The 57,671-nt window shown below is 38.0% G+C and carries 48 protein-coding genes and 3 tRNA genes (1 of these 51 running past the window's edge); 34 read left to right on the plus strand and 17 right to left on the minus strand.

What is annotated here, in order from left to right; all coding sequences use genetic code 11:
- Positions 1-436 precede the first annotated feature (436 nt).
- The 3 genes from ABJD71_RS03115 to ABJD71_RS03125 all read right to left on the minus strand — a co-directional run bounded on the left by ABJD71_RS03115 (position 437) and on the right by ABJD71_RS03125 (position 2,451).
- Positions 437-513, minus strand: a tRNA-Val gene (locus ABJD71_RS03115).
- A gap of 184 nt (positions 514-697) precedes the next feature.
- On the minus strand, positions 698-1,660 hold the full coding sequence (locus tag ABJD71_RS03120; protein ID WP_348164404.1) for a DUF3080 family protein: 963 nt from the start codon (positions 1,658-1,660) through the stop codon (positions 698-700).
- A 47-nt stretch (positions 1,661-1,707) separates the two neighbouring features.
- Positions 1,708-2,451, minus strand: a complete 744-nt coding sequence (locus tag ABJD71_RS03125) for a pteridine reductase (RefSeq protein ID WP_348164407.1) — start codon at positions 2,449-2,451, stop codon at positions 1,708-1,710.
- A 206-nt stretch (positions 2,452-2,657) separates the two neighbouring features.
- On the opposite strand from ABJD71_RS03125, the gene ABJD71_RS03130 reads away from it, so the two are divergent.
- Together ABJD71_RS03130 and ABJD71_RS03135 are read left to right on the plus strand one after the other, a co-directional pair.
- Positions 2,658-2,981: a helix-turn-helix transcriptional regulator gene (locus tag ABJD71_RS03130; RefSeq protein WP_348164410.1), complete on the plus strand. Its 324-nt coding sequence runs from the start codon at positions 2,658-2,660 to the stop codon at positions 2,979-2,981.
- A gap of 2 nt (positions 2,982-2,983) precedes the next feature.
- On the plus strand, positions 2,984-3,466 hold the full coding sequence (locus ABJD71_RS03135; RefSeq protein ID WP_348164413.1) for a permease prefix domain 1-containing protein: 483 nt from the start codon (positions 2,984-2,986) through the stop codon (positions 3,464-3,466).
- Between the two features lie 61 nt (positions 3,467-3,527).
- Here ABJD71_RS03135 and ABJD71_RS03140 read toward each other — a convergent pair whose 3' ends face one another.
- Positions 3,528-4,169 carry an START domain-containing protein gene (locus ABJD71_RS03140; RefSeq protein ID WP_348164416.1) on the minus strand — a complete coding sequence of 214 codons (642 nt, stop codon included), beginning with the start codon at positions 4,167-4,169 and terminating at the stop codon, positions 3,528-3,530.
- Positions 4,170-4,351: 182 nt separating this feature from the next.
- Here ABJD71_RS03140 and thrS point away from each other — a divergent pair, with 182 nt between their 5' ends.
- The 7 genes from thrS to ihfA all read left to right on the plus strand — a co-directional run bounded on the left by thrS (position 4,352) and on the right by ihfA (position 11,588).
- Positions 4,352-6,271: a threonine--tRNA ligase gene (gene thrS, locus ABJD71_RS03145; RefSeq protein ID WP_348164419.1), complete on the plus strand. Its 1,920-nt coding sequence runs from the start codon at positions 4,352-4,354 to the stop codon at positions 6,269-6,271.
- 38 nt (positions 6,272-6,309) lie between these two features.
- Positions 6,310-6,837 carry a translation initiation factor IF-3 gene (gene infC, locus ABJD71_RS03150; protein WP_348112434.1) on the plus strand — a complete coding sequence of 176 codons (528 nt, stop codon included), beginning with the start codon at positions 6,310-6,312 and terminating at the stop codon, positions 6,835-6,837.
- Positions 6,838-6,953: 116 nt separating this feature from the next.
- Positions 6,954-7,151 (plus strand): 50S ribosomal protein L35, encoded by a 198-nt coding sequence (gene rpmI / locus ABJD71_RS03155; protein ID WP_133470421.1) that lies wholly within the window; start codon positions 6,954-6,956, stop codon positions 7,149-7,151.
- Between the two features lie 16 nt (positions 7,152-7,167).
- Positions 7,168-7,524 carry a 50S ribosomal protein L20 gene (gene rplT / locus ABJD71_RS03160; protein WP_133470422.1) on the plus strand — a complete coding sequence of 119 codons (357 nt, stop codon included), beginning with the start codon at positions 7,168-7,170 and terminating at the stop codon, positions 7,522-7,524.
- Between the two features lie 382 nt (positions 7,525-7,906).
- Positions 7,907-8,887 (plus strand): phenylalanine--tRNA ligase subunit alpha, encoded by a 981-nt coding sequence (gene pheS, locus ABJD71_RS03165; protein ID WP_348164422.1) that lies wholly within the window; start codon positions 7,907-7,909, stop codon positions 8,885-8,887.
- A 14-nt stretch (positions 8,888-8,901) separates the two neighbouring features.
- Entirely contained in the window at positions 8,902-11,286 is a 2,385-nt protein-coding gene (gene pheT, locus ABJD71_RS03170; RefSeq protein ID WP_348164425.1) for a phenylalanine--tRNA ligase subunit beta, read from the plus strand.
- Between the two features lie 5 nt (positions 11,287-11,291).
- Positions 11,292-11,588 carry an integration host factor subunit alpha gene (gene ihfA / locus ABJD71_RS03175; protein WP_348164428.1) on the plus strand — a complete coding sequence of 99 codons (297 nt, stop codon included), beginning with the start codon at positions 11,292-11,294 and terminating at the stop codon, positions 11,586-11,588.
- A gap of 70 nt (positions 11,589-11,658) precedes the next feature.
- Here ihfA and ABJD71_RS03180 read toward each other — a convergent pair whose 3' ends face one another.
- The 4 genes from ABJD71_RS03180 to ABJD71_RS03195 form a co-directional block, all read right to left on the minus strand.
- On the minus strand, positions 11,659-12,849 hold the full coding sequence (locus tag ABJD71_RS03180) for an amino acid aminotransferase (RefSeq protein ID WP_348164431.1): 1,191 nt from the start codon (positions 12,847-12,849) through the stop codon (positions 11,659-11,661).
- Positions 12,850-12,932: 83 nt separating this feature from the next.
- Positions 12,933-13,694 (minus strand): NRDE family protein, encoded by a 762-nt coding sequence (locus ABJD71_RS03185; RefSeq protein WP_348164434.1) that lies wholly within the window; start codon positions 13,692-13,694, stop codon positions 12,933-12,935.
- Between the two features lie 19 nt (positions 13,695-13,713).
- Positions 13,714-14,670 (minus strand): FHA domain-containing protein, encoded by a 957-nt coding sequence (locus ABJD71_RS03190; RefSeq protein ID WP_348164437.1) that lies wholly within the window; start codon positions 14,668-14,670, stop codon positions 13,714-13,716.
- The gene (locus ABJD71_RS03195; RefSeq protein ID WP_348164440.1) at positions 14,661-15,914 is read right to left on the minus strand and encodes a serine protease; all 1,254 of its coding nucleotides are present in this window, start codon (positions 15,912-15,914) and stop codon (positions 14,661-14,663) included. Before ABJD71_RS03195 ends, ABJD71_RS03190 begins: the two co-directional genes overlap by 10 nt.
- Before the next feature lie 454 nt (positions 15,915-16,368).
- Here ABJD71_RS03195 and ABJD71_RS03200 point away from each other — a divergent pair, with 454 nt between their 5' ends.
- Positions 16,369-17,607, plus strand: coding sequence for a cystathionine gamma-synthase family protein (locus ABJD71_RS03200; RefSeq protein ID WP_348164443.1), 1,239 nt, complete (start codon positions 16,369-16,371; stop codon positions 17,605-17,607).
- 233 nt (positions 17,608-17,840) lie between these two features.
- Entirely contained in the window at positions 17,841-19,001 is a 1,161-nt protein-coding gene (locus ABJD71_RS03205) for an FAD-dependent oxidoreductase (RefSeq protein WP_348164446.1), read from the plus strand.
- Between the two features lie 66 nt (positions 19,002-19,067).
- On the opposite strand, the gene ABJD71_RS03210 is transcribed toward ABJD71_RS03205, so the two are convergent.
- Positions 19,068-19,463: a VOC family protein gene (locus ABJD71_RS03210; RefSeq protein ID WP_348164449.1), complete on the minus strand. Its 396-nt coding sequence runs from the start codon at positions 19,461-19,463 to the stop codon at positions 19,068-19,070.
- A gap of 141 nt (positions 19,464-19,604) precedes the next feature.
- Between ABJD71_RS03210 and ABJD71_RS03215 the strand changes: the two genes are divergently transcribed.
- Entirely contained in the window at positions 19,605-20,414 is an 810-nt protein-coding gene (locus ABJD71_RS03215) for a hypothetical protein (RefSeq protein WP_348164452.1), read from the plus strand.
- Positions 20,415-20,471: 57 nt separating this feature from the next.
- Here the strand turns inward: ABJD71_RS03215 and ABJD71_RS03220 are convergent, their stop codons facing one another.
- Together ABJD71_RS03220 and ABJD71_RS03225 are read right to left on the minus strand one after the other, a co-directional pair.
- A complete protein-coding gene (locus ABJD71_RS03220; protein WP_348164455.1) occupies positions 20,472-20,864 on the minus strand; it encodes an OsmC family protein in 393 nt (130 codons plus the stop codon).
- Positions 20,865-20,953: 89 nt separating this feature from the next.
- A complete protein-coding gene (locus tag ABJD71_RS03225) occupies positions 20,954-21,811 on the minus strand; it encodes a S1-like domain-containing RNA-binding protein (RefSeq protein WP_348164458.1) in 858 nt (285 codons plus the stop codon).
- A gap of 162 nt (positions 21,812-21,973) precedes the next feature.
- On the opposite strand from ABJD71_RS03225, the gene ABJD71_RS03230 reads away from it, so the two are divergent.
- The 3 genes from ABJD71_RS03230 to ABJD71_RS03240 are packed head-to-tail and all read left to right on the plus strand — an operon-like array spanning position 21,974 to position 25,523.
- Entirely contained in the window at positions 21,974-22,843 is an 870-nt protein-coding gene (locus tag ABJD71_RS03230) for an aminotransferase class IV (RefSeq protein ID WP_348164461.1), read from the plus strand.
- A gap of 33 nt (positions 22,844-22,876) precedes the next feature.
- Positions 22,877-23,962, plus strand: a complete 1,086-nt coding sequence (alr, locus tag ABJD71_RS03235; protein ID WP_348164465.1) for an alanine racemase — start codon at positions 22,877-22,879, stop codon at positions 23,960-23,962.
- Positions 23,963-24,002: 40 nt separating this feature from the next.
- The gene (locus tag ABJD71_RS03240; protein WP_348164468.1) at positions 24,003-25,523 is read left to right on the plus strand and encodes a serine carboxypeptidase; all 1,521 of its coding nucleotides are present in this window, start codon (positions 24,003-24,005) and stop codon (positions 25,521-25,523) included.
- Between the two features lie 27 nt (positions 25,524-25,550).
- Here the strand turns inward: ABJD71_RS03240 and cmoB are convergent, their stop codons facing one another.
- Together cmoB and cmoA are read right to left on the minus strand one after the other, a co-directional pair.
- Entirely contained in the window at positions 25,551-26,522 is a 972-nt protein-coding gene (gene cmoB, locus ABJD71_RS03245) for a tRNA 5-methoxyuridine(34)/uridine 5-oxyacetic acid(34) synthase CmoB (protein ID WP_348164471.1), read from the minus strand.
- Positions 26,523-26,654: 132 nt separating this feature from the next.
- A complete protein-coding gene (cmoA, locus tag ABJD71_RS03250; protein ID WP_348164587.1) occupies positions 26,655-27,389 on the minus strand; it encodes a carboxy-S-adenosyl-L-methionine synthase CmoA in 735 nt (244 codons plus the stop codon).
- A gap of 315 nt (positions 27,390-27,704) precedes the next feature.
- On the opposite strand from cmoA, the gene ABJD71_RS03255 reads away from it, so the two are divergent.
- From ABJD71_RS03255 to ABJD71_RS03265, 3 genes are all read left to right on the plus strand, one after another.
- Positions 27,705-28,337, plus strand: a complete 633-nt coding sequence (locus ABJD71_RS03255) for a response regulator transcription factor (RefSeq protein WP_348164474.1) — start codon at positions 27,705-27,707, stop codon at positions 28,335-28,337.
- Positions 28,338-28,356: 19 nt separating this feature from the next.
- Positions 28,357-29,349 (plus strand): adenosine deaminase, encoded by a 993-nt coding sequence (gene add, locus ABJD71_RS03260; protein ID WP_348164477.1) that lies wholly within the window; start codon positions 28,357-28,359, stop codon positions 29,347-29,349.
- Positions 29,350-29,679: 330 nt separating this feature from the next.
- Positions 29,680-34,644 carry a PAS domain S-box protein gene (locus ABJD71_RS03265; protein ID WP_348164480.1) on the plus strand — a complete coding sequence of 1,655 codons (4,965 nt, stop codon included), beginning with the start codon at positions 29,680-29,682 and terminating at the stop codon, positions 34,642-34,644.
- 14 nt (positions 34,645-34,658) lie between these two features.
- Here ABJD71_RS03265 and ABJD71_RS03270 read toward each other — a convergent pair whose 3' ends face one another.
- On the minus strand, positions 34,659-36,470 hold the full coding sequence (locus tag ABJD71_RS03270) for a glycoside hydrolase family 3 protein (protein WP_348164483.1): 1,812 nt from the start codon (positions 36,468-36,470) through the stop codon (positions 34,659-34,661).
- A 669-nt stretch (positions 36,471-37,139) separates the two neighbouring features.
- Between ABJD71_RS03270 and ABJD71_RS03275 the strand changes: the two genes are divergently transcribed.
- Complete coding sequence (locus tag ABJD71_RS03275; protein ID WP_348164486.1) at positions 37,140-40,583, plus strand: hypothetical protein; 3,444 nt, start codon at positions 37,140-37,142, stop codon at positions 40,581-40,583.
- A 576-nt stretch (positions 40,584-41,159) separates the two neighbouring features.
- Here the strand turns inward: ABJD71_RS03275 and ABJD71_RS03280 are convergent.
- Positions 41,160-42,734 (minus strand): sugar porter family MFS transporter, encoded by a 1,575-nt coding sequence (locus tag ABJD71_RS03280; protein ID WP_348164489.1) that lies wholly within the window; start codon positions 42,732-42,734, stop codon positions 41,160-41,162.
- A gap of 332 nt (positions 42,735-43,066) precedes the next feature.
- On the opposite strand from ABJD71_RS03280, the gene ABJD71_RS03285 reads away from it, so the two are divergent.
- Complete coding sequence (locus tag ABJD71_RS03285) at positions 43,067-44,260, plus strand: histidine kinase (protein ID WP_348164492.1); 1,194 nt, start codon at positions 43,067-43,069, stop codon at positions 44,258-44,260.
- Entirely contained in the window at positions 44,257-45,078 is an 822-nt protein-coding gene (locus ABJD71_RS03290) for a LytTR family DNA-binding domain-containing protein (RefSeq protein WP_348164495.1), read from the plus strand. The genes ABJD71_RS03285 and ABJD71_RS03290 overlap by 4 nt, the downstream gene beginning before the upstream one ends.
- A 36-nt stretch (positions 45,079-45,114) precedes the next feature.
- On the opposite strand, the gene ABJD71_RS03295 is transcribed toward ABJD71_RS03290, so the two are convergent.
- Entirely contained in the window at positions 45,115-46,404 is a 1,290-nt protein-coding gene (locus tag ABJD71_RS03295; protein WP_348164498.1) for a DEAD/DEAH box helicase, read from the minus strand.
- Positions 46,405-46,798: 394 nt separating this feature from the next.
- Between ABJD71_RS03295 and ABJD71_RS03300 the strand changes: the two genes are divergently transcribed.
- The 6 genes from ABJD71_RS03300 (at position 46,799) to modC (ending at position 51,131) form a co-directional block, all read left to right on the plus strand.
- A complete protein-coding gene (locus ABJD71_RS03300) occupies positions 46,799-47,269 on the plus strand; it encodes a CreA family protein (RefSeq protein ID WP_348164501.1) in 471 nt (156 codons plus the stop codon).
- A 273-nt stretch (positions 47,270-47,542) separates the two neighbouring features.
- Entirely contained in the window at positions 47,543-48,100 is a 558-nt protein-coding gene (locus ABJD71_RS03305) for an RNA polymerase sigma factor (RefSeq protein WP_348164504.1), read from the plus strand.
- Positions 48,093-48,458 (plus strand): DUF6768 family protein, encoded by a 366-nt coding sequence (locus ABJD71_RS03310; protein WP_348164507.1) that lies wholly within the window; start codon positions 48,093-48,095, stop codon positions 48,456-48,458. Before ABJD71_RS03305 ends, ABJD71_RS03310 begins: the two co-directional genes overlap by 8 nt.
- 102 nt (positions 48,459-48,560) lie before the next feature.
- Positions 48,561-49,322, plus strand: a complete 762-nt coding sequence (gene modA, locus ABJD71_RS03315) for a molybdate ABC transporter substrate-binding protein (RefSeq protein ID WP_348164510.1) — start codon at positions 48,561-48,563, stop codon at positions 49,320-49,322.
- A 2-nt stretch (positions 49,323-49,324) separates the two neighbouring features.
- A complete protein-coding gene (gene modB / locus ABJD71_RS03320; protein WP_348164513.1) occupies positions 49,325-50,020 on the plus strand; it encodes a molybdate ABC transporter permease subunit in 696 nt (231 codons plus the stop codon).
- The gene (gene modC / locus ABJD71_RS03325) at positions 50,010-51,131 is read left to right on the plus strand and encodes a molybdenum ABC transporter ATP-binding protein (protein ID WP_348164516.1); all 1,122 of its coding nucleotides are present in this window, start codon (positions 50,010-50,012) and stop codon (positions 51,129-51,131) included. Before modB ends, modC begins: the two co-directional genes overlap by 11 nt.
- A gap of 37 nt (positions 51,132-51,168) precedes the next feature.
- Here the strand turns inward: modC and ABJD71_RS03330 are convergent, their stop codons facing one another.
- Positions 51,169-52,071 (minus strand): LysR family transcriptional regulator, encoded by a 903-nt coding sequence (locus tag ABJD71_RS03330; RefSeq protein ID WP_348164519.1) that lies wholly within the window; start codon positions 52,069-52,071, stop codon positions 51,169-51,171.
- Between the two features lie 143 nt (positions 52,072-52,214).
- Between ABJD71_RS03330 and ABJD71_RS03335 the strand changes: the two genes are divergently transcribed.
- The 7 genes from ABJD71_RS03335 to nusA form a co-directional block, all read left to right on the plus strand.
- Entirely contained in the window at positions 52,215-52,667 is a 453-nt protein-coding gene (locus ABJD71_RS03335) for a MaoC family dehydratase (protein ID WP_348164522.1), read from the plus strand.
- A gap of 320 nt (positions 52,668-52,987) precedes the next feature.
- Positions 52,988-55,660 carry a TonB-dependent receptor gene (locus ABJD71_RS03340; protein WP_348164525.1) on the plus strand — a complete coding sequence of 891 codons (2,673 nt, stop codon included), beginning with the start codon at positions 52,988-52,990 and terminating at the stop codon, positions 55,658-55,660.
- A 142-nt stretch (positions 55,661-55,802) separates the two neighbouring features.
- Complete coding sequence (locus ABJD71_RS03345) at positions 55,803-56,105, plus strand: 4a-hydroxytetrahydrobiopterin dehydratase (protein ID WP_348164527.1); 303 nt, start codon at positions 55,803-55,805, stop codon at positions 56,103-56,105.
- 210 nt (positions 56,106-56,315) lie between these two features.
- Positions 56,316-56,392 (plus strand) — tRNA-Met (locus ABJD71_RS03350).
- Positions 56,393-56,477: 85 nt separating this feature from the next.
- Positions 56,478-56,554: transfer RNA gene (locus tag ABJD71_RS03355), tRNA-Met, on the plus strand.
- A gap of 546 nt (positions 56,555-57,100) precedes the next feature.
- Positions 57,101-57,559, plus strand: a complete 459-nt coding sequence (gene rimP, locus ABJD71_RS03360; protein ID WP_348164530.1) for a ribosome maturation factor RimP — start codon at positions 57,101-57,103, stop codon at positions 57,557-57,559.
- Between the two features lie 50 nt (positions 57,560-57,609).
- Positions 57,610-57,671, plus strand: the beginning of a protein-coding gene (gene nusA / locus ABJD71_RS03365) for a transcription termination factor NusA (RefSeq protein ID WP_348164533.1). It continues 1,432 nt past the right edge of the window; only the first 62 of its 1,494 coding nucleotides appear in the window; the start codon lies at positions 57,610-57,612; the stop codon falls past the right edge of the window.

A 57,671-nucleotide genomic window follows, 5' to 3' on the forward strand; every position in this document is an offset into this window, starting at 1 on the left:
AAAAGCTAAAGCGTTATTGCAACAGGTTTAATATATCGCTAACTCGTTTCCCCAACCAGTTTTATGGCTAAGTTATGCTGCCCGAAATTTACAAAATGTCACCAATTTAAGTAAATTTAAACCATACCCGCCAAATTATTCTCAAACCCAAATGTAGAAAATCATCAAAGAACTTATTCAAATCACTTTCTGCTTGTTGATTGGAGAGTATTTAAGTAATTTATTATTTTGGGTGTCTATGTAAGCTTATGATCTAGTCACACTCACTGAGAGCAACTAATTGTTAGATAGGTTTGTACACACGCAAATCACACCTTTAAATACAGCAATCTAAAGAAAAAATACAAATATATAAGTGGTCACACTCGTCACCATATTTTATATATTTCAGCTTTGCTGATTGATGTGTAAGTGCATGATTTTAAAGGATAAAAGTTGGTACAACCGAGTGGACTCGAACCACCGACCCCCACCATGTCAAGGTGGTGCTCTAACCAGCTGAGCTACGGTTGTATTGGTATAGACGCTTTAAGACTGTGCTTTGAAGCGGCGCGTATAATAACTATGCCTTAATTACTCTGCAAGCCTTTTTTATCTCTACAGGTTTAATCGAGCAGCATTCATACAATTGTCACTATTAGATTAGATATCGCTAGCTGTAAAGAACACTTTAGAATATTTGGATTTAAATTAATGGCTAAATTTGCTGCGGTGAAATATTACAGTTTTTGAATAGCTCTTGCCAAAATCTTAAATGCTCTGTCATTGCATTTGAATATTCCTCAAACTCTAGAGTGTTCTGGGTGTGAATATATTCTTTAAAGGTTTGAGAGAGGTGAGGATGATTTATTAGCTCTTCAAACATAGGTGTGAGCTGATAGTGATAATAATTTAATTGCCCCGCAATGGGCTGTATTTTGTCTATAAAAAACAATCTAAATACGTTGGTAAGGTAGTCAAGCTTTTCATTTCTTTTGCCACTGTTGCACTGTATTTGAGGCGCTTGGTTTTTTAACCAGTTTGTTAGTTGGTTGAGTTGTTCACCAATTAATAATTGTGTGAACCACATTCTTGCTGGTAACGGGTTGTCTAATAACTGTTTTAATTGGGATTCCAACTTAATGTTTGGATTAAGGTTGTTGGCTAATAATTTTATTAAATAGTTTAAAGCTGTTTTTGTTTCATTTAAACCGTCACTAGGAGTGCCATAAATGAGGCCTGTGTTTGTTGAAAAGCTGTGTTTTATTTCATGGCTGGTTTGTATCAGGTTAGTCCATACTTTAGGCCGTTGTTTTTCTTTTAATGTTAACCAATTTGTTAGCTTAGAGTGTAGTTGTGTATCTTTGGTCTTGGTTAGGCAAGCTTGTAGTGCATTGATTAGCTCTGTCTCATATATGTAGCGTGTAGATGGGAGGTGTATTCTCCCAAGTACAGTATTGCGCTGGGCCACTAATGAGTATAGTTCACAGTGTTTAAGTCCATAGAAGTCACTAAGTTTGATCAATGTATTGGGGATGTTTTGCTGCAAACTTGTGATTTTAGGGTAGGGTGGAAGGCTTACTTGCAGCAGTTGTTGTGGTTCTGATTCAAGTATGTTTGCCATACGTTTAGCGTATTCGTTTAGATGGTCGTCTATAGTATCGGCCTTACTACAAGCCAATAACACGCACCCTAAAGCGAAGAGTATTGTTGCCTTTATTAAATGTACTACGCCTTTGTATGTGAAGATAAACTGCGCCCTCCATCTACTGCTAGGATTTGTCCCGTTATATAAGATGCGTCGATTAAAAAGCCAATAGCATCTGCAATATCTTGCATATGTCCTAGTCGTTGTAACGGGATCTGTTCTAATATCTGTTGTTTCTCTTCAGCGTTTAATTCAGTTTCGGGCCATAATATTGCGCCAGGGGCGATACCGTTTACTCTTACCTTAGGAGCGAGTTCAATAGCCAATGATTGGGTCATAGTGACTAGTGCTGATTTAGCCATACAATATAATGTATGGTTTTTTAACGGTTTAGCGGCGTGAATGTCGACCATATTGATAATCACCCCATTATTTAACGTTAGTTTATTTGCGCAATATTGAGATAAAAACAGTGGCCCTTGCATGTTGCTGCCTACTAACCTGTACCAGTCGTCTTCAGAAATACTGCCTATTGGTGTGGGATAAAAAGATGATGCGTTATTAATCAGCACATCTAAACGCCCAAAGGCATTGATAGCCTGTTGTCCAATACTCTCAACAGCTGTTATATCCGACAAACATCCTTGAACAAGTGCTGTTGAGTTAGGTCTGATTTTATTCAGTTGGTGGCTAAGAGCTTCAGCTTCTGCTTTGGATTTATCAAAATGAATTACGATGTTTGAACCTAATGAGTGCAAGTGCTTTGCTGTATGTGCCCCCAGCCGTTTAGCACTGCCTGTAATAAAGGTAACTTTGTTTTTCATTAAATGTCACTAATTCTAGTAGAAACCAAAAGGATATATCTGAATAAAGTCAAAGACTAGGGGATTCTATCTAGCAACATTATCTATATAAATATTACACGAGTTATCAATAACTTAATATTTAGTGGTGAGTGAAGGGTGATTTATTATTTGTATACCTTGTAGTTCTATGTATGGTTATACATAGAACTACAAGGTATTAAATTATGAGTTTGTCTAAAGACTTAGTGGCGGCTTCTTCAACTCCACTTATATTGTCAATTTTAAATAAGGGCGAAAGTTACGGTTATGCGATTATCCAACAAGTGCATGATATGTCAGATGGAGACATTTCTTGGGCAGACGGCATGTTGTATCCCATTTTGCATCGCTTAGAGAAAAAAGAATGGATCGCATCATTTTGGGGAAAAGCTGAAACGGGTCGTAAGCGTAAATATTATCGTTTGCGCGAAGCTGGGCTTGATGAGTTGAAGCAACAACGAAAACAATGGAAGCAATTATCAAATATGATCAGTCAATTGGAGGAGTAACAATGTTCAATTTAGATTTAGCTGTACATCAGTGGTGTGCTGAGGTTTTGAGTTCCTATTCCATTAAAAACAGAAAAATAGATGAGTTGAAAGACCATCTATATTGTTTAATAGAAAAACATGTAGATGATGGTTTAAGCGAGCAAGATGCCTTTTCAGAAGCCGTTAAAAATATTGGTACCCAAGAGGAATTAAAATCTATGTTTGACCAAGACTTAACTTGGCTTAATAAGATGTGTACCTTTGAGTATGGATCAGTAGCTGACAATGCTGCACAAGGTTCGAACTTAATGAAACTACATAAAAGCACACAATTTACTCAAGCTATATTGTGGGCCACAGCTTTATTATCGAGCGCTTGGATTTTAAAAGGTATTGAACAAGCCCAAACTATAACAATGTTAATTTTAGTACCTTTAGCGACAATCAGTATGTTATCGATTCGCCAACAATTTACTAAAATTCGTAAGAAAATTAAGGACTAGATTAACAAACCTTGTTATGAACTATAAAAAGGTTCAGTCAAAGTATTTTATAAAAGTTAGCTCAAGGTGTTACATTCTTTGGTAGATAATTTTCCGATGGAAGTATCTTGTTTAAATTTAAGAAAGTATTGTATATAGAGCTTACCAGTTCTTTATTGGCTATAAATGCAGGTATCCGGCCACCTGGATTACCGCCACCTTGATAACTTATTTCAGTCATACCTTCGGATGTTGGTGTCGCTTTCCACACCCCATGCATATTTGTCATTCTGACAAATTTGGGGTGGTTCAAAATCAATGTACTTCTATCAGATATTTCGATTTTTACAGTGCCTTCGCTGTAAGTCGTATTTGAGTAAGTCACCATATCTCTATCTTTTATGGGCCACGGTGCTGCGAAGAAACTATGAACTAACCTTTCAGACGTTGATATTTTTTCTAATATTGTAACTTTACTGCAATTATGAACCCATTTTGGAGTTGATTCGATATCATCAAAAAGTGCGATTAATGCCAAAGGATGAACTTGTATTTGTGTTATTGCCAAAATTTGGCTGTAACCAGATTCTGTTGTTTGACTATATACACTGACATTATTTTTTTGTTTTTTTAGCGTCCAGTTATCTGCATGGCTTGTGGGACTTATAGATAAACATATAAAGAGTATGAGGTATGCCATAGTTTTTGGTGTTGAGCATTGCATCGATGAACCTTATTTCGTTATAATATGAGGCATTGCTTTGATAGTAGCAGAGCGTTTTTTCTATAAGCACCCTTTTTTGGGTGTTTTTTATTTTTATCAATCGGTTTCATTCACACAAAACTGATTCTACATATTCGCATGTGGCGCTTGGTAGGTGTCACCACTGCATTAAGGATTTCTATATGCCCGTAATTACTCTTCCCGATGGCAGTCAACGCCAATTTGATCACGCAGTTTCTGTACTTGATGTTGCAAACGATATAGGCCCAGGTTTAGCTAAGGCAACTATAGCTGGCAAAGTAGACGGTGTTCGAGTTGATGCTTGTGACCCTATTGAGCATGATGCAAAACTACAGATTATCACAGCAAAAGATGAAGATGGTCTTGAAATTATTCGTCACTCTTGTGCGCATTTAATTGGTCATGCAATTAAACAATTGTACCCAGATGTAAAAATGGCAATTGGTCCTACGATTGATAACGGCTTTTATTACGATATCGATATGGAACATTCATTAAACGATGATGATTTAGTAAAAATAGAAAAGCGCATGTTACAACTGGCAAAAACTAATTATCCAGTTGTTAAAAAGGTTGTTAGTTGGCAAGAAGCTCGCGATGCTTTTGAAGCTCGTGGCGAAACGTACAAAATTCAAATTCTTGATGAAAATATAGATAAGGATGATAAGCCTGGTTTGTATCACCATGAAGAGTATATTGATATGTGTCGTGGTCCACACGTTCCTAATATGCGCTTTTGCCAGCACTTTAAGTTAATGAAGGTGGCTGGTGCATATTGGCGCGGTGATAGTGACAATAAAATGTTGCAACGTATATATGGTACCGCTTGGGCTGATAAAAAACAGTTAAAAGGTTACCTAAACCGCCTAGAAGAAGCAGAAAAACGCGATCACCGTAAAATTGGTAAGGCCTTAGATTTATTTCATTGGCAAGAAGAAGCGCCTGGTATGGTCTTCTGGCACAATGATGGTTGGACTATTTATCGAGAGCTAGAAAATTATGCTCGAGAACAGCTTGTCAAGTACGGCTATGATGAAATTAAAGCCCCACTAATTATGGATGTCAGTATGTGGGAAAAATCTGGTCACTGGGATAAATATCAAGAAAATATTTTTGCTACTGAATCTGAAAAAAGAACTTATGCCGTCAAGCCTATGAATTGCCCTGGGCACGTTCAAATTTTCAACCAAGGCCTAAAATCTTATCGAGATTTACCTTTGCGTATGGCTGAATTTGGTGTCGTACATAGAAATGAGCCGTCTGGATCATTGCATGGATTGATGAGAGTTAGAAGTTTCACTCAGGATGATGCTCATGTTTTTTGTACTGAAGAACAAATATTAAAAGAAGTAACGGGTTGTATCGACATGGTATACGACACCTATAAAACGTTTGGTTTTGAAAAAGAAAGTATTGTCGTAAAATTGTCTACTCGTCCAGAAAAGCGTATTGGGTCAGATGAAATTTGGGATAAATCTGAAGCAGCGCTTGCAGATGCGTTAAAAGCCAATGATATAAATTTTGATTACCAGCCAGGAGAAGGTGCCTTCTATGGTCCTAAAATCGAATTCACTCTTTTTGATTGTTTAGAACGCGCCTGGCAATGTGGCACCATTCAGTTAGATTTCTCTATGCCTGCTAGATTAGGGTCAACTTATGTAGCTGAAGATGGTGAGCGTAAAGTACCGGTCATGATCCACAGAGCTATTTTAGGATCACTAGAGCGTTTTATCGGTATTTTAATCGAGGAATACGCTGGACTTTTCCCGCTTTGGTTAGCGCCAACTCAAGCCGTGGTGATGAATATTACGGATAAACAGGCCGATTATTCCAATAAAGTAGTGAAAAAGTTAAAAGAAAGTGGGATTAGGGCTAAGTCGGACTTGAGAAATGAGAAGATAGGCTTTAAAATCCGCGAGCACACGCTAATGCGTGTCCCTTATTTGCTTGTTGTTGGCGATAAAGAGATGGAAAGTGGTGAAATTGCCGTGCGTTCACGCAAAGGTGATGACCTCGGAAAAATGTCTATAGATAAGTTTATAGAAATGGCATCGTCAGAAGTCAACAACAAAGCGATTTGATTAATCTTTTGGAGGAATAACATATTAAAGGCGCTAACATGAAGGCTAAAGATTCGAACAAAGCTCGAATTAATGAAGAAATTACATTAAATGAAGTTCGTTTAGTAGGTAAAGATGGTGAACCATTAGGCGTTGTGTCTATAACAGAAGCCATGGGTACCGCTGAACAGGCAAATTTAGATTTGGTTGAAATTAGCCCTAATGCTGAGCCGCCAGTATGTAAAGTAATGGATTACGGTAAGTTCTTGTTTGAAAAAAGCAAGACACTTAAAGAGCAAAAGAAGAAGCAAAAGCAAATTCAGGTCAAGGAGATTAAATTTCGCCCTGGCACTGATGAAGGCGATTACCAGGTAAAACTGCGCAACCTGCGTCGCTTTCTAGAAGCGGGTGACAAGGCCAAAGTAACGATACGTTTTCGCGGTCGAGAAATGGCGCACCAAGAGATTGGCATAGAACAGCTGAAACGTGTAAGAGCGGATTTAGAAGATATTGCCAACTGCGAATCTTTCCCGCATAGGGTTGAGGGTCGTCAGATGATCATGGTGCTTGCCCCAATTAAGAAGTAGTTAAGGTCTACAAGTAGTTCGGATTCTGCACCCGTTCTCACCTTGCTGCTAAACATGAAACTTAGACTTTGCGTTTCTGCAAAACAAAAAGTCATTAACAATGCGGAGTTTTAGCAATGCCTAAAATGAAATCCAACAGTGGAGCTGCCAAGCGTTTTAGAAAAACCGCTTCAGGTCGCTTTAAAAGTAAACAGTCTCACTTGCGTCATATTTTGACCAAGAAGAGTTCTAAGCGTAAACGTCACTTACGTGGCAAAAAACTAGCCCATGTGGCTGACACTGCGTTGATTCAACGCATGTTACCTTACGTTTAAAACAGGAGACTAGAAAATGGCAAGAGTAAAACGTGGTGTTGTTGCACGTGCCCGTCACAAAAAGGTACTAAAGCAAGCCAAAGGTTATTATGGAGCTCGTAGTCGAGTTTATCGCGTTGCTGTACAAGCAGTAACAAAAGCTGGTCAATATGCATATCGTGACCGTCGTCAACGTAAACGTCAATTCCGTCAATTATGGATTGCACGTATAAACGCGGCGTCTCGTCAAAATGGTTTATCTTATAGCCGTTTCATCAATGGTTTGAAAAAAGCCTCTGTTGAAATCGATCGTAAGATCTTAGCCGATATTGCGGTACATGATAAAAATGCATTTAGCGCATTAGTAGATGCTGCTAAAGGTGCATTAGCTTAATTCTTTAAACAATTAAGTTTAAGTTCTTTCACAGAAACGGCGAACCAGGATGGTTCGCCGTTTTTTTATGGGTCATATAAATTAGTTTTTAGTGAGTTAGCTTCCAATTGTTTCAATTAACATTTAAGCACAACGACCTATAATCTCCCTTGATAAGTGCTATTTAAAGCCTCTCTTAGTGGACACTCAATATCAGATCTTGGTATTACTTATCAACGTGATACTTTAGTCAAAAAAACCTTTAAAAATCCGTAGTTTCCGTATATTACGTATAGCCTCGCTATGTAGCTTTCGTGTAGAATTACCGGCTCTTAAAAATGTCTGTTCATGTGCTGTAACTTTATAGCCTGACTTAATATATAAAATGTAATTCGAGGATACTATGGATCTTGATGCCATAATCAAAGAAGCCGAAGCACAAATTAACCTTGCACAAGATGTAAACACACTTGATGGGGTGCGTGTGGAGTTCATGGGTAAAAAAGGTCGAATGACAGAGTTGCTTAAAGGTTTAGGTAAACTGTCTAATGAAGAACGCCCTGCGGCTGGTCAAAAAATCAATATGGCCAAGCAACAAATTCAAAAACTTATTCAAGCCAGAGGCGATACACTGCGCACTGAAGAGTTAAATAAAAAGTTAGCCGCTGAAACCATAGACGTAACGTTACCGGGTAGAGGGCAATCGCGTGGTGGTTTACATCCAGTCACTCGTACCATTAATCGTATTGAAAGCTTTTTTAATGAGTTAGGTTTTAGCGTTAAAACGGGCCCTGAGGTTGAAGATGGGTTTCATAACTTTGATGCTTTGAATATCCCTGCCAACCACCCAGCAAGAGCTGATCACGATACATTTTACTTTAACCCAGATGTAATGTTACGTACCCAAACTTCGGGTGTGCAAATACGTACTATGGAGCATGAACAGCCCCCATTACGTATTATTTCTCCTGGTCGTGTTTATAGAAATGATTATGATCAAACTCATACGCCTATGTTTCATCAGGTTGAGGGCTTGATGGTTGATAAGAACGTGAGTTTTGCTGAGTTAAAAGGGATTTTACATGACTTCCTCAATAACTTTTTTGAACAAGATTTACAGGTAAGATTTCGTCCTTCTTATTTTCCTTTTACTGAACCTTCTGCTGAAGTGGATGTTATGGGTAAAAATGGCAAATGGTTAGAAGTGTTGGGTTGTGGAATGGTACACCCAAATGTACTTAAAGCCGTTAATATCGACCCTGAAGTTTATACCGGTTTTGCTTTTGGTATGGGGGTAGAGCGCTTAACTATGTTGCGTTACGAAGTGAACGATTTACGAGCATTTTTTGAAAACGATCTTCGTTTCCTCAAGCAGTTTAATTAGGTCGAGCCAAGAATATGAAATTTAGTGAAAAGTGGTTAAGAGAGTGGGTAAACCCTGAAGTATCTACCGAAGAGTTATCTGAGCAGCTAAGTATGGCTGGTCTTGAAGTTGATGATGTTGAAGCCGTAGCAGGTGAGTTTTCTGGTGTAGTAGTGGGTGAAGTGGTTGAATGTGGCCAACACCCTGATGCAGATAAATTACAAGTTACCAAAATCAACGTTGGTGAAGAAGAGTTATTAGATATTGTCTGTGGAGCACCCAATTGCCGCAAAGGTATCAAGGTTGCAGTGGCTAAAGTAGGTGCTGTTTTACCTGGCAACTTTAAAATTAAAAAAGCCAAGTTACGAGGTCAACCTTCGTTTGGAATGTTATGCAGTTTCTCTGAGCTTGGTATATCTGATGACCATGATGGTATTTTAGAATTGCCTGAAGATGCTGAAGTCGCTCAAGATATTAGAGAGTACTTACAGCTTGATGATGTATCAATTGAAGTTGATTTAACGCCAAATAGAGCTGATTGTTTAGGTATAAAAGGTTTAGCCCGTGAAGTTGGTGTATTAAACCAGATCGAAGTGACTGAGCCAGAAGTTAAAGACGTAGAGGCTCAGATTCATGACGTTAGAGCCATTTCTTTAGAGGCTCCAGAAGCTTGCCCTAGATATTTAGGACGAGTGATTAAAAATGTCAACGTGACAGCGTCTTCACCACTGTGGATGGTCGAAAAATTACGTCGCTCAGGGATAAGGAGTATTGACCCTGTAGTCGATGTCACTAACTTTGTTTTATTAGAGTTAGGCCATCCGATGCATGCCTTTGATAACGATAAAATCAAAGGTGATGTTATTGTTCGTTTAGCAAAAGAGTCAGAAAAACTAACATTATTGGATAGCAATGAAGTGACCTTAAAAAGCAATACCTTAGTCATTGCTGATAGTGAGAAATCCTTAGCGATGGCTGGTATTTTTGGTGGTCTTGATTCAGGTGTTACAATTGAGACCAAAGACATTTTCTTAGAAAGTGCATTTTTTGACCCAGATTTTATTATGGGTAAGGCTCGTCAATATGGTTTACATACCGATGCGTCGCACCGCTATGAGAGAGGTGTCGATCCACAATTGCAAAAAGTTGCAATGGAAAGAGCCAGTGCTTTACTACTCGATATTGTAGGCGGTGAAGCCGGACCAATAGTTGAAGCGGTAGCTGAATCACATGTACCTACTAATCGTGCTGTGGTACTTAGACATAGCCGTCTTACAAAAGTACTTGGTGTAGATATATCAGTAGAAAAAGTAACCGATATAATTGAACGTTTAGGGTTTGGGGTTTCATTTGATAATCAAATCTGGAATATAGATGTACCACCTTATCGATTTGATATTAGTATTGAAGAAGATCTTATCGAAGAAGTGGCGAGAGTTTACGGTTACAATAATATTCCTCATATTGCGCCTGTAGCTAGTTTACAAATGTCTAAGCACCAAGAGCAAAAGGTGCAGCTAAATCAATTGAAAAGTAGTTTGGTAGAAAATGACTATCAAGAAGCTATTACATATTCGTTTATTGATCCTAAGGTACAAGGAGCCTTGTATCCTGATGTTGAAGGAATGGCTCTGCCTCATCCTATATCATCAGAAATGTCGACTATGCGAGTAAGTTTGTGGACTGGCTTACTTCAAGCCGTGTCTTATAATCAAAAACGTCAACAATCAAGAGTACGCTTGTTTGAATCAGGATTGCGTTTTGTACCTGATACCAGTGAAAAAACGGGTGTAAGACAAGAGCTAGTAATAAGTGGTGTTATTGCTGGACCTGTAGCAGAAGAAAGCTGGGATAGCCCAACCAAAGCTGTAGACTTTTACGATGTAAAGTCTGATATTGAAAATGTATTGAATGCTGCCGGTGTGACCAAATACCGCTTTGAGTTGTGTCTACATAGCCCATTACATCCGGGGCAAAGTGCTGCAATCTATACTGGTGATAACCTCATAGGTTACTTAGGTGCAGTACACCCTCAATTTGAAAAATTATTAGGTTTACATGGCCGTTCTTTTGTTTTTGAATTAGAACTTGCTGCTTTAGGTCTTAAGACTTTACCTAGTGCAGAAGAAATTTCAAAGTTTCCAGCAAATAGACGTGACATTGCAATTGTTGTAGACAATGATAAAGTAGTAGGGGATATATTGAATTGCATAGAAAATTCTGGCGTAAATCAATTGGTTGGCCTAAACTTGTTCGATGTATATACAGGTAATGGAATTGCAGAAGGTAAGAAAAGTTTAGCAATTTCTCTGACATTGCAGGACAAAACTAGAACACTAGAAGAAAATGATATTCAGGCCGCAGTTGATAGTATTTTAGCTGTGTTGTCAGACAAGTTTGAAGCATCTTTGAGGGATTGACCGGTATGGCGTTAACCAAAGCCGAAATGGCGGAACATTTATTTGAAAAACTAGGGATTAATAAGCGCGATGCTAAAGATCTTGTTGAGATATTTTTTGAAGAAGTTCGTGAAGCCTTAGAGTCTGGCGAACAAGTAAAACTGTCGGGCTTTGGTAATTTTGACTTAAGAGAAAAAAGTGAAAGGCCTGGAAGAAACCCCAAAACAGGGGAAGATATTCCAATAAAGGCTAGAAGAGTGGTGACATTTAGGCCGGGTCAAAAGCTTAAAAGTAGAGTTGAGAACTCAAAGCCGACAGATTAAGTGTTTGTGGATACAAAAAACCGGTTAAGGCATTAGTCTTAACCGGTTTTTTTATTGTATTAATAATCTCTTACAGTACCGACACCAAGGCTTTAGCTAAAGTATCCACATTACTCTTGCTAATCCCTGCAATATTAACTCTGCTTGAGCCCACAAAATATACACTGTGCTTATCTCTTACAGCCTGTACTTGCTCTGGCGTTATACACAAGAACGAAAACATGCCTTTTTGTTTAGTGATAAAACTAAAGTCTTTGCTCGCGCCATTTTCATTAAGTTTGTCTAATAGTAATTGGCGTAGGCTAGACATACGCAAGCGCATGGATTCAACTTCATTAACCCATTCAGTTTTTAATACTTCATTAGATAAAATGATGTCAACCAATGCTCCGCCGTATGATGGGGGCATTGAGTAATTGCCGCGTGCCACACTTTGTATTTGGGATTGTACAACTTTTCGTGTAACAGTGCTGGCTGTTACAATAGCCGCTAGACCAACACGCTCTCTGTATAAACCAAAGTTTTTAGAACAAGACGCAGCTATAAGAACTTCTGGAAGGTTTGAAGTTAATAAGCGCAAACCATAAGCATCTTCATCTAAACCATCACCAAAGCCTAAGTAGGCAACATCAATAAAAGGTATAAACCCACGGTTTTGAGCAATTTCTAATACTTTATCCCATTGTTCATTAGTTAAGTCTGCTCCAGTGGGGTTATGGCAGCAGCCATGTAACAGAACAATGTCATCTTTATCAACTTTTTCTAGGCAAGCAACCATAGCGTCAAAATTAATACCTGCTGTTTCTTTGTCAAAGTAAGTGTAGGTTGCTAACTCTAATCCCGCATTTTGTATTAACGGAATATGGTTAGCCCAAGTTGGATCGCTTACCCATACTTTGGCATTGCTATTACAGCGCTTTAGTAAATCAGACAAAATACGCAATGAACCGGTACCACCAGGGGCTTGCACCGCAGCAACACGATCTTCTAACAATGCCGTATGACCTTTACCCAATAGTAATGATAGAAACCCATCAATATATCCTTGGTTACCTTGGGGTGGGATATACGTTTTAGAAGTCTCTTTCTCTAGAAGAATACCTTGTGCCTTTGCCACACTAGTAAAAATAGGGGTATTACTTTGTTCGTCTTTATATACACCAACACCTAAATCTATTTTATTTGGATTGGTGTCAGCTTTAAATGCAGTGGATAAACCTAAAATAGGGTCGGCTGGTAGCTGAGGCAAGACGTCAAACATGATGTTCCTTAAATGATCTTTAAAAAAAGCTTAATAGGCGCGTATTATGACACCACGTAATTAAAAAACGAGTTGAATTTGCACTAATTTATACTGAAATTGTAATATTGACTTGAAGTACAGTTTGCTTCGCTATCGTAGGTCTTTTCGTGCCAAAATACATTGTCTTCTTTATCAACCTTCAAAACTGTAGAAGAGCGTGTGCCATATTCATTTCCTTGGATAAAGATAGAAGATACATAGCGCTCCCATTCAATTGAGACTCCTGTTTTTGGAAGTTCTTCATCTGGCGCTTTAGAGGTATCTAATAGCAGTTCAAATAAAATATTAGAGTGAATGTCGTGGCCATCTTTGCAGTATGCTTCTAGTGCAGCCACGCCTTTATTGATTTTTGGCCAAGGGCTGTTTAGATCAGCATTTGATAATCCGTAATAACCTTCGGTTAAAGGTTGTAGTTCGTTAGAGTGGTTATTATAAACAGTTAGGTTATCCCATTTGCCAAAAAGCAGGTTATAACCATTATAGTTAGCTCTACTATTAGTTAACTGCTGCCCATATCTATCAACAGGTTGATGGAGATAGTTGCTAACTAACTCTCCTCGGGAAATAGCGTCAAGGCTTACTTTATTTGGATCTCGAATATTTGTTAGAGAAGCTAAATAACCTTGTTTATTGATCCCCATCCATGTTCCGCCAGCGAGCAGATCTTTGCCTGCAAGTATATTATGCTTAGGCTTCCAATAATGAGACTCTGCTGTTTCTCGTGCAAAATACTCATCACGGTTAGCTGCAATGATTAATGGATAATCTTTATGCTGGTTAATAGCTACAAACAAAATACACATTGCTCAAAAAACCTTACAATTATTTTATCTTTAATTTATCAACATTTAAAAACAGGCTTTCTGTTTTCTCTAAAAACTCTTGGGTATCTATACTACCTGTAACATCATATGTTGGAGGTAATAATATAGGGTCGTACATGGGACGAGGATTAAAATCCCCACTGTTTAAAAAGCCCAAAACATAAATCGGTGTGGTTATGGTGGCGGTCATCAAAAAAGAAATGATATTTCTCCGTCTATTCGTTTGATGAAACCCTATAAACAAAGTTAACCAAATAAACCCACCAGTCAACACAGCTAATAACAATAGCTCAAGCCAAGCAAACCAACCTCCGGGATGAATATTAAATATGACGATATTTTTACTCAACAATAGAACATTGACGAACAAAAACATTAACAAGGTTAAGTTAACTTGACTGATTAAATGACTTTCTTTTTTTACGACCTTGGCAAGTACTGCAAAGCATAATGGCCATATGCAAAATGCAGCTAATTCACTAAGCTCGGTTGGTAATGCTTTAAGTATATTAAACTCGTTTACACTACTGAAAAATTGTAATACTAGCATCAGCCCTAAACACATCATGGATAATGCCACTGCAAGGGGAACTCGATTTAACCAACTTAAATTTTCTTCTAATTCACTTAGTGGGATTGCTTCAGCTAATGGCGCTTTGGTATCTATAATCCGTAAACGGGTACGGCCTACTTTAATAATGTCTTGTGGGTTTAATTTTGCCTGAGTAACAAACTTATTATTAACTTTGATGCCATTTGCAGATTTACAATCATTTACCATTAGAAGACCTGATTCAGGGTCCATAGCTACCAACATATGACTGGGACACACGTAAGGGTCATCTAGACGTAAATCATTATTAAAATCACGGCCAACATTCACATAATCTTGTTCAAATTTAAAATGTTTGAGAGGGATATTTTTTCTAGATAAAAGCTCTAAAACTATTGCCATGATATTGAATCCATAAATTTTTGCGAAAATACCAAAGCGGAGTCTTTGGTTACGCCAGCTAATGTGTAGTGGCTTAAAAGTCCTTTGTCTTCATGATCTATGCTAGCACCCACAAATAACACATCATATAACTCGTCAAACTCTTTATACGCCCTAACACAAAATACCGTTTTATTCGTCACTCCATGGCGGTTTGTAACTTTATCTTCTTCACATTCAAAGTTAGTTACATCATCTTTAGAGGCATTGTTACTAGCGCCAGCACCGGTGATACTATGAGTGAAAAAATTATAAAAGCGATGTTTACCAAGTGACTTCCCATCTAGCCATTCAAATTCGAGCTCTAAACCTCCAGTACGTAATCCGCTATGGACGTAAATTTGTTCATCAAGTTGACAACTGCTTTCTACTGATAAATATAAGGCTTGCCTGTCACTGGTATTTGAGCCTCCCCAGCAAGATATGAACTCCGTAATATTAGCAGGTACTAATGCCTCACCTAACACACTTGTGGGCCAATCTCGCATTTTCAATCTATCAATAAGAACCTGTTGATTGGCTTTTATCTGTTGTTGTAGGCGAGGTTTTAATTGGTCGTTATTAAGTGGAGCTAAGTGTTGACTTTCTAATAAGCCTAATACTTTCGATAATGGGATTAAAAAACCGATCTGATTTCCCGCTGTGGCAACGTTAACACCCATAACTTCACCTAAATCATTTACCACAGGCCCGCCGCTCATACCTGGGTTAATTGAACCAGTAAAATGAATACGTTGGTAAAAACTATTTTTCTTTAAGCCATTGAAGGTACCTGGTACTACTATCATGCCTAAATCATGGGGGTTACCCAAAGAGTATATGTCGCTGCCTTGTTCTGGTAGCGTCGTTGCGATAGGGAAAGCCGCCTCTTCTGCAAGCTTCAATTTTCTGACGAGGGCTAAATCATTGACAACATCTACATCAACGAGTTGCAGCTCTCCCTCGCTACCATCATTTGCCATATACTCGATTCTAAATTTATCGGGGTTATATACGTATTCAGACACAACGTGGTAATTGGTAACAATATTACCTTTTAGATCTACCTGAAAACCTGAGCCGATTGAGGATTTGTTGCCAGATTCAAGTTCTATGATTTTTATTTGAAAAAGCGCGGTGCGGTGTTGCCCAAATAAGCTTTGAGCGGTTTGTTGACTATGGGCGATAACACTAACAAAAAACAACAAAAATACTAAAATTTTCAATATATGGCTTCCATCGATAATGAATACTAGTTCATGTAGGCTTAACAATTAATGCAATATTTTGTTTACATTAGGTGTGATACCAGTCATGAAGGCTTATCCCCTTAGTGTAAATTGCGCAACGTCATATTGAAATGGTTTAAAGCGTAAAACCTTTCATTCTTTCTATAGAATCTTTTCAAATTTACTGATTGATGATTAATTTTATAGAGGCTAGTGACCAAGCTCATGCTATTTTACTTTAAAAGGTTGGAATAGTAATTCAGAATACTTTGGCATTTATTGGGTTCACTATTATTTTATTATAAGAAAAACCAGATCAAGTTTGGTGCTTTGCAATATATAAGTACAATACGCCATAATTAATGAAGTTAATTTCCACTCAGTTAATCGATGTGGATTACATCAAATAAAATTTACTTACTGATATCGTGCCAGCCACGGAGAATAAAGATTGAAAAATAAAGGTTTTACCACTCGCCTAGTACATGCTGATCGCATGGTTAATGCCCCTGAAAGTGGAGCAGTCCATCAAGCCACAACAAACTCAGTATTGTTTGAGTTTAAAGAGGCGCAAGACATAGTTGATGTATTTCAAGGTAAAAAAGCGGGGCATGTCTACGGGCGCTCATCTACAGGCTCTAATGTTGCATTACAGAATATACTCAACCATTTAGAAGGTGGAGTAGGGGCGATAACATTTGCAACGGGGATGGCGGCTATAACTGCGACAATGTTGAGTTTGTTTAAAGCTGGTGACCACATAATTGTGAGCCATTTCTTGTTTGGTAACACTCGAAGCCTTATAGAAACAATGGGGTCTCTGGGTATCGAAATCAGTTTTGTTGATGTTACGGATGTCATAAATGTTAAGTCTGCTTTCAAAGGTAATACCAAAGCCGTGTATTTGGAAACCATTGCTAATCCAGTTACACAAGTCGCAGATTTAAGAGCAATAGGGCAGTTATGTGATGCTCAAAATGCATTGTTTTTGGTAGATAACACCATGACGCCGGCCAATATGTTTGACGCTAAATCAGTACTAGCGTCGCTTACTATTGGTTCCTTGACCAAGTATATATCTGGGCACGGCAATGTACTCGGCGGTGCGGTGATTGATACAGGACTTTTTAATTGGCAAGTCTTTGAAAACATCTTGCCTCTGTACCGGGGTACTGAAGTTGCACAGTGGGGGTTAACCCAAATTAAGAAGAGAGGATTGCGTGACATGGGAGCGACCTTGTCGCCTACATCTGCTCACGCGATATCGGTGGGCATAGAAACATTAGTACTTCGCACCGAGAAAACCTGTGAAAACGCTATGCGTTTAGCCTCTTATTTACATGGGCATAAACATGTTGCAGCTGTCTACTACCCTGGGTTAGCCGATCACCCTCAGCACTTTTTAGCCAGAGAGCACTTTAAAGGATACGGTGGGATTCTAAGTTTTGATTTAACCGATAATATCGATCCTATAGCATTTTTGAATGCGTTAAATTTGGTGATTTGTGCAACCCACTTAGGTGACACTCGCACTTTAGCCCTTCCTGTTGCTTCAACAATCTATTTCGAATGTAGCGAAGAGCAAAGACAGGAAATGAATGTGAGTGACAATATGATTAGAATGTCTATTGGTATAGAAGATATTGATGACCTTGTGGCTGATTTTGAACAAGCGTTTACACAGTTTTAAGCATGAATCATAGTGCTGAATATGCCTAACTTTAGGAGTGTTCAGCGTTTCTTAATTAAGTTAAGTTTATGTAATTCCTAATATTTTGTAGTTCGACTAATACATGTATTACCTAATAGCAGTATGTTTAATTACTTCACTTCGAAATAAATGGCTAGTATTGCAAGGTAAATATGAAGGGTATACTCTAATTTTAAGCCTATAAAATAATAACAATAATACTAGGAGCCCTAATGCAACGACGAGACTTTATATTTGGAACTAGTGCAGCTATTGCCGCTTTATCTTCAGGGACATTGGTTGGTTGTACAACTGTTCTAAGTCAGGCTGAAGAATTCGGTGCAAATAACCACGTTCGGCCTATTGGTTCACCCATTACGCCCATTCAATCAAGTTTAGATAGAGTCACTCGCTCGGTTGTTGGTTTACGCCCTTTTCGTAAGCCGGGGCCAAGACTTGAAGCCACTACTATGGGAAATAAATATTTAGTACATAATTATGGCCATGGCGGTGGTGGTGTGTCTTTGTCGTGGGGCGTGGCAGAAATAGCTGCTGGTTTGATACGGCAACAGGGAAGTCGAGAAGTGGGCATTTTAGGCTCAGGTGTCATTGGCCTATCTACTGCCCTTGAATTACAGCGAAATGGCGTTAATGTTACTATTTATGCTAAAGACTTTCCTCCTTATACAACCTCAAATATAGCGGGGGCAATGTGGCATCCAGTTACCTTGTTTGAAAAAGGCCAAGCCTCACCAAAGACAATGCAAATGTTGCATTTAGCAGCTCAAATAGCATTTAAACGTTTTATAACCTACGCCAATGATACTCGTTATGGTGTAACGTGGATACGTCAACATGGTTTAAGTAGTAAACCTATGGATACAAGTTATCCATATATAGGTGGCGATGCACTTTATCCCGGCTTAGTGCGCAATCAATCGAGTGAAAATGCTATGTTTGGCATGCCTTTTTACGATGCTTATTACACACTGATGATCGATCCAGATATTTATCTTAGGGCATTAGTAACTGATTTTAGAAATGCCGGAGGTAAATTTGTTGAGCAGAGTTTTGAAAGCCCAGAGGACGTTATTAAGTTACCGCAATCTTCAATTGTGAATTGCATGGGTTTAGGCGCGGGTAAAGTATTTAATGACGAATTAATTATACCTGCCCGCGGACAATTGAGCTTTTTATTACCTCAATCAAACATAGACTATGGATACGCGATGATGCATCCAAACCATGGTTTGCTTTATAGTTTTCCTCGCAAAACTGGAATATTGATAGGCGGATCAGTTGGTAAAGGGGATTGGAATACAAGCATAGATGAAAGCGAAGTAAAACGTATGGTAAAAGGCCATGCTGCGTTGGCAAGTTTGGCTAATAGCTAAAATTTTCTGTATGGGTGAGTTTTGTTGCAGCAAAATCAATGTAAAGGTAAACCCAAGGTGGTCTTGCTATAAATCAATCTTCATTTCATATATTTCCAAAGGTAAACCATCAGGGTCATTAAAAAATGTAAATTTTTTCTGTGTATACTCATCAACTCTAATTGGCTCTACCTCAATTGATTTACTTTGCAAATATTTCGAAACCGCTTCCACTGACTCTACGACAAACGCTAAATGGCGTAAGCCTTGTGCCTCTGGATAGCTAGGCCTTGCAGGAGGATTATCAAAGGAAAAGAGTTCTATTTGCCCACCGTCGGGTAGCCCTAAATCTAATTTATAGGAATTTCGTGTTTCTCTGTAATGCTCCGCAATAATCTTTAACCCTAATATTGCGTTATAAAAGTGTTTAGACTTTTCATAGTTAGAGCAAATTATGGCTGCGTGGTGAATCGATTTAAGCATGGTAAAGTTACTTACTAGTAATACGGAATAGGTTGGAAGTAAAAGGCGTTTTATCTTTAATTTATTGAAATAGCAAACTATATTGTCAATCTTAGCTAACATGTCGCACTATTGTTATTAAGAGTGAAAAAACTACATTCTATGCTTAACCTTACAAAATATAATTTAGCTCGACTGGTATTTTGGTGGCTGGTAATTATTCCAGCAATTCCTTTTATTTTAGTGACAATAGGGATATCAGTTTATGTCTATTGGCCTCGTGATTATTCGTCTGTGATTGATTTTTCAGTTGCAGAAAACATTGAATACATAACTCTTTCAGCACATGGAGTAAATGACTCTCCTAGAAGTTGGAGCGATGAATTACAGCATATAATGGCTATTGATAGCTACCCACAGTTACAACCTCTTGCTAAACAACATCAAAGTATTAATTGGCAACTTTATTCAGATAACGTATTTTTATGTTCAGTTGCAGGTAAAAAAATTGGTTTGGAAATTGGCGAGCGTCTAGCTAAAGCACCTAATTTAAAAGCGGTTCATGCTGTTGGCCATAGTTGTGGCTCGTTTATTATCTTAGGTATATGTGAAAGGCTTAAATCAATTAATGCAAACGTTTTAATACAAACTACGTATTTAGATCCTGTATCAGTGTATTCAGGTTTTTTTTGGGATTATGGAATTGAACATTTTGGTAGCTGCGCTGACTTTACCGATAATTATATAGATACCCGTGACACAGTCCCTGGAAGTAATATTCCGTTACCTAATGCGTTTACATTTGATGTTACTCAGCTACAAACGCCAGAGGATTCTGGAGTGCCGCCACATGCTTGGCCAACTCGTTATTACTTAAATGCCTATAAACAACAATACGTTCCTGTGTTTTACTTAGGCAATGTTGCTGCAATGCAGGGCCTCAAAAAAGGAGAGTCAGTCGTGCTCAATTAGACTTGCCTTATTGTATTGTTCGGTTCAGAGGTAAAACGCCAGTTAGGTACGCTGTAATTAAACTAAAGCATAACTGGTCGTAATTTTTACATTCCCTGTTAACATCAACATGACTGAACAATATTTTTCTGCAGATAGTTGAACGGCGCGAGCCACATTTTTCTCTAATAAGTCTGTCCCTGAAACAATATAATGAGCATGAATAGAAGTGAAAAATCGTGGAGCCTCTTCAGCTCTTTCAGCATCTAATTTACATTCACAATGAGTGACTTGTTTTCTAGACTTTTTTAGTATGTCGACTACATCAATAGAGGAGCAAGCACCAACGGACAATAGTACTGTCTCCATAGGCGTCATGTTTTCTCCTTTTCCATCTAGCACAAGGTGTTTACCAGATTCAGTTTCACAATTAAATGTTAATTCTTTATCCCAGCTCACTGTTGCTTTCATTTTATTTACTTCTATGTGATTAATTTTGAATACTAAACCCTAATTTATCATTAGAGTTTGGCCTTGGAGTAATAACTTTATGCTTGAATTTAGGTTTTGCTGTTAGTCACTAATGTGATTTTAGTTTTATCTAACAAAATACGTTTTTGTTTATATAATGAACCTAAGGCTTTTTTGTAGGTATTCTTACTCACATTAAAGCGTTTTGAAATCTCTGCTGCAGGGCTTTTATCTGTCAAGGTTGACAGGCCGTCGTGGGCAACGAGGTCTTCAATGATTTGTTGTTCTAATGTATTGCGAGCGCTAGGATCGTGAAACTGAAAACATAAATCAATTTTACCATCTTCACGGACTCGTTTAATAAAACCTTCCATAGAATGACCCACCTTTATGGGATGAAATACTTCATCCCTAAATATGAGACCAATATGTGAGCCATTAATAACCGCTTTGTAACCCATATCGGTTTGTCCACAAATTAATAAATCGACTTTTTGTTTTGCTTGATATAACCCAGATTCAGAATTGGATTCTTCGTATAAAAAGTCAGTCAGCTTGGTTGACGCTGCTAATCTTCCTGTTTCTTCATCACAAAAAACATACACCACATATGACACCCCTTCTGCCATGGGGTAATCCTGTTCACTAAAAGGTACGAGTAAATCTTTTTCTAACCCCCAGTCTACAAAAGTACCGACTTTCGTAATACTCACAACCTTTAAAAAGGCACAGTGATCCACGAACACCTTAGGGCGCTTCGTGGTGGCGATAATACGGTCGTCGCTGTCATGATAAATAAATACGCTAACTTGATCATCAACCTCGCAGCCTAATGGGGCATTCTTACTAGGCAATAAAATTTGGTTGCCATCGCCGCCATCTAAGTAAAATCCAAAGGGAACTTCTTTAGAAACGGTTAGTGTGTGGAATTTTCCGACTTGTAACATAATAGAATCGATTGTGGAGTGCGAAGTAATAGCTGTATTGTACCTGATTTATTGTGAAGCCAACACGTTACAAAAAAATAAACACAAGTCTTGTTCTACTTCTTTTAATGAATTAATTCATGTCATAATAAATTACCTGCAAAGTAAACTTTTTAAAATGCGATGGATATGAATACAGATGTGGTTTACCTAAATGGTGAGTTTATGCCAATGGATCAAGCCAAAATCTCGCCATTAGACCGAGGTTTTTTGTTTGGTGACGGGATATATGAAGTTGTCCCTTCTTATGCTGGTAAATTGGTTGGATTTTCTTTGCATTTGGAGCGAATGCAAAAAGGCTTAGATACTATTGGGATTAAGTTATTTAAAACCTTAGATGAGTGGCGGGAGCTATTTGAGACCCTTATTAATAAGAATGGGGCTGGAAATTTAGGGGTTTATTTACATGTCAGTAGAGGGGCAGATGTTAAGCGTTTTCATGCCTACCCAGAAGGTGTATCACCTACGGTCTTTGCTTTTACTTTTGAAATTGCAGCCGCTACTGTGGCAGATAAGAAATTTGTTAAAAAATTTAAAGTCACTAGTACCGAAGACTTACGTTGGAAGCGTTGTCAGATTAAATCAACATCTTTGCTAGGTAATGTGATGCATTTTCAACAAGGGGTTGACGCCGGTGTTAATGAAATATTGTTACACAATACCAAAGGGCATTTAACCGAAGCCGCTGCATGTAATGTATTTATTGTAAAAGATGGAAAAGTATTCACCCCCCCTTTAGATAACCAAATATTGGCCGGGGTAACGCGTAACATGTTGTTAGATATTTTACGTAATTATAGTGACCTTGATGTTCAAGAAGTTGTGATTACCATGGAGCAGGTTAAGCAAGCTGATGAGGTATGGTTGACTAGCTCTAGTAAGGAACTCGCACCAGTGGTTGAGCTAAATGGCCAACCCATTGGCGATGGTGAAGTAGGGGCGGTTTGGGAGTTTGCTCAGAGGCTATTCTCTGCTAATAAGTTTTTCTATTAATTCAATGTTGTTTCGAGAATAAATACAAATTTTATGTCAAGACCCGCGAAAATATTTATTGATTTAGCTGCAGTAGAAGCTAACTACAAATGTGCTAAAACACTTGCGCCTAATTCAAAAACAATAGCCGTAGTCAAAGCTGATGCTTATGGGCATGGTGCCATAGAGGTTGCTAAAAAACTTGCTCCGTTAGTAGAGCTTTTCGCCGTGTCATGTCTAGAGGAAGCCATCGCAATTCGGCAGGCAGGTATCAAGCAATCTATATTATTGTTGGAGGGCTGTTTTAGTGTTGACGAAATTTCATTAGCCGCAGCGCAAAACTGCCAGGTTGTAGTGCATAATCAGCAGCAAATAAACGAGTTATCTAGTGCAAAGGTGTGTCAGCCTCTATCTGTTTGGTTAAAAGTCGACACGGGTATGCATAGGTTGGGAGTTCAGCCGTCTGATGTTTCAAAGGCCCATCAAGCACTTAAAACCTGCGCAAATGTCAAAAATACACGCTTAATGAGTCACTTCTCTAGTGCTGACATTATTAACTCTAAGGAAGTTGTTAAACAACTAGAAGCTTTTAGTACTTGCGTAGGCACTATTAAAGATGATGATATTCAATTGAGTATGGCAAATTCTGCGGGTATTTTAGCTTGGCCTAACAGCCATAAAAACTGGAATCGTCCCGGCATTATGTTATACGGATTGAGCCCATTTTCAGAATGCCAGCCCCAAGCTAACCAGTTACAAGCCGCTATGTCTTTTGAATCAGAAGTCATTGCAATGCGTGATGTTTCTATAGGTGAATCTGTTGGATATGGTGATACATGGGTTGCTTGTCGACCATCTGTTGTTGCGACTGTCGCTGTTGGCTATGGCGATGGTTATCCTCGAAACGCTAAATCAGGAACCCCTGTATTTGTGAACAATCAGAGGGCGCCTCTAGCGGGGCGTGTATCTATGGATATGATTTCAATTGATGTCACAGATTTACAAAACGTAAATATTGGCGATAAAGTTGAATTGTGGGGGAAAAACCTAGGGGCAAATGAAGTTGCATTTTGGGCAGATACCATAGGGTATGAATTAGTTACTCGCATGCCAACGCGTGCAAAACGATTGTTTATATAACCAGTCATAAATGAGTGTTGGTTTCTAAAAGGGTAAGGTTATGTTTCATTTTAAAATATTAAAAAACAGTGTGTTGGCTTTAGGTTTGTTAGCAAGCTTGAGCGCGATCGCTAATGACTCTGTTGATAATGACGTAAAAAAGGCCACAGATATTCCCAAGTTGCTGGAGTTTAAAACCTCACACAAAGGAAAATTTAATGGGGTAAAGGTTAGTTATGATGTTGTTGCATCAGAAACCGCATTATCTAATGATAAAGGTGAAGTCCTAGGACACCTGTTTTCGACTAGTTACTTTAGAACCAATGACAATAATGAAAACCGTCCCATTGCTTTTGTGTTTAATGGTGGCCCAGGCTCTGCGTCAACTTGGTTACATATGGGGTTACTTGGCCCTAAAACGGTTGATGTGGTAAGCGATGCATCAACTGATGACGGTGCAGCACCTTTTAATTTAAGTAACAATGATCTGACAATTTTAGATAAAGCGGACTTAGTGTTTATTGATCCTATTGGAACAGGTTACAGCCGTTTAGTCGGTGAGGGTAGGCCAGAAGATTTTTGGAGCCTAAAAGCGGGTACAAGCTCGATAGCTGAATTTATTCGTATCTGGATCACCGAAAATAAGCGCTGGAATTCGTCTAAATACCTTATTGGTGAAAGTTACGGGAGCCCCAGAGCTGTGGGTGTTGCTAAAGCGTTGCGGTCAAATGGTTTAGATATATCATTAAACGGTATTGTGATGATATCTCAGGCAATGGATTACACAGGGAGTACACCTGTTGACGATAACTTAGTCGCTTTTGTGACTTATTTTCCTACGTTAACAGCAGTCGCACACTTTCATAAAAAAGCCGGAGTTGGGGAGTCTTTAGAATCATTTTTAGATAAGAGCCGAGCTTTTGCTGTAGATGAATATTTGCCTGCTCTGTTTAAAGGTAATTTATTAAGTGACAACGAAAAGAACACAATTGCCGCTAAAATGGCGACTTTTATTGGGTTAGATAAAAGCTATATTTTGCAATCTGATTTAAGGGTTTTATCAGCTCGATTTGCTAAAGAGTTACTCCGTGATGAAGGTAAAACTGTTGGGTTATTAGATGGCAGATACACTAGCGAAGAAGTTGATGTTATTGCTGGTCGCCCTTCTAGTGATGCAGCAAGTCAAAGTATTAGTAGTGCATATGCTGTGGCAATAAATCACTATATGCAACAAGATTTACAAGTAAACGTAAAAACTCCTTATTATCTTAGCTCATCAAAAGTGGGTAAAAATTGGGATTGGGCGGCGATTGAGCCGAATGCCTATAACGAACCTGAGTATGTCAAAGTAGCGAGAATACTCAGCAAAGAAATGCGTAAAAATAAAGACTTAAAATTGTTAGTAGCCAGTGGCTATTATGATTTAGTTACGCCGTTTTTTGATGCAGAATACACTGTGGCTCGCCATGGTTTTAAACGGGAAAGCATCACCATGACATATTATCCAGCTGGCCATATGATGTACGTGAATAAACCTTCACTTCAACGTTTATTGAAGGATATTCACGATTTTATTAATTAGAGTGACTCTTAAATAGGTTTAAATTATTTACTTGTTTGCAATTAGCACAGCCCTTACTGGTGCAGGGTAACCTTCAATAGTTTTACTATGATCATCAGGGTCTAGAAAATCCACTAGAGACTGAGTGTCCATCCACTCAGTCGCCCTTTGTTCTTCTATGGTTGTTGCTGCTACATCGACTACCCGAATGTTCGTAAATCCTACTCTTTGCAACCACAATGTTAACGCTGCGGTACTAGGTAAATACCATACATTACGCATTTGTGCATAACGATCTCCTGGCATAAATACGGTTTGAGCATCACCATCGACTACTAAGGTTTCTAGTACTAACTCTCCGCCTTTTTTAAGTTGGTTTTTTAACTGATACAAAAAGTCGATAGGGCTACGCCTATGATATAGAACGCCCATTGAAAACACAGTATCAAAAGCGTTTAGCTCTGGGAGTTGTTCTACTCCGACTGGCATTAAGTGAATTCGCGAGTCAGGGTTAAAATGTTTTAGTGCTTGGAATTGCATTAAAAACAGCTGTGATGGATCTGCACCTACCACCATTTTGGCGTTTTCTCCTAACATGCGCCACATGTGATACCCACTGCCACAGCCCACATCTAATACGTATTTATCTTTTAGGCTTTGAATATGTGGTTGCACGCGATCCCATTTCCAATCAGAGCGCCATTCGGTATCAAGGTGTACACCGTGTATATTAAATGGGCCTTTACGCCATGGCATAAATTGCTTAAGTAAGCCGCTAAATTGTTTTTGGGTGTATTCGTCAATATCTGTCGCAGTTCCAAACGCTACCTTATCCAACATATTAATGCTTGAAACCTTAGTCTGAGGAAGCTTACTAAGAAGTTTTACCCACTTATTGAAGTCACCGTGGAGTTGTTCTTTTTGCCATACCGCAATTTGGTTAGGCAATACTTCTAACCAATGGCTAAGGGGAGAGTCAGCCAACTGCTTGTAAAAATCGTTAAACCAAGTAACAGCCAAGAGGCCTCCTTAAAGTGGCGAAGAGTGCTAATCAAAGAGCGCTCAGGAAAATTAAATTGAATATTATTTGTAAAAAAATGAATGCGTTAATGTAACTATAATCTACCGCTTATAGATCAATACGGTTGTTGTTTAGTTAGGTTTAACCGCCACCATTGACGAAAAGTTAAAGCAGGTAAACCAGCGTATTACATCATTAAACCCTGCCGATTCTATACGTCTTTTATGCTGTTCAAAAGATTCTATACGCATTACATCTTCTAGAGCTGTGCGCTTTTGGCTGATTTCTAACTCACTGTAACCATTTCTACGTTTGAATTCATGATGTAAATCTATTAATAGTTCATTTCCAGTTTGAGTGTTATGACTTAATTTTTCTGACAGTATAAGTACTCCGCCAGGTTTTAGCCCTTGGTATATTTTTTCAATAATGTCATTGCGCTGGGTTGGGTCAATAAATTGTAGGGTAAAGTTCATTATCACCACACTAGCATTATTGATTTCTATATTTTGTAGATCGTCACATAGTACTGAAATTGGTGTTTTAGCCTTAAACGTTTGCACATGGAGTTCACAGCGTTTTGCCATGGCTTCTGAGTTGTCCACGGCCAGTATTTTGCAATTTTTAGCATGTATGTATTTACTTGCAGACAAGCTAGCTGCACCTAATGAACAACCTAAGTCATATATTGACGTATCAGCTTGTGCAAATTGGGCACTAATTTGTCCTATTGTATCAACAATAGTATTGTATCCTGGCACAGAACGTTGGATCATATCTGGAAATACTTCTGCAACGGACTGGTCAAAGCTAAAGGATGATACTTCTTGTGGTTGAGAATAAATGGCGTCTTTGCCTTGTTGCATCATAAAAAAGGGCAATTAATAGGAATTTCCATAATTCTACCTGTGTGCCTTAGTTCAATCAATTTCCATTGATCCAAATAATTTGGTTATTAGAATAAAAGTTAATTAAAACAAGACATTCGATGTAATTAATGATTATCGTTATCCGGACGATATTAAATAGTTAGTTTATTAATAAATAGTCGTGAATTTGAACATGGATATATGTTTTGGTCTGTTCACAAGTACTTATTGTTAGTATTCTAATATGGATATCAAGCCACCGTATTTGCAAACTATGAACTTCGCAGGAATTACAAAAACAAGGTTAAATGAATGACTACATTTTTAATTGCAGATGATCATCCGTTATTTCGAGAAGCTTTGGTTGGTGCTTTGTCGCCGCTATTTGGTGACCTTGAAATTAAACAAGCTGACTCGTTAGAATCTACTATTTCTGCTCTAAAGAAGAGTAAGGGGTTTGATTTAGTTTTGTTAGACTTAAATATGCCTGGATGTGACAGTTTTTTTGGACTGATTAGAGTATTAGAAGACTTCCCAAATATACCCGTTGCCGTTATTTCCGCAAGCGATTCATCGCAAGTTGTAAGTAAGGTTATGAACTTAGGCGCTAAAGGCTTTATATCAAAAGCTACTCCTACTAGTATTATTGCTGAAGCATTAAAACAAATTCTGAAAGGTGAAATTTGGTTACCAGAAGGATATGAACAACTTAGTGCAGAAAATGTAGCTACCGTCAATGTGGCAAATTTGGTTGCAGGGCTTACCCCTAAACAATTTAAGGTTATAAAATTATTACAAGACGGTTTATTAAATAAACAAATTGCCGCTGATTTAGATATAACAGAAGCTACAGTAAAAGCTCATATCAGCGCCATATTTAAAAAGTTAGGGGTGAAAACACGTACCCAAGCGGTTCTTTTGCTAAAAGAGCTAGACATCGAATAGCCCCATATAGCGATAGAAAGTGATTAACCATTCTTTACCTTTAACGGATTTACACCGACATTTAGACGGTAACATTCGTCTGTCTACTATTTGGCAATTGGCACGTGAGTTTTCTATTGACCTTCCTTACTCCTCCTTTCAAGAGTTTTCTATCAAGGCGTTTAACCATAGTAATGTCACTGACTTATTGGCATTTTTAGCTAAGATGGAATTAGGCGTTTCGGTATTGGCATCAGAGCAAGCATGTTACCGAGTCGCTTATGAAAATGTAGAAGATGCTAAATCTATTGGTTTAAATTATGTCGAACTTCGCTTTTCTCCCAGTTTTATGGCTAGACATCATAATCTATCCATGGAAGCGGTTATTGAGGCTGTCATTGCTGGAGCTAAAGACGCAAGTACAAAACTAAATATACCGGTCCAATTAATTGGTATATTAAGTCGAAGCTATGGTGTTGAACAATGTAAACTAGAGTTAACATCCTTGCTCAAATATAAACAACATTTGTGCGCTTTAGATTTAGCGGGAGACGAAAAAGGGTTTCCAGCTAAAGACTTTGAAGCGCATTTTAGTTTAGCTCGAGATGCCGCTTGGCAAATCACTGTACATGCCGGTGAGGCAGATGGACCAGATAGTATATGGCAGGCAATTAATTATTTAGGGGCCACGAGAATAGGGCACGGTGTTGCAGCTGCCCAAGATAACAAGCTTATGGATTACATGTTGAAAAATGACATCGCAGTCGAGTGTTGTTTAACGTCCAACTATCAAACTGGTGCCTGTATTGATACGGCTAACCATCCCATTAAAATGTTTTTAGAACGCGGATTAATTACTACTCTAAATACTGATGACCCTGGCGTGTCAGGTATCGAAATTGTCAATGAATATCAAGTCGCTAGGGATATTGTTGGTTTGTCAGCTGCCCAGTTAGACCTAGTTCAAATTAATGGAATAACGGCTTCTTTTGCATCTAAAGCACTTAAGGAAAATTTATTACCTTTTAATTAAGCAGTGCTGCTGTTTATCTGTCGGTAAAGTATGTTATAGCAAACTTAGTAGTTTGCTTATTTTTGATAGTTACCTATTTTATGGTGAGTCATAACATTGGAAACCAACAATAGTTTTATGTTTTAACACAAGTTTTTAAAAAATGTTCAATGAGTATTTATTTACTCAGTAGTTAAATTGTTACATCAAACATTAAACTGCTTTATTTAGGTATTTTAGTTAATACCTTTATGTCTACCCTTACATGTTTTCACTAAACATATTGCTATATTCTACTTAAAATTCCTATTTCAAATTGGCGCTATCCCGCCCCAAATTAGGCCAACTAAGTTGATTAAAAATATTTGTTTAAGTTTACTGCTAGTAAGTAACTCAAGCCTTGCAGTGGGACAAAAAATTCTAGAGCAAAGTGCAGAGAATATAGATTTGGGGCTAATCGTTGGAGCTTCTATATTTGGGATCCTTGTAGTAATTCTACTAATATCCAAATTTAGATTCTCGCAATTGCGCAAAATATTAGCTCGTCATAATGCAGAAATGGCTGCAAAACAAGCGTTACTGACAGACTTTAAAGTTGGCATGTTACATCTTAACGCTTCTGGTGAAGTTATTTTTGCAAATACTGTTGCGGCTTTTTTACTAGGAAGTAATCAACAAAAGTTAACTAATAAACCTGTATTTGATTTTTTCAAACCAGAAGAGCAACCCACAATTACTCAGGGGCTTTCTTCACCTAAGTATAGCCATTACCAAACTTATGTTGCTAACAGTAAACGTCATCTGCAAGTCGGTTTTTCTCAACATATAGATAATATTAATGGCATTACTAATGTTGTTTCTCTCACAGATATCAGCAATTTCCAAACTCAATTGGATATTCAAAAAGAGCAGTTAGGTTATTTCGAGAACGCGCTTAATAAAAATGGCCTTGGGCAGTTGAGTCTTGACTTGGATGCTAAGCATTTTTCTGTTGATGCAATATTTGCCAACTTGTTGCAGCGTGAGAGTGATTTTGAAGGTGAGCTGAAAGACTTCAGCGCAATGATAGATAAGAAAGATCTCTTTAAATGGGAGCAGGCGTTAGATAATGCTAAAAAAGAAGAATCATTAAATCTTTATCTAGGTATATCAATTATTGAAACATCCCAAGCTCTGCACTTAGGTAATGAGCCCATTGATAAAAAGCCTACTAGGGTTTTGCCTGTTAGGCTAGTTGGTTTATGTCGTAAAAAAGACAAAGTGGGTAATAGCAGTCTCTTTGATTGTATCGTTTATGATTTATCTGAAATAGAAAAGTCGAAAGCTCAAGTACAAGCTAGCCAACAAAAAATTAAAACATTGATTCATAGTAACCCTAATCCTGTATATGTTTTAGATGAAGGAAATAAGTTTGAAGATTGCAATGCGCCATTTGAGAAATTATTTACCTTAAAGTTAAAGTCTATAATTAACAAAGAAGTAGATATCATATCTGAATTACCTGATGACATAGTTAAATTGCATAGTGATACAGGTACAAATTTTGGCAGCCCTAATGTTGGCCACGAGAAAGAGTTTCAGATTTCCTTTGAAAGCGGTGCAGTGCACAGCTTAAAACTCAAACTTAAAGTTTTTTCAGATGACCAGCATAATCGGGCTGGCGTGGTGTGTATGCTACAGGAGCTAACTGAACTTAAGCAAGTCAAAGAGGAACTCATTCAAGAGAGAAAGCATTTTACTACTATTTTAGATTTAGCTCCTTCTGCTGTAGCAACAATAGACGCTGAAGATAGGATAATTCAGGCTAATATTGCGATGACAGACCGTTTGGGGCTAAGTGAGAGAGAGCTTAAAAAAGATACTTTGTATCAGTTGTTTTCTGATCCTAGTAATGCTGGAAATGCTGCAAAACAAATTCAAAAAACTGGACGTTTAAGAGCTTTTCAGGCCAAGCTAAAAGGTAAAAAAGGAGAGTTGCATCCTAGTGAGTTACACGTTGATTTGTTAAATAAGGATCGCCAAGAATACTTGTGTTGGATTTCTGATCGAACCGGTGAGCAGTTTCATCAAGACAAGTTCGATGGGCTATTACAACATAGCAGTATGCCAATGGCTATACTGGGTGACCGAGGCTTTACCCAGCTTAATCCGGCCGCTTGTAATTTTTTCGATATACAGGATGAACATGATTTACTAGGTAGTTCACCTTACGCTGATGATTTAAATATTGATCAAGACGCTAGCCAAGAATTAGAACGTCATATCACTAAAGTGAAACTAGATGGCCAAGCTAAATCTATGCCATGGCAGCATCAAGTTAATCAAGAGCTTTTGCCTTGTCATGTTACTTATGTGCCTATGTATAAAGGTAAAAATTTCGATTCTATCTTGTGTATATGGGCAGATTTTCGTGAGATTCAGCAGGCAGACCAAGCTAGAATAGAAGCAATAAGCCAACAGCAAGCAGCAGCTCAGCAAGCAGCGGAAAAACAAAAGTTGTTTGAGTCTAGCCAAAAACAACTAGCAACCAAAACTCGTAGCTTGGTGGATACAGAAAGTAAACTACAAGTTGCTCAAGAGCACTTATCAGAAAAACAAAGTGAATACAGCGATTTACAACAAGCTCATGAAAGTATTACTAATCATTTGCAGGAGTTGCAGCAAGACTATAGCTCTAGCCGCGAAGAATTAAACCGAGTTCAAATTGCCAACTCTGAATTAACCACTCAATTGAAAGAGTCCACAGAGCAAGTAAATGGTTTACAAGAGCAAAGAAATCAAATTTCTGACGCATTACAAAATAGTGAAAGGAAGTTTAAAACGGCACAAGAAGAACTCTTAGCAAGTGAGCGAAATAGTGAAGAATTGCAACAACAGCAATTGATCCAACAAGCAAAAATGAAAGATTTTGCTTCTGAAATAGTAGAGTTACAACAATCTATTGATGTAAAAGACAAACAAATTACAGAGGTTGGTAGTCAGATTACTTCATTGCAATCTGAGTTAAATCGTTCTGGTGATGCGAGTAATAAACTACGTCGACAATTAATGAACCAGCGAAAGGCTAGTGAAGAGGCTCAAAAGCAAAGACGAAATATTGAGCAAACCTATAAAATGGCGCAATCTGAATTAAGTAATAAAGTGCGCCACGTTGAGCACCTACAAAACGAAATGTTAAAATTTGAAGAAATGTCAAACCAGCAAAAAGGGGACATGGAAAAACAACAACATCAGCTTACTCAAGAACTGGCCCTTAAACAACAGACGTTACAGCAAACTCAGGAAAAACTAAATGAGACTAAGCGAACAGCTGTTCAAGAAAGACAAGCTAGAGAGAAACAGCAAGAGCGATTTAATCAGTTGCAAGGTGAGTTGGCCGAAATGGAAGGTCGAAGTCAAATACAGCAAGAAGAAATGGTTACAATTGAACAACAATGGCTTAGTAAGCAACATAAAGTACAACAAGAACTAGAGGCTAAGCAAAAGCAACTTCAAGAGACAGAGCAGTATTTACATCAAGCAAAGCAGCAAAGTGAAGCAGAAAAAGCTCAAAGAAAGCAACAACAAGTAGTATTCGAAACATTGCAACTTGAGCTGCAAGAAATGGAGCAGCAAAATCAAAAACAACAACAAGAAATTACGTTGCGAGATCGAAAGTGGCAACAACAGCAACAAGAGATGAATCGCGAGTTGCTAACTAAGCAGCAACTATTGCAAGAAACCGAACAAAATTTGAAAAAAGCCAAGAAGCAAACTAATGAAGAGAAAAAGGAGCAACAAGCTTTATTTGACAAGTTAAAAGCTGAACTAGTGGAAATGGAGTCCCGTAACTCTGGACAGCAGCAGCAAATGGCTAAAAGTGATGCAGAGTGGCAGCAACAGCAAGAGAAAGTTCAACAAGAACTAAAAGCTAAACAGCAACAACTGCAACAAACCGAAAAACAATTACAGTTAACTAAGCAACAAACTGAAGCGGAGAAAGCGCAGAAAGAACAGCAACAAGCGCTGTTTGAAAAGCTTCAAGAAGAGCTACAAGAAGTTGAAAAACGCAGTGACGAGCAACAGCAAGCCATTGCCCAAAGTGATCAGGAGTGGCAACAGCAGCAACAAGCTTTAAAAGATGAAGTTGAAGCTAAACGTAAGCAATTGCAAAGTACTCAAGTCAATTTAGATGATATCAAGCGTCAAGCAGATGCTGAAAAGCTTGCGCGGATTGAACAGCAACAAAAGTTAGAACAATTGACAGTTGAATTGACTGATGTTGAAAGTCGAGCCGTAAAACAACGTGAGATGATCCAAGGAAGTGATGACCAATGGCGTAAGCATCATGCTGAAATTGAACAACAAAAGAAACAATTACAGCAAGCATTGGTTGAAGCCGAAAAGCAAAATAATAAGCTAAAACACAAGTTGCATCATAATTTAGAGCAATTACAAGATGCAGAATTACAAGTGAATGAAACACAATCAGCTGAACATAATTTGCAGTTGGAGTTAAATACCGCTAAGCAACAGGCCGACTTTTTAGAGACTAGGTTGGCGTTACAAGAGCAACAAGAGAAAAAGCTACAGCAGCAATTAAATCAACAACAAAAGAACTTGCAGGGCAGTGAGCAAAGCATTCAATCTCTTGAAGAAAAGCAGGCTAAATTAACAGAAGAGTTAGAAGCCGTGCAGCAAGAGTATTCACAGAGTAAACAAAGTTTACATGCGCAACATAACGATCATGAAGCGCTGACCGGACAATTACAGAAACTAGAAAAGGAGTTAAGTAGTAGTAAAGCTCAACTAGATGATAAAGAGCAAGCGTTACAAGACGCTCAAGAACAGTTGCAAACCAATCAGGCTAAATTAGCCGAACAAGAAGATGCATTGTTAACGGCTCATAAAGAAGAGTTACAACAAGCCGCAGAACAGCAGCCAAGCATTGAAAATGTAAAACATACGGCTATTGCAAACATTGAAATGCCTAGTAACCCGAATGTATGGTTTGATTTACTGCCTTACTTACAAAAGTATCAAAGTGACAAGGCATTACCCGTAGCTTTAAAAGAATTAATGGATGAATTGCAACAAGGAATTGAAGATACAGATAGCGCAGTGGATGAGGACGATATTACAAAAATACTAAGAGGTGCTCGTAAGCTCAATGTAGTCGCTAACAAAGTTAACTCTGACGCATTAACTGATGTTGTGAATAGACTTGAAGCGGACTGTAGACAAGGGCTAGTAGATAATATCGCTATTTCTTGGCCAACAGTGCAGAGGTCTCTCAATAATACGTTAAGGGTAATTTACTCTCATCTGAATTCATAACATGCAGCACGATGCTATTTATATCTAAGCCCATAACCATATGGGAAAAGAGGCTTTTTACTATCATGTTGAGGCCAATTGAACGGCAGTTTTCCTTGGAAACCTTTGTCGCCAAACAGAACGTCCGCTACGCCTTGTCCTTCGGAGCCTGGTAACCATGCTGCGACAAAAGCAGATGACAGAGACATCTCTTTATCAACAATAAGAGGTCGCCCTGAGACAAGTATTGTTATGACCGGTACGCCTCTGTCAGTAATATTTTTGATAGTTAGTATATCTTCGGGGTGAAACTCACTTAACTCTAGGGAATGTCCATATGCTTCTAGAACTTTGACTTGCCCATTAATTTTAGTGCCGTATTCAATGACTTTTTTGTCATCTTTACGAATATCACCTAAGCCTTCAGAGTAAGGCGTTTCGCCTACTACAACGATTGCAAAATCATGATGCTTTGGGTTTGCGTCCATTCCTTGACTATTACTTAGGCTAGCATACTCAGCTAGTGACGATATTCCTTCCCATATTGATGTTCCGCCTTGAATACTCTCGTTGCCAGAAACCCCTTGCCAATTAATCGTAAACCCGCCACATTGATGGCCTAAATCATGGGCATTTTTACCAGCCACCAGTATTTTTGCTTGTCTATCCAAAGGTAACGTTTTATTTTCATTCTTTAATAACACTAGAGATTTTTGTACTGCTTTACGTGCAATTTCACGATGTTTAAAAGAACCAAAAGATGAGTGGTTTGACCATTTTCTATTTGCAGGGCTAGGTTTATCAAACAAGCCAAATGCAAATTTTACCGTCAGTATACGTTTTACAGCGTCATCTATACGGGCTATGGATACAGTTCCAAGCTGCACGTGGCTGATAAGATTGTCGATAAACATAGACCAATTTCGAGGAACCATGAACATATCGATTCCTGCGTTGACCCCCATCGCTACCGCTAAGTAAAAATCATCTGCTAGGTAATCAATGCCTTGCATATCAGAGATAACAATCCCCTCAAACCTTAACTTTTCTTTTAATATGTCTGTTAATAAAAACTTGTGACCATGACACTTGTCGCCATTCCAGCTGCTAAAAGACACCATAATACTCAATACACCAGTATCGATAGCTTTTACAAAAGGCGGGATGTGTGTCTTTTGTATTTCTTCCCAAGATAAAATTGTATCACCATGATCAATTCCGTAAGTGGCTCCACCATCACCCACCCAGTGCTTAGCACATGCCATGATATGATCGTCTGATAAGTCTCCCTGTAAACCTTTCACTATTTCGGTTGCAAACTTGCCCACGGGTTTAGGTTTAGATGCATAGCTTTCATAGGTACGGCCCCAGTGAGTATCGCGGGCAATGGCTAGGTTCGGAGCAAAACTCCAGTCAACACCAGTTGCTAGCACTTCTTTTGCTGTGGTTGTCGCGATTTTTTGCAATAGGTCAGTATCATTGGCCGCGCCTAATCCAATATTATGAGGAAACACAGTAGCGCCGGTCACGTTGTTATTACCATGTATCGCGTCTAAGCCATATAAAGTAGGGATGCCTAAATGACTCTCATCAGCCTGGCTCGATGCTTGCCAGTATGCCTCATTCATAGCAACCCAACCCTCTGTGTGGTTGTTTTCAGGTCTAGACCCTGCACTGCTTAATATTGAGCCGATATGATATTGCCTAGCTTGTTCTGGTGTACATGACATGCGTTCGGCTTGCGTCATTTGACCTATTTTTTGCTCTAAGGTCATTTTACTCAACAATGTATTTACTTTTTGTTGAATTACTTTATTTGTGAGTAAAGTTTGCTTGGATCGTTTCATCTAATATCTCGAAAGTAGATGGGATAACTGTTGAATACTAACTAATAATTTACCCGATTTTATATTGCATAATGGGGTATTTGAAGTGTCATATTGAAGCATTACAGGTTTTGGACTCGATAGTGTGTTAGGTATTAATTCATTATTTAAAATTACTATTGATACTTTTCATTAACATTATAACCATATTTTACTTTGGTATTTACACAATATAAATAAGTCAAAATGAACACAATGTAAGGTCAATAGGACAACTTTCATGAAAACGTTTTCTTGAATGTTAACGTTAATATTTTAAATGTAAAATTTTTATAGTTTGAGAAACTGCTTTATAAGAAAATTTGTCACTAAGAAAAATAGCGTTAAAGAATAGGTCAACAAGCAGAATATCTTTCTACATTCGCAAGTGGCTGAAGACTAATTTATAGGGGTGATTTAATTAAATTTTAAATCTTTTTGGTCGTGATTACAGTCCTCCTTGGCTTGTTTTTATTGCGTAAATTATATGATTAACTAGCCTTCACGCTTTTGTATTCAACAAACTTAAACTGGCGTACTGCAAATAAGATTTTATATCTCGACCCTTCATTAACTTATTAAGTTTTGGAAAGTAATGATGGGCAAGAGTAAGTTAACCCTATTTTAAATTAAGAGAGTGAGGCGATGACAATGTTTGCTCAAGAAGAGCCGAGCATCACAGGTGAGTTTATAGATATGGCTGGAGAGCGCTATTATGCTATTCGCCATGTTGAAAAAATGAATCCGTTTTTTATCAGTTTAGTTTCGGATAGTGATCATTGGTTATTTGTGTCTTCGGCGGGTGGGTTAACTGCTGGGCGAGTCTCACCAGAAACGGCTTTGTTTCCTTATGAGCCGGTAGATAGAGTACATGAAAGCGCATCATATACTGGTCCTAAAACGCTTTTTAGGGTTAGTAGGGGGGGGGGGGAGTATCAATGGCAACCTTTTAATATCGATTTTAATCGGCAGTTTAAAACGGTACAGAATCTTTATAAAAACACCCTAGGCGATAAAATTTGTTTTGAAGAAATAAATTTCGATTTACAGCTAACCTTCCGTTATACCTGGCAAACTAGTGAAGAGTTTGGATTTTGTCGCATTTGTGAAATTGAAAATTTATCAGACAAAGCGTTATCAATTGAGTTACTCGATGGGTTGCAAAATATTTTACCTGCGGGAACGCCTCGTCTAACTCAAAGTGTTTCTAGTAATCTAGTAGATGCATATAAATGGACAGAACTAGAGCCAACATCTGGTTTAGCTATGTTTACTGTGTACTCGGGTATAACGGATAGGGCTGCGCCTAGTGAGTCTTTGAAAGCTAATACAGTGTTTTCAGTTGGCTTGAAATCTCCAAAAATATTGTTGAGTAGTGAGCAGTTAAAGGGTTTCATTGAAGGAAGGGACATAGCAACGGAAACCCATAAGCGAGGTATTCGTGGAGCCTATTTCGTAAAAGCTGAATTTACTCTGAAGCCAAAAACTATAAAAAATTGGCAGTTAGTGGCAAATGTCGAGCAAAATCAAAGTCAAATCACAAGCTTAATTGAATTGCTCAAAAAACCACACGATTTAAGCCGTTTAATAGATGAGTCTGTAGCTAAAGGCTCTTCTAATTTATTGAGAATCATCGCGTCAACTGATGGCATTCAAGTTACAAATGAAGAGAACGTGAGTGTTCATCATTATGCTAATACTTTGTTCAATAATTTAAGAGGAGGAGTGTTTGATAATCAATACTCTATTTCAACCATTGATTTTATTGCTACTGTAAAAACCTTTAATAGCTCTATTTATCAAAAACATATTGAGGCTTTAGAAAAGTGGCCAAATAATATTGATCTTACAACTTTTAAAGCAACTATTAGTAGACAGAATGATCCGCAGTTGCAGCGCCTAGCGAATGAATATTTGCCTATTACGTTTGGGCGACGTCATGGTGATCCAAGTAGACCTTGGAACCAGTTTGAAATTAGACTTAAGGATGATCAAGGGCGAGCTTTGTTATCTTATCAAGGCAATTGGCGAGATATTTTTCAGAATTGGGAGGCATTAACCTTTAGTTACCCAGCGTTCATCGAAAACGTCATTTCTAAGTTTGTTAATGCCTCTACTATTGATGGATATAACCCTTACAGAATAACTAAACAAGGAATAGATTGGGAGATTGAAGAGCCTGAAGACCCATGGAGTTTTATTGGATACTGGGGTGATCATCAAATTATTTATCTTCAGAAAATGCTTGAAGCGTCCCAAAAGTTTCATCCAGAACGTTTAAGTGAAAGGCTACGCCAAGACTTATTTAGCTACGCCAATGTTCCATACCGAATAAATGCATTTGAAAATATTTTAAATGACGCTAAAAATACGGTTGTCTTTGATGAATATGCGGCCCAAGTTATTGATGAGAGAGTCCAAGAAATAGGCTCTGATGGTAAATTAATTCTGGACGAAAGTGGCGATGTTTATCAAGTTAATTTACTTGAAAAACTACTTGTGCCTTTGCTGTGCAAACTTGGAAATTTAGTAGTTGATGGTGGCATTTGGTTAAATACCCAAAGACCTGAGTGGAATGATGCTAACAACGCCATTGTAGGGCAAGGATTGTCTATGGTGACGTTGAATTACCTACGTCGTTATGTACGCTTTTTTCAAGGCTTAATAGAAAAAGAGCAAGGGGATATTAACGTCTCCTATGAAGTTGTTCTGTGGTTGCATGAATCTAGTAAAATATTGTCAAGCTTATCTCCAAAATTGAATGGTGTTGCGATATCTAGCAGTCTACGCTTTCAAATTTTAGAGGGGTTAGGTAAAGCTTCATCTCGTTACCGTCAAGCAGTTTATCAAAATCAAAGGTTTAGCCATAAAATAGAATGCAATATTGAAAAGGTAAAAGCATTATTGAGTTGTTCTTTAGTGGTTATTGAACATAGTATCGAAACCAGTCAAAGTAATGATGGGCTCTATCACTCTTACAACTTACTGGAACTGTCAAAAGATTCTGCCAAAGTAAGAAACCTATATCCAATGCTAGAAGGGCAGGTCGCAGTACTTAGCTCTGGGGCTATTGCAGTCAATAAGGCAGCTGACGTTATCGATAAACTATTTGAAAGTGACATTTATCGCCCAGATCAGAAAACCTTTATGTTGTACCCAGATCGTGAACAAACTCCATTCTTAAAAAAGAATGTACTTTCAGAGCTACAAGTAAACACGTCAACAGTGTTACTAGATATGTTAGATTTAAATGATGAGTGCATCGTTATGCAAGACATACATGGTCATTATCGTTTTAACGCGAACCTTAAAAATAATGGAGATTTAATAGCCCAGCTCAAAGTTGCTAGGTCACGTTATACTAGTTTAGATAACCATGCTATTCAGAATATAGAAAATATATATGAAGAAGTTTTTAACCATAGTGCCTTTACTGGCAGGTCAGGGGGGATGTTTGGCTTTGAAGGACTTGGAAGCGTTTACTGGCATATGGTGTCTAAGTTATTACTTGCTGTTAAAGAAAACTATGATCAAGCTGTGGCACAAGGGGCACCTTCTGAGGTTTTGCAACGCTTAGGCGCTCACTATTATAAAATCAGAGAAGGTATTGGGTTTAATAAGACACCATTAGAGTATGGCGCTTTTCCTTGCGATCCATACTCGCATACTCCCAAACACGCAGGTGCCCAGCAACCCGGCATGACTGGCCAAGTAAAAGAGGAAATATTGACTCGCTTTGGTGAGTTAGGTATTGAAGTTTTAGCTGGCAAAGTGAACTTTTCTCCAAGAATGTTAAGATTGAAAGAGTTTCTTACTGAACCACAGCGCTTCAGTTATCTTGATGTAAGTGGAAACTGGCAACAGTTTTTGCTCCCCCAAAAAAGTTTGGCTTTTACTTGGTGCCAAGTGCCAATAATTTATGAGTTAACGACTGAGAAACCGCAACTAACCCTTTCTGTACATGATGGAACTACTATTCAATACGAAAAATTAAGCTTAGATTCTGAGTTTAGTAATGCATTATTTTTACACAGCGGGTTAATTAAGCGGATACACGTTACTGTGCGTACAAACCAGCTGTATGGTGAAAGTTAACCTTGTCTTACTAAATTTCTGACTCTAAAGTTGAATATCACGCCTGAGCGTGTGTTGGCAACTCCTAGGATTTTCTTTAGAAGGATGGCAGAAGTTATTTGCTGTCATTTTGGTTATACACACCAATTATGTTGTCAAAGGTTTATCAATATGCAAATCACTAATGCGGCGAGAGTATAAATCTGTAACAGTAATTAGCACCTTTATGCGTGTACTTGCTTTTACGTAGGTGATATCACTTGCCCAAGCCTATTAGGGACAAACTTAGCTGAAGTTCTCGTTTAGCTCACTGTGTTTATGCAAGAGGCGTGTATAAAAAGTTTTGTATAATGACTAGGTTGAGTTTAGTTATAAGTTTGTGGGCTTTGAGAACATTCACCTCAACCTCTTCATTATACAGGCATTTGCGTAACTTTCAGTAACCTGATCTATTACAAATCTGCTAGACATCATTTTGCCTCTGTTATACAAACGTAGTTGTCTAGTGGTAACCAATTCAGTTCATTTAACAGGACGTAAACTACCCCCTGATTGCTATGATACTATTGTGGCTGCTTTATACTTAAGCCCTAATATTTATTTTTTAATTAAAATTGTTTCTAGTTCTTCTAATGATTTGCCTTTCGTTTCAGGTAAAAATCGAAGAATAATCCCAAGACCAATTAAAGCAAATCCACCGTAGAAGGCGAACGTAAATGCCGCTCCAAGGTTTGCGAGTTCCCAAGGAAATAATAGTTGCACTAAAAAACTTACGCCTGAGTTAATTAACCCAACGAAAGAAATTGCAATACCTCGAATACGGTTTGGGAATAACTCAGAAAATAACACCCACATTACAGGCCCAAGGGACACTGCAAAGCAGGCTACAAAACCTAAAATACTCACTAATATGACAGTACCATTCATTTGTATGGCTGCGGCCACTAAACTTGATTCATATGAAGCGAGTTGGGTGGTACCTAACAACTCTAGTAAAGCTGCTTTAAAGGTTAAATCACTTGTAAATGTTACGCCAACAATCGCTTCCAAGCTCGATATATCTACCGTTGTTGCAAGTGGTGCGAGTGACTGCGCGGTTAATGTATAGGTGGCAGCATTAAATTGATAAGCCAAACTAAACATGCAAATAACTATGCCTGATACACCTATGACTAATAGTAACTTTCGTCCAATTTTATCAATTAGCGCGATGGCAATTAAGGTAAATACTACATTTGTTACACCGACTAAAATTGCTTGCATAAAAGAGGCATCTGTTCCTATTCCTGTTTGTTCAAATATCATTGGAGCGTAAAAAAATACGGCATTTATACCAGTAATTTGTTGCAATATAGCAATTGAAATACCTACCACCATGACTAACCGCATTGAGGGTTTTATGAGATCTAAAATAGACCCACTGTTAATGTTTTTATCCGATGATAGACTTGATTTTATCTGGGCCATTTGTACATTAGCTTCTTTTTCACCTAGTGCTTTTTTCAGGGTGACTAATGCTTCATTATCCTTGCCTTTCATGATTAACCAACGAGGACTTTCTGGAACGAAAAACAAACAAATAAAATAAAGTAGGGCCGGAATAGCCTCTATACCTAGCATCCAACGCCAATTTGATTCTTCTAGATTTAATGCTTCAACGAGTTGGTTATCCCAGCCTGTTGCTTTTAATATTAAAAAGTTTGTAAAGAAAGCAACGGATATACCTAGAACAATATTAAGTTGGTTCAATGAAACCATTCGCCCACGATACCTAGCTGGGCCTATTTCTGCTATATACATTGGTGCTATAATTAAAGCCGCTCCTACACCAAATCCACCCAACATTCGAGCAATAACCAGAGTTAGAAAATTAGGAGCAAACGCTGATGCTATAGCTGACATGAAAAATAATGCTGCCGCATATTTTAAGATGATTTTTCGACCAAATTTGTCACTTAAAGGGCCTGCGGTCATCATAGCAAAGGTGGCTGTTAATGATAAAGAAGCAACCGCCCAGCCAAGCTCTATTTTTGATAAGTTGAATTCAGTTTCAATAAACTTTACGACACCAGATATTACAGAGGCGTCAAATCCCATTAAGAAGCCACCTAAAGCAACAATAAGAGATACATAAAATACGTAAGCAATGGAAATAGGCTGGTTTTGTTTCATTGATATTTGCCTGTAATTTGAGTCATTTAGTTTGTTAAAAGCTTGTAACGTTAGGAGTGTTGGCAACGCTAGACTATTTGTTAATAAAAAGTTGTCAATTGCGTTTAAACGGTCTGGGTTATAGATGAGATGGACCGTTAAATTGGCTACACCGGTTCCTCAAGTGTAAACTGTTTGTTATTAGAAATGTTCGTGGTAAGTAAAATCTTACTACTTTATTGTTTGCAATTAACAACGTATTTTAAGTGTTATTCAATATGGCAGGGAGTATTACTATTGTGTAATAATTTTTGTTTTTGGCCGTTTCCAAATAAAAACAGTGGTAATAATTTATGGTAACAATGGGACCTGATAATAAACATCAAAGCAATAGAGGCTCAGCCATCTATAGATTTTGGTTACTTCACGTTGGCTTTTGGATTTTTGTAAGTGCGGTTAGTTTTTTATCATTAACGCTTTGGTATGGTCCATATGATTGGAGCCATTTGTTGCATATGTTACTGCAGGCTGTATTTGGATTAGCGTTAACCATTGTTTTGTATTTTGGTTTTATACGTATTTGGCATGCTAATTTTAGTTATCGTACTATTTTAGGGTTAAGTATGGTGATCGCCGTATCTTTTGTTTGGACTTTTTTCAGAATAGAAGCATTTATTTTATTGACTGACCAACAAACAGAGTGGGGGGAGTTTGGGGGATGGCATTTTGCAAGTATGTTTATATTTTTATGTTGGACTGGGTTGTTTCATGGCATTCGATACAACGACTTGTTGCAAGCCGAGCATAGTATTATGCTTAAAGCTGAAGCCGAAACAAGAGAAGAACAATTAAAAAGAATAAGAGCGCAGTCCATTGCCAGAGATGCACAAATCAAAATGTTACGTTATCAACTCAATCCTCATTTTTTATGTAATACGTTAAATGCTATTAACTCTCTTGTTGAAGTAGATGAGCCTGAAAAAGCGCAAAAGATGACTGTGCAACTGAGTCGATTTTTACGTCATTCGTTAGACAATAATCCAGACACTAAAATAACGTTAAGAAATGAAGTATCAGCTATTAATTTGTATTTAGAGATTGAGAAAACACGTTTTGGTGATCGGTTAGGGTTGGACTTTAAAATTGAAGATGAGGCTCAAATTGCGTTGGTACCAAGTTTACTGTTACAACCCATTATTGAAAATTCTATGAAGCATGCTATCTCACAAAATGAATTAGGAGGCATGATTTGTCTTGAGGCAAGAGTTAGAGAAGGACGCTTAATTCTAGAGTTAAGTGATACCGGAAGTGGCAGTAAAATTGGTAAAAGTAAAATGGAAAGTTCAAAAGGTAGAGGGGTGGGATTACGGAACACAAACGAAAGGTTGAAGGCCTTGTATCAGCAAAGCTTTTCCATAGATATTGATATCCTTGCCTCCGGTGGTTTGAAAACCACTATTAGTATTCCTTGGGAGTACGCCTCAATGAATACTAACTTTGTTAAAAGTGAAGGCATTTTGAGTGACCAAAATGAGTTACATATATGATTAAATTAAAGACTCTGATAGTTGATGATGAGCCACTGGCTTTAAAATTACTACAGGCAAAACTGAGAAAAAATCCAGAAATAGAAATTGTAGGTCAATGTAGTAATGGGCGAGAGGCCATTTTGGCTATCATGGATTTAGCGCCAGATTTGGTTTTTCTCGATATTCAAATGCCCGGCCTTAATGGTTTTGATGTGGTTAAAAACTTACAAAGTGACGTTGCTCCACTTATAGTATTTACTACGGCTTATGAGCAATATGCATTAGATGCATTTGATGTTCATGCAGTTGATTATATATTGAAGCCAATTGACGATGAGAGGGTTGCAAGAGCTATTAAACGGGCCGAGCAACGGCTTGTAACTGCTCAATCAGAAGGTAGTAAGTCAAGTATTTTAGGTGCAATAGACGTTATTCATCACAATTCTCAAACCGAAACCTCAATGCCAATAGCTACACCTGCCACTGTTATTGAGCAAAAGGTTGAAGCTAAAGTCGTTATTAAAGACCGTGACGAAATTACGATCTTGAAACAATCTGAGGTGGAGTGGGTTGATGCTGCTGGTGATTATGTGTGCCTTCATGCCAAAGGACAAACACATATTAAACGAAGCACCTTAAAAGAACTATTAACTGAATTAGATGAAAACTTGTTTAAACGAGTGCATAGGTCAACCATTGTTAATTTAAATTTTATTAAGAAAGTCATACCTCACACTAAAGGAGAGTTTTTCTTACAGTTAGGTGAATTTGAAAAAATAAAAGTTAGCCGTAATTACAAAGATGCAATCAAGCACTTTTTAGCGGGAGAACAGTAGAAAAGTATCCTAATAGGATACTTCTCGTAAATTGTTTTATTTTTTGTTTCTACGGCTGTTGGGGCTTGCTGATTTAGATTTTTTTACCTTATTGGGGGACGTTTTGTCGCGGCTTATCTCAGTTGCTGTTGCTTTGTTACTGCGATAGCCTCGGGTATTTTTAGAAACGCTTTTTAGTAAACTTACTCGATTACTCACTTCAAACCCCGGTTTGACAATCCGTTTGATTTTATTACCTATCAATTTTTCAATGCGTACAACTGTGCTTTCTTCTTCCCGACTTACGAAAGATATAGCATACCCTTGATTACCTGCGCGGCCTGTTCTACCTATTCTGTGAACATAATCTTCAGGGAGATAAGGTAAATTGAAGTTTACTACATAGTCCAAACCTTGGATGTCTAAGCCTCTGGCAGCTACTTCTGTTGCTATCAATACTTGTAGTTTGGCTGATTTGAAATCAGCAATAGCGCGTCTTCTCGCCCCTTGGCTTTTATCAGAATGGCATACTGCAGCATCAATCTTACTTAACTTTAATGCTGCCATTAAGCGGTCAGCTTGCTCCTTGGTACTGGTGAAAACCAAAACTTGGAACCAATTGTTTTCTTTTAGTAAGGCTTTAAATAGATCAACTTTTTTTGTCTCTTCAACAGGATACATTACATGAGAAACTGTATCGGCAGTGGTATTGATTTTGGTGACTCGTATTTCCAAGTGGTTCCGTAACACTTTATGAGATAGTTCGTTTACGGCTGGAGAGCTGGTAGCTGAGAACAACAATGTTTGACGATTTTTAGGTGTCTGAGTCAGTAAGTTTTGTACATCAGCAATGAACCCCATATCTAACATTCTATCTGCTTCGTCTAATACGATAAACTCTGCATGGGCTAAGGTGACGTTACTTAAAGATAAGTGTTCTAACAAACGTCCTGGTGTAGAAATAAGAATATCTATACCTTGTTTTAATTTTGCACTTTGCCCCCCCATTTTTACGCCACCATATAAAGCAGTCACAGATAATGAGCAAAATTGGGCATAACTGGCGATTGCAGTTGCAAGTTGTTCTGCTAACTCCCTGGTTGGCGTTAGAATTAGTGCCCTAGGGTTGTTCGGTATTGTTTGCTTAGGCGAGTCCAACATCTGTTGTATTATAGGTACAGAGAAAGCTGCAGTTTTGCCAGTGCCGGTTTGTGCATTAACTAATAAATCTTTGCCTCTACGTCCAGGTATAATAGCCTGTTCTTGCACTGGGGTCATATCAGTGTACCCACAGACTTCGAGTGCCTTTTGGATTTCACTGGCTAAACCTAAATTTGAAAATTTCATATTGTTCCTAAACCAAGCAAAAATGAGGGCGGAATATACAGCATTTTATATCAAAATCATATTCACTAACTTCAGTATAGGAGGTGCGGCAGTGATTCTTAGCTATTTACGAAGTAGTTTGTGACAAAATAGGGTAGTTAAAAATAAGAGAGGAAGTAAAAACATAGGGAGTAAAACAATACTGGTTGAACTATCGGGGACGTTTTAAGTAATTTACCATACTCATAGTAAAAAGCCGTTAGCATGAAGAACATGCTAAACGGCCCAGGGAGTTGGCAGTTCACTACGCTGCCTATAGTAAGTCGCTATTTTAGGATAAAAAGTTCAAAATTTAATAATTATTTTTTAATAAGGTATATATCTTTCGCTTATTTGGAAATTTTAGGATGGAAATATGAAAAAATACAGTGCATCTTTAATGGTTGTTCTAATGTTGACGGGGTGTGATAAAAATGAAGTGGGAGATATCTCTCTTGGGGTGTTTACCACCAAAGACATTAAGCTTAATACTCTGGTAGATCCCATTGTCACAGGTGTGACTTGTCATGTAGCTAGCATCGAAGCTGACCTAAGTCTTTCTGACCCATCTGATAGTTCCATCGCATGTCGTCAAACTGGTGAAATTACCTTAGCAATGATTAATGCCATAGATAAATCAAAGTCAGGTGAGGTGGTTTTTAAAAAATCTAAAAGTATATTTTTTAAAACTATGAAAATAAGACGTATATTCGATGAAGAGAGTCAAACTTTGATGTATGTGTCGTATTCCACTAAAGAAACATCAGGTAGTTTTAAGCATAGTCTTTCAACTGTTCCATTATGGGGAACTCCAGCCTATAAAAATTTGCCTAAACCTAGTGTGTAGGGGAGTGTTTATTAAAGACTTAATAAAGGTATTTCGAGTATTTTTTTGTTCATCAAATTGCGCGTTTAGATAGACATGGCATCTCTACTTTTAGATATTAGCCTAAATAGCCCTAGGTTAAGTGAGATGTATCAGTGTCATATTTCCTTCTAACTTATTGTTGCACACATGTAATTGGGAAGTATTTGCCATTGTTTTCAATTGTTATTGTGGACATATATTATTTTTTTGATTTCCGTGAACCAAATATTAATATTCAACGACCTTTATTATATGAAACGAAATAGCGAACAAATTCTTACAGAATGGCTGGTCATTAGTTGTCAAATGGGTGATGTGGTTGCGATACAAAAACTGCTAAAAATTTGGTATCCAAAATTATTACGATATGCTTTTCGTCAAATAGGAGATCGTCAAAAGTCGGAAGATGCAGTTCAAAATACCTTAGAAATAATGAGTCTTAAATTAGGTAAACTGACAGATTGCGCTGCTTTTCCAAAATGGATTTATAACATTCTACACCATAAATGTGTAGATATTATTCGCCAGAATCAACGACAAAATAACATTGAAAATAGTTATCAAGAGTTTGTCGAATCTGAAAACGAATCTCTTCTACATTCAAAAAATGAAGATAGTGTATGTTTCGATGAAATGGTGAAGCATCTACCCAATGAAATATATCAGCTAGTGCATTTATACTATTTAGAAGACTTAAGTGTGGCTGAAATACACCATATATTGGATATACCAATAGGTACGGTAAAGTCTCGCTTATACCAAGCCCGTAATCTGATACGAACTAATTTGACAGGAGATGGAAATGAATGATTTAAATAAGAAGATAATAGAAGCTTTGGTTAATGATGAATTTACAGATGATATTTCTGAAGAGCAGGCCAATGCATTGCAGTTAATTACTAAAAGCTTTAAAGGGACTTTTCGGTTAACCTTTGCAGTCATTGTTTTCTTACAAATTATCTTTGCTGGTTTGGCGATATTTTGTGGTTATCAACTGATAAATGAGTTTGATCTGGGTTTAAAAATTAATTGGTTAGCCGGTACGTTATTAAGTGGAGTTGTTTTTGCGATTGCTCGATTGTGTTTTTTCATGGAGTTAAATCGTTTGTCTGTTCTCAGGGAAATTAAAAGAGTTGAACTGCAAGTTTCTTTGCTAGGCAATAAGTGAAACACTCGTCAGAGTGTCTAAAGTTCTAGTTGTTTGAATTCGGTAAATAAAAATAATAAAAAGTTGTAGTGCAAAGGTTACTAGGTAGAGATGACGTGTCTAATGAAAGTGTACAGTGGGTGGTTTGCAGCTATGTTAGGGGTGTTGATTTCTTATGACGCCCTAGCCGAAAGCGCCCATGTAGCGGTTGCTGCTAACTTTCGCCAGTCTATGCAGGCGTTGGTTACAGAGTTAGAAAAAGATTCAAACCACAAATATATATTATCTTTTGGTTCCTCAGGAAAGTTCTATGGTCAAATTTTACATGGCGCTCCTTACGATTTATTTTTTTCAGCTGACGCAGTTAAACCAAAGGCAATTGCTAATAGAGGGTTGGCTGTTTCAGAAAGCCGTTTCACCTACGCAACGGGAAGATTGGTATTGTTAAGTAGTAGGATGGAATTGGCAGAGCCAGCAAGAGATATACTGACAAGAGGAACTTTTAACAAGCTCGCGATTGCAAATCCAAAATTTGCGCCTTATGGAGTTGCCACTTTAGAGGTTTTAGAGTTTCTAGATAGATATGAAATCACAAAGTCTAAATGGGTACTAGGAGAAAATATTGCCCAAGCATATCAGTTTGTTGATTCTGGAAATGCTGAGTTAGGCTTTGTTGCCTTATCTCAAGTCATTCATCAAAAAAAGTATGCTGGCGTGTTTTGGTTAATTCCTGATAGTTGGCATAAGCCCATTGAGCAACAAGCCATAATGCTAAATAAAGCTAAAAATAATGCAGCCGCTTTGGCGCTTATTAACTTTATAAAGTCTAATAAAGGTCAGAATATTTTAACAAATTACGGTTATTTAACGCCAGAGAATTATTAATTTTGAATTTAACGCCTGATGATATTGATGCTATTTGGTTGACATTACGTTTAGCCACAACGGTGACCTTGCTGTTATTGGTCTTGGCAACTCCCATCGCTTGGTGGTTAGCTAAAACTCAGTCTTGGTTGAAGATACCTATAGGGGCGTTAGTTGCTTTACCGTTAGTTTTACCCCCGACGGTTTTAGGATTCTATTTATTGGTATTTATGGGCCCTAACGGACCTATAGGGGAGTTTACCCAGGCATTGGGATTAGGGACATTACCTTTTACGTTTTCTGGTTTGGTACTGGCTTCAATGGTTTACTCATTACCATTTGTGGTGCAACCAATTCAAAACGCGATAGAAAGTATTGGTGATAGACCTATTGAGGTAGCAGCAACGTTAGGAGCTGGACCGTTTGACCGCTTTTTTAGTGTGGTATTGCCATTGGCAAAACCTGGGTTCATTACTGCGACAATTCTGGGCTTTGCCCATACTGTGGGTGAATTTGGGATAGTACTTATGATGGGAGGCAGTATCCCACAAGAGACCAGAGTTGTGTCAATTCAAATCTATGATCATGTAGAGGCTTTACAATACGCAAACGCACATTTACTAGCGGCAATTATGTTGTGTTTTTCTTTCATTGTGCTTTTAGGCCTGTATGGGTTCCAACGTAAGCGCTCAGGAGTAGGGTTACATTATGGTGGCTAAGGCCTCAGATAGTGGGAAACACATTATCGAAGCAAGTTTTAAATTAGAGCGTGTTAATGAAACTCTAGAGAGCTCGTTTACCCTTGATGTTGACTTTTCAATACCCGCTGAGGGTGTCACTGCAGTTTTTGGAGAATCAGGCTCAGGTAAAACAACATTGTTGAGGTGCATTGCTGGCCTTGAACAAGCAGACTCAGCGCGTTTAACGATTAATGGTGATATTTGGCAAGATAAGGTTACTTTTAAAGCAACACATAAAAGATCGATTGGTTACGTATTTCAAGAACCAAGTTTGTTTACACATTTAACTGTGATGGGCAATTTATCTTATGCTTTTAAACGCGCTAACAAAGCGCTAAATAATGAGTTTTATAAACAAATAATTAAGATTATGGGCTTAAATACTCTGTTGGCTCAAAAGGTAAATCAGCTGTCTGGTGGAGAAAAACAAAGGGTCGCGATTGCAAGAGCGTTATTACTTAAACCCAAATTACTTTTAATGGATGAACCTTTAGCGTCTTTAGATGGAAAACGTAAACTTGAAATTTTGCCATATATAGAAAAATTAAGAGCGAGCTTTGGCATTCCTGTTTTATATGTGACTCACTCCATAGATGAAATTGCTCGTTTAGCCGACCATGTTTTAATATTGCAAAAAGGCCGTTTAGTTATTCAAGGAAACGTGTCTGAGTTATTTACAAATATTAATGTGCCGTTGCTAAGCAGGGATGAGATGGGCACTGTTCTAGATTGTGATATTTTAAAGATAGATGAGCAATGGCAACTGATGAAAGTGGCGTTTAATGGAGGTCAATTATGGTTACCTGTTCGGCTGGATATATTACCTGATTCACAATGTCGGTTAAGAATACTGGCGAGTGACATTAGTGTTACACTGCGGCCACAATCAGATACCAGTATTTTAAATCAATTGAGGGTAAAAATTATGAGTATCACACCTGAAATTGAGGGAGCAACCACACTTCTTAAAGTTAAAACTGGCGCGACTATATTGTTAACTAGAATTACCAATAAATCTCTCTCAGAGCTCGGCCTAGTTTGTGGTAAAATAGTGTGGGTTCAAGTAAAGTCAGTGGCTATTCTTGGGTAGTTGATTTTTTCCTTTTTCCTTTTTCATTTGTGGAGTACTAAGTAGGGTGGTAAGCCTTCACCATCTCAGCTATTTGCTCTCGCATCCAAATGTGAGCATCATCTAAGTCAGAACTAACATGCCAATATAAAAAGTATTCGAGTAACGGTAGCTCGAAAGGCATTTCATATAAAGCTAAGTCATAGTGTTTTGCCAAGTGATAAGGCAGGCAAGCGATTAAGTCAGTTTTAAATACAACTGAAGGTACGGTTAAAAAATGTTGACCACGCATTACTACTTTACGTTTTTCACCTAATTTGTCTAATGCTACTTCAATTGGCCCTGGCCCTATTTTTCTTTGGGACACATTTATATGCCCCAGTCTTAAAAATGCATCTAAGCTCATACCATTAGTGAGGTCTGGATGGTTTTTACGGGCAATAACCACAAATCGGTCTTGTGCGAGCTTTTGTTTACATAAGTATTGATCGCTAAAAGATGAGGCGTCTGCATAAAAGTCTAAGTTACCACTAGCCATGGCTGACACAATGTTCTTCCGGCTCACTTCATAATTAGTTACAGATATCTTAGGAGCACTCTTTTGCAATAAAGCTAACAATCTAGGCATTATTGTCGCCTCTAATAGATCTCTAGTCGCAAAGTTATAAGTCTTCTCTGCCTTTAATGGGTCGAATATATGACTTTCTTGTACGCTTTTTCTAAGTAGTCCTAGTGCCTCTCTCGCCGGCCCAATGATATTTTGAGCAACAGGAGTAGGGGTCATACTGTGTCCTGTTCTAACAAATAACGGGTCGTTCAACATCTCTCTCAAGCGCGCCAAAGAATTACTTACTGCTGGTTGAGTTATACATAAAACATCTGCCGCTTTAGTTAAACTGCCTGCGGTGTATATAGCATCGAAAACGGCGAAAAGGTTCAAATCAATACGGTGTAAATTCATATTAAGTACTCAGGTAGCATATTTATCGAATAATACGTTATTTATTAGTTAAATCAATGTTAACGTATATTTAATATTCATTATATTGATATTTTAAAGCTTGTTAAAATTGACACTTAGTTGTTATCAGATAGGAGAAATACATGAAAAAGAAGTTGGTAGAGTTAACAATTGGTGAACGATTACCAGTTAGTAATTGGATTAGTATTGGCCAATCTGATATTAACTTATTTGCTAACGCTACAGGTGATGATCAATGGATACATGTGGATACAGCTCGGTGTACAAAAGAAAGTCCATTTGGAACAACGATTGCTCACGGGTATTACGCTGTGACTCTTATCCCCCAAGCTCTCTATGATTCGGTTTTCGCTGATCCGGAGTATCCAACTTTACTGAACTATGGTGTAGATAAAGTTCGGTTTGTTGAGCCAGTGCGAGTAAACGATAAAGTTCGTTTTCATTCAACACTGGTTGATATAGAACAAAAGTCTACTGGCAGACTATTCTATTTTGAAACTACTGTTGAAATAGAGAACCAAGAAAAGCCTGCTTTGAAAGGTATTTTTCTTACTTTACTTGTTGGTGCTAAATAAAATATTCATTCTTTGCTTTCAGCTAGGTGATTAGATTTTACTCCAGCTCTCTAAATTTTGGAGACTTTTCTAATACTTTCATTCTAGTGGTCTGACCACCTCCCTCTGTTGTTTTTACATATAAATAACAATTTATTTACACATTGCCTCGCGGTGCCTACTATTCTTCTTGAGTTGTGCATGTTCGTTTCTGCAGATACTCACTAATAACAATGTTATTGGAATTAAATAGAGCTGTGGCTTTTGACTGTGCATGGTATTTAGTCTCGGGTCTTTGTAAGTGTATTTAATTTCTAATAATTATTCACTGGGAACACAGTATGAGACTAAAAACACAAATGACACTTTTAGCTGCGGCAATTTCTGCTCAGTTATTTACAACACACAATAGTGCTTTGGCACAAGCCCAAGAAGCTGAGCAAAATGTAGAATTGATATTAGTAACGGGCAGTTTTGTCAGGCGTAGTGAGAACTTTTCATCACCATCTCCTCTAGCGGTTATTGATAGCGTTGCCATTGATGCTATTGGGGCTAAGAGTATTGGTGACATTACTCAAACTTTAACTATTAATACAGGTTCCGAAAATACACCTGATGCGTTTACGCAAAATGCAACCGCTGGGACGTCAAATATCAATCTAAGAGGTTTAGGGGTAGCGTCAACACTTATCCTTTTAAACAACAAAAGGCAGGTGGTAAATGCCCAACAAAATAATGGTGGTGTTAACTTTGTTGACACTAGCTCTTTAATTCCAATGATAGCGTTAAATCGTATGGAAGTTGTAAAGGACGGTGCCTCAGCTCTATATGGTTCAGATGCCGTTGCAGGTGTCGTTAATTTCATAACTAAAAGTGACTATGAAGGTATGCAGGTTTCTCTTGATTATCAAGATGGGGCATATGGTGATAACAAAGAATATACAGTGCAAGGTTTATGGGGAACGGTAAGCAATGACTCCAGTGTGATGGCCGCAGTAAGTTACACTAATAGATCGCCAATGTTTACATCGGATAGACGTTTGAGCCGAATTGAAGATGATACAAGTTCTTTAGGTAGCCCAGGTTCATTTTTCTTAGGAGCCACGCCATTTATTGACCCAACCGGCTGTGAAGAATTTGGTGGATATCCGACTCTTTTAGCACCATCGGGTACCGTCCCCGGATTAGAAATTGGATTTTGTGGGTTCGACTTTGGCAATAGTTATTCTTTTGTTCCTGATGAGTCTCGTCTATCCACATATGTGAAGGCGAATAAGCAGTTAACAAGTGATATTTCCTGGACAACTGAACTTTCTACCGCTCGTAATAGGGCTGAACGTGGGGGATCACCGAGCTTTCCCATTTTGACATTCCCAACGGTTCCAGCAAACCACCCAAGTAATGTGTTTGCTACAGATGTGCAGTTTTTTGGTCGTGAAATAGGAAATGGAGGAGAAGGTGATCCTGCTAACACGGAGTCAGATACGTTTAGGTTCAGCACTATGTTGCAAGGTGAACTAGATGATGGTTTCTGGGAATTGAGTTATACAGCTGCGACAAACAATTTTCTTTTTACAGTTAATGACACTTTAGCGCAAGAGTTTCAAAATTCGCTAAGAGGGTTTGGTGGCCAAGGTTGTGATCCCATAACCGGTTCAGCTGGCGTTGGAGAATGTGAGTTTTTTAATCCCTTTGCTACATCTTATACTTCGTTGCCTAACTCTCAAAATGTGATTGATTCTTTTACTGCACAACAACAAATTGATTCCAAGTCTAACCTTGAGGTGGTTGAAGCCTTTATTTCCAAAGAGTTGTTTGAGATGGAAGGCGGTGCTTCTGGTATCGCGTTTGGGGTACAGTATCGATATCAAGACTTAAGACAAGATTATGATGCTCTCTCTAATCAAGATAGATTTTCATTTGTTATTGGTAATGCTGATATCTACGGTGAACAAGATGTTATCGCAATATTTGGAGAGTTAGCTCTCCCTGTAAGTGATGCATTAGACGTGCAAATAGCCCTTAGATATGAAGATTATGGTGGTACAACAGGTGATACTCTTGATCCTAAACTCGCGGTATCATGGCGTGCCACAGATGATTTTTCTATTCGCGGTTCAATATCGACTTCATTTAGGGCTCCTTCAATCTTTCAAAGGGACGGTGGTGCAACTAGTTTAAACCAGATGGTTGACCCATTAACTGGCAGTGCAGCTTTTGCTGCAGCTAGAGCTACGGGTAATGAAGAGTTAAAACCTGAAGAGTCTATCGCTTATAATTTGGGTTTCTCATTTGAACCGGTTGATGATTGGTCCATTGAGCTTGATTATTGGAATTTTGAATTTACAGATTTGATTATTCAAGAAAGTTTTCAAGCAATCTTAAATGCAGAGCCTCAGAATCCTGACCGTATAGTTCGTGCCGGTGACCCGTTAACTGGTCCACTGCTACAAGTAAATGTTACCTATGTAAATGCAAGTTCAATGGAAACTTCTGGCTTCGACTTAGTAACGAATTACAATATGGATTCAGACCTTGGAACATTTACACCTAGTGTCACTGCAACCTATGTTTTAGCTTATGATTTGGTTGACCCGCAAGCAGGAGCAATTGATGGCGCGGGTTTGCGTAACTTTAATAATATAGGGGTGTCTACACCTGAATTGAGAATGAACCTTGGTTTAAATTGGAAACATGATTTCTACTCGGCCAATATATTTGGAAGATACATTGATAGCTATTCAGATGATCAGACTTGTTCTGATGGCACTACCTTCTCTGATGCTTGCACAGTTGGCTATAAAAAGGTGGATAGTCACTTTACGTGGGATGCTCAGTTTAATATTGATCTAGGTGGGATATTTGAAACCGACGCTTCATATGTAATGAGTTTGGGCGGGGTTAACTTGATAAATCAAGATCCCCCGCAAGTTTTTACAAATAGCGGCTTTGACTCAAAAGTGCATGATCCAAGAGGTAGACAAGTATATGCGCGAATAGCTATAGAATTTTAGCAAAGGTACATAATTGCAATTCCCGACTAGCTCGGGAATTTTCTAGTTTTTTTAACTTTGTTTTAAAGAGTCATTGTTTACATCTTGTGATTTAGCATTAAGCTTTGAATGAACAATTGACTGTAATTTAGGTGAGGTTAAGGTGAAAAAGTACACAAAAAAACGAATCCAAAATTCTCTTAATAAACTCAATGAAGATCTAAATGATGAGGCTTTATGGGTTATTAAAGATAGTAAGTTAACTAAACATTTTAAGTTCGATGATTTTATTGATGCGTTTGGTTGGATGTCACAAGTAGCAATGTTTGCAGAAACACTCAAACATCATCCAGATTGGTCTAATTCTTACAATAAAGTAGCTGTCTCTCTCATGACACACGAGCTAAGTGGGCTTTCTGAGCTCGATTTTACCTTAGCCAAGAAAATGGAACATTATGCAAAGTAATGATGTTAGCTAAAGTGAAAGTAAAACTGATTGGATAAATTGACCTAAAGTGATGATTAATTAAACGTCCTGTATGTAGATTGACCGTTTGAACAGGTATTTATACTTTATCTGTATTAAGCCCTTGCGTGTCCCTGTTTGCTATGTATAATACGCCCCACTCGAGAAGAGGTACACGTAAAAAGCCTTTTAGTTGTAGAAGATTTCAAGCGCGGGATGGAGCAGTCTGGTAGCTCGTCGGGCTCATAACCCGAAGGTCGTAGGTTCAAATCCTGCTCCCGCAACCATATTTTGTAAATTCAAATTTTGATGCTTGAAGATATAAATTAACTGGTTGTAAATTACTAATATTTAGTAAGTAAAAATTTCAAGCGCGGGATGGAGCAGTCTGGTAGCTCGTCGGGCTCATAACCCGAAGGTCGTAGGTTCAAATCCTGCTCCCGCAACCATATGATAGAAACCACAAGTAAAGTTGTATTTACTTGTGGTTTTTTTATTGATAATAAAACTGTGTTCTCTGCCAAAAATATTGGCGTAATAATCCAGTTTTCAGTGGTTCTTTTTAGTCATTTTTTTAATTTTGAGCTTATATTTTTAAAATACACACTTAGTAAAAATTTTATTCTATAAGATGATAGATTTTTTGGTCTTTGAATAGGCCATGGTATTGCAAGTGCATTACCTGATCTGTACAATACGTCGCACTTGAGAAGCGAACTCCCTCATTAGTTAATGACAGTAACGCTTTATTTGTGGGAATGATTTGAGATGTTTTTAATTAATTATCTTTATTAATTTGCTCTATTAACCCACAACCACTTTTAAAAACTATTGTTTAGTTTTTTAGTGGACTAGGGTCCAGAAACAAATTACCCCGCTTGTACGGGGTTTTTTGTGTTCGTAATTTATACTCTCTAACGTTAAATTTATAGAGTCTACGGGTGATTCATTTTTTCTGGGCATTTTGGCCCTTTTTTTGTTTTTGGAGCAATATTTTGTCGCAACTCGAACAAAAGTTAACAGAAATGTTAACGTCGCCAGTCGAAGCTTTAGGTTTTGAAATGGTGGGTGTTGAGTTTATCCGGGCGGGTAAGCATTCAACATTGAGAATATATATTGACCACGCTGATGGTATCGGTGTGGAACATTGTGCTGAAGTTAGTCACCAAGTAAGTGCAGTGTTAGATGTAGAAGATCCAATTAGTACGGAATACAACTTAGAAGTATCGTCGCCAGGAATGGATAGACCTTTATTTAAGGAAACCCATTACTTAACCTGTTTAGGTGAAGTGGTTTCAGTCAAATTAAAGATCCCCATGGGTGATAGACGTAACTATAAAGGTAAAGTGTTAGGATGCGAAGCAGGTAACTTAACGTTAGAAGTTGATAACCAAATCCATGTTTTGGCTATTGCGAATATAGAGAAAGGTAATCTAGTCCCCTCTTTTGATTAAGATGGTGACCTGACAAGGGCTTTCGTAAGAGAGTAATCAGTGAGGCAACAATGAATAAAGAAATTTTGTTAGTGGCTGAAGCCGTTTCAAACGAAAAACAGGTTCCAAGAGA

It is taken from the genome of Paraglaciecola sp. (assembly GCF_039943935.1).
In the GTDB taxonomy this organism is placed as follows: domain Bacteria; phylum Pseudomonadota; class Gammaproteobacteria; order Enterobacterales; family Alteromonadaceae; genus Paraglaciecola.

Bases quoted from the DNA above. Each gene is read 5' to 3' on its own strand.
- ABJD71_RS03125 (WP_348164407.1), bottom strand. From the start codon at position 2,451: ATGAAAAACAAAGTTACCTTTATTACAGGCAGTGCTAAACGGCTGGGG.
- ABJD71_RS03130 (WP_348164410.1), top strand. From the start codon at position 2,658: ATGAGTTTGTCTAAAGACTTAGTGGCGGCTTCTTCAACTCCACTTATA.
- ABJD71_RS03135 (WP_348164413.1), top strand. From the start codon at position 2,984: ATGTTCAATTTAGATTTAGCTGTACATCAGTGGTGTGCTGAGGTTTTG.
- ABJD71_RS03140 (WP_348164416.1), bottom strand. From the start codon at position 4,169: ATGCAATGCTCAACACCAAAAACTATGGCATACCTCATACTCTTTATA.
- thrS (WP_348164419.1), top strand. From the start codon at position 4,352: ATGCCCGTAATTACTCTTCCCGATGGCAGTCAACGCCAATTTGATCAC.
- infC (WP_348112434.1), top strand. From the start codon at position 6,310: ATGAAGGCTAAAGATTCGAACAAAGCTCGAATTAATGAAGAAATTACA.
- rpmI (WP_133470421.1), top strand. From the start codon at position 6,954: ATGCCTAAAATGAAATCCAACAGTGGAGCTGCCAAGCGTTTTAGAAAA.
- rplT (WP_133470422.1), top strand. From the start codon at position 7,168: ATGGCAAGAGTAAAACGTGGTGTTGTTGCACGTGCCCGTCACAAAAAG.
- pheS (WP_348164422.1), top strand. From the start codon at position 7,907: ATGGATCTTGATGCCATAATCAAAGAAGCCGAAGCACAAATTAACCTT.
- pheT (WP_348164425.1), top strand. From the start codon at position 8,902: ATGAAATTTAGTGAAAAGTGGTTAAGAGAGTGGGTAAACCCTGAAGTA.
- ihfA (WP_348164428.1), top strand. From the start codon at position 11,292: ATGGCGTTAACCAAAGCCGAAATGGCGGAACATTTATTTGAAAAACTA.
- ABJD71_RS03180 (WP_348164431.1), bottom strand. From the start codon at position 12,849: ATGTTTGACGTCTTGCCTCAGCTACCAGCCGACCCTATTTTAGGTTTA.
- ABJD71_RS03185 (WP_348164434.1), bottom strand. From the start codon at position 13,694: ATGTGTATTTTGTTTGTAGCTATTAACCAGCATAAAGATTATCCATTA.
- ABJD71_RS03190 (WP_348164437.1), bottom strand. From the start codon at position 14,670: ATGGCAATAGTTTTAGAGCTTTTATCTAGAAAAAATATCCCTCTCAAA.
- ABJD71_RS03205 (WP_348164446.1), top strand. From the start codon at position 17,841: ATGCAACGACGAGACTTTATATTTGGAACTAGTGCAGCTATTGCCGCT.
- ABJD71_RS03210 (WP_348164449.1), bottom strand. From the start codon at position 19,463: ATGCTTAAATCGATTCACCACGCAGCCATAATTTGCTCTAACTATGAA.
- ABJD71_RS03215 (WP_348164452.1), top strand. From the start codon at position 19,605: ATGCTTAACCTTACAAAATATAATTTAGCTCGACTGGTATTTTGGTGG.
- ABJD71_RS03220 (WP_348164455.1), bottom strand. From the start codon at position 20,864: ATGAAAGCAACAGTGAGCTGGGATAAAGAATTAACATTTAATTGTGAA.
- ABJD71_RS03225 (WP_348164458.1), bottom strand. From the start codon at position 21,811: ATGTTACAAGTCGGAAAATTCCACACACTAACCGTTTCTAAAGAAGTT.
- ABJD71_RS03230 (WP_348164461.1), top strand. From the start codon at position 21,974: ATGGATATGAATACAGATGTGGTTTACCTAAATGGTGAGTTTATGCCA.
- alr (WP_348164465.1), top strand. From the start codon at position 22,877: ATGTCAAGACCCGCGAAAATATTTATTGATTTAGCTGCAGTAGAAGCT.
- ABJD71_RS03240 (WP_348164468.1), top strand. From the start codon at position 24,003: ATGTTTCATTTTAAAATATTAAAAAACAGTGTGTTGGCTTTAGGTTTG.
- cmoA (WP_348164587.1), bottom strand. From the start codon at position 27,389: ATGCAACAAGGCAAAGACGCCATTTATTCTCAACCACAAGAAGTATCA.
- ABJD71_RS03255 (WP_348164474.1), top strand. From the start codon at position 27,705: ATGACTACATTTTTAATTGCAGATGATCATCCGTTATTTCGAGAAGCT.
- ABJD71_RS03270 (WP_348164483.1), bottom strand. From the start codon at position 36,470: ATGAAACGATCCAAGCAAACTTTACTCACAAATAAAGTAATTCAACAA.
- ABJD71_RS03275 (WP_348164486.1), top strand. From the start codon at position 37,140: ATGTTTGCTCAAGAAGAGCCGAGCATCACAGGTGAGTTTATAGATATG.
- ABJD71_RS03280 (WP_348164489.1), bottom strand. From the start codon at position 42,734: ATGAAACAAAACCAGCCTATTTCCATTGCTTACGTATTTTATGTATCT.
- ABJD71_RS03285 (WP_348164492.1), top strand. From the start codon at position 43,067: ATGGTAACAATGGGACCTGATAATAAACATCAAAGCAATAGAGGCTCA.
- ABJD71_RS03290 (WP_348164495.1), top strand. From the start codon at position 44,257: ATGATTAAATTAAAGACTCTGATAGTTGATGATGAGCCACTGGCTTTA.
- ABJD71_RS03295 (WP_348164498.1), bottom strand. From the start codon at position 46,404: ATGAAATTTTCAAATTTAGGTTTAGCCAGTGAAATCCAAAAGGCACTC.
- ABJD71_RS03300 (WP_348164501.1), top strand. From the start codon at position 46,799: ATGAAAAAATACAGTGCATCTTTAATGGTTGTTCTAATGTTGACGGGG.
- ABJD71_RS03305 (WP_348164504.1), top strand. From the start codon at position 47,543: ATGAAACGAAATAGCGAACAAATTCTTACAGAATGGCTGGTCATTAGT.
- ABJD71_RS03310 (WP_348164507.1), top strand. From the start codon at position 48,093: ATGAATGATTTAAATAAGAAGATAATAGAAGCTTTGGTTAATGATGAA.
- modA (WP_348164510.1), top strand. From the start codon at position 48,561: ATGAAAGTGTACAGTGGGTGGTTTGCAGCTATGTTAGGGGTGTTGATT.
- modC (WP_348164516.1), top strand. From the start codon at position 50,010: ATGGTGGCTAAGGCCTCAGATAGTGGGAAACACATTATCGAAGCAAGT.
- ABJD71_RS03330 (WP_348164519.1), bottom strand. From the start codon at position 52,071: ATGAATTTACACCGTATTGATTTGAACCTTTTCGCCGTTTTCGATGCT.
- ABJD71_RS03335 (WP_348164522.1), top strand. From the start codon at position 52,215: ATGAAAAAGAAGTTGGTAGAGTTAACAATTGGTGAACGATTACCAGTT.
- ABJD71_RS03340 (WP_348164525.1), top strand. From the start codon at position 52,988: ATGAGACTAAAAACACAAATGACACTTTTAGCTGCGGCAATTTCTGCT.